Origin of the sequence: Nocardia aurantia, from assembly GCF_009604425.1 — a bacterium.
In the GTDB taxonomy this organism is placed as follows: domain Bacteria; phylum Actinomycetota; class Actinomycetes; order Mycobacteriales; family Mycobacteriaceae; genus Nocardia; species Nocardia aurantia.
On sequence record NZ_WEGI01000015.1, the window covers coordinates 1 to 57671 of the forward strand.

The window sequence follows — 57671 nt, forward strand, 5'->3', positions numbered from 1 at the left end:
CCCCACCCCAACCCCCGCCACCGAAACCCGCACCGGCCCCAGCACCGAGACATCGACCACCGCCATCGGCCCCTCGCCTCCCATGCCGTCAGAATGCCACCGCCGGACCGGGGAATCACCGGCGAGCGGCACGGCGTTCACTCCCGATCGGCGATCGCGTACCACAAGCGGCCACTGCTGGTCACCTCGTACTGCCATTGCTCCAGCTCGACGCTGCCGACCTTGACGGAGCCCAGCATCGCCTTCAGCCGATGCTGACGTGCCGGATTGCGCACGCTGCGCGGTTCGGCGGTCAGGTCCACCCATGCTCGATCCAGCGCATCCAGGGCCTGTCGCTCCAGTTCGGCCCACCCTCTGGCGGCCTCGGTACTGTGCGGCAGTACCCGCCACGGCTTCGGTCGGGGGATTTCGTCCCCGCGCTTCAACCTGGTCATCGACGACCGCCGGGGCGCTCGACCTCCGCGAAGTCGGCCGGATCGAACGGCCCGCTCAGCTGTGCGACGCGAGCCGGGTCGGTGTGGATCTCCGCGGTGTGCTGCCAGGCGATGAGATCGCGAAGAAACGGCAGGTAATACCCGGTATCGGCGCCTGCGAGCAGATCGTCCAGCAACTCCCGCACCGCCTCGGGCCGGTGCTTGGCCGGTAGCCACGTCAGCCAGGGCAGTTCCTCGGCGAACACCTCCTCGGCCAGTTGCCGGTTCCCGCGTGCCACCAATCCCAGCGACCGCGCGGCGAGCCGCAGCGCGCCCTCCATCGCGCGGTACCGCTCGTCGCGCATGAGGACCACATTCTCCGCATCGCGCCGCTCGAGGAGCACATCGGCGTCGGCCAGCAAGGGAAACACCGACGTCTGCTTCCGGACGAGGTCACTGAACGGCAGGCTCTTCATCGCACTCATCCGGCCATGATAGCGCAGTGCTGAAGTAGTTCAGTACTGCGCGCGGTCAATCGCCGAATTTCAGAGCGGTGCCGGTGTCCACCACTGGTCGGCGATGTCGGTGCCGGGATGGGAACCCCATTGGAGGTCGATGACCACCCATGCTCGGGCCGGGTCGTCGAATTCGATGGTGGCCCAGCCGAGGTTGCCGCCGGAGTAGTAGCCGGTGCGGATGCGGCCGGTGCCGGACGGGCGGGACCAGGGTTGCTCCCGGACGGACGCGTCGTGCAGGTTGGTCTGGAAGGTGCTGTCGCGCCTCGGATCTCCGCGACGGAACGACCAGACCGTCCACTCGATTCCGTTGTCCTGCTTGCATTCGATCGCGGGGGCGCCGCCGTTGTTCAGCACGTTCAGATCGTCGCACCGGGCACCTTGGTAGCCGGGTAGTCCGGGGGCGGTGGGTAGCAGGCCGGGGAACAGGGCCACCAGGTCGTTGTCCCGGCCCCACGCGGTCACCGGGGGGAGGGTGCTCGTGGTCGGGGCGGTCGTCGTGGTGACGGTGGGCGGCGATGTGGGTGATGGTGCGGCTGTGGATGTTTCGATCGGCTGTTGTGTCCGGGCGGGGAGCAGGGTCGCCGCGGCGATCGTCGCGGCGGCCACCACCGCGATCACCGCGGCGGCGGCGACCCAGAGGTTGCGGTGCCCGGTTCGCCGGTTCGGGGTGGGCGACCAGGTGGGTCCGGTGGGTGCGCCCAGCGCGCGCTGGGTGGCGGCGGCGAGGGCGGTGCAGCTGTCGTAGCGGTCGGCCGGGTTCTTGGCCAGTGCGGTGGCGATCACCGCGTCGAACGATTCGGGGAGGCCGGGACGGACCCGGGAGGGTGGCGGCGGTGGCTCGTTGAGGTGGGCGCGGATCGTGTCGGCCGCCGAAGCACGCGGGAAAGGCACAGTGCCGGTGAGCATCTCGTACAGGGTGCAGCCCAGCGAGTAGATGTCCGCGCGGTGGTCGACGGTGTCGCCCAGCAGATGTTCCGGTGCGGCGTAGGCGAGGGTGGCGACGAGGGTGCCGGATGCGGTGAGCGCGGTCAGGTCGCCGGAGCGGGCGATGCCGAAATCGGTGACGAAGACGTGGTCGGCCCCGCCGTCGTCACCGACGAGCAGGTTGGCGGGCTTCACATCCCGGTGGATCAGGCCCTGCCGATGGGCCGCGTCCAGTCCGGCCGCGGCCCCGGCCAGGATCGAGATCGCCCGTCGCGGTGGCAGTGTCGCCGGACCGCGCGTGACGAGTTGCGCCACGTCCGGTCCGGCGACGTATCGCATCGCGATCCAGGGAGTACCGTCCGCCACGCCACGGTCGTAGATCTCGATCACGTTCGGGTGATCGAGCCGGGCCGCGAGATCGGCCTCGCGCTCGAACCGTTCCCGGAATCCGGAATCGGCCCGATGCAACACCTTCAACGCGACCGAGCGTGGCAGCCGTGGATGCCGCGCCAGGTAGACCGTGCCGCTCCCGCCGGCCCCGAGTACCCGCTCGATCCGGTATCCGGCTATCACCCCACCCGAGGTGGGTTCGGGCGCACCGGAACCCACTCGACCCGTCACATCATGGTCCGTCACGTCCCGCAGCTCCTCTGGAACACCCACCGATTCTCCCGCTGACCGTAGGCGAGCGTCGAGTCACCGGCCGAACCCGGTTGCGGAACGGGCCGGGAACTCGAAACCGGTGGGTAGTGGCTGCGTGGCTCGGGCCGCCGGGCGGCGTGGTGCCCGCCGGCGGCCCGGCCCCTACGCGGAGCTCAGGCGTAGGTGTACGAGACGCCGTCGACCGTTCCGCCCGCGGTGGTGACGGTGACCGCCACCGTGCCCAATCCGGGCGGGGTGACCGCCGTGATCTGGGTCGCCGAGTCGACGGTGAACGAGAGCGCCGGCAAGAGACCGAAATGCACCGCGGTGGCTCCGGTCAGACCGGTTCCGGTGAGTACCACGACCGTTGCGCCCGTGATCGGTCCCGTGGCCGGTGTGATGGCGGTCAGGGTGGGAGCCGCGATGTAGGTGAACGGGATCCCGTTGCTCGTGCCGCCCGGGGTAGTGACGGTGACCGCCACCGTACCGGCCGCCCCCGCCGGGGTGACGGCGGTGATCTGGGTGGGGGAGACGACGGTGAACGACGTCGCGGGTGTGCCACCGAAACTGACCGCGGTCGCGCCGTTCAGGGCCGTCCCGGTGAGGACCACGGTCGTCCCGCCGGTGGCCCGTCCCGACGGGGGTGTGATGGCGACCAGGGTGGGAGCCGCGGCGTAGCTGAACGGGAGTCCGTTGCTCGTGCCGCCCGGAGTGGTGACGGTGACCGGCACGAGGCCGGCCGGACCGGCGGGTGTCACGGCCGTGATCTGCGTCGCCGAGTCGACCGTGAACGAAGTCGCCGGTGTGCCACCGAAGTTCACCGCGGTGGCGCCGGTCAGGGCCAACCCGGTGAGGACGACCGTCGTGCCGCCGGTCACGGGTCCGGAATGGGGAGAGATCCCGGTCAGGACGGGAGCCGCGACGTAGGTGTAGGGAACGTTGTTGCTGATTCCCGTGAGGCCGATGACGGACACCTGTGCCGTACCGGGCAGGCCCGGCGGGGCGACAGCCGTGATCTGCGTGGCGGAATTGACGATGAACAACGCCGGGAGAATACCGAACCGCACCGCGAGAACTCCGGTGAAGCCGGTTCCGGTGATCGTGACACTCGTGCCCCCCAGGGCGGGGCCCGAGGTCGGAGAGATGGATGTGATGGTAGGCATTGCAGCCGGCCTCCTCGTACTGATGTGTCGATGATTACGTGTGCCGGTCGTTGTCCGGCTGTGTCAGCGGGCCCGCTGACTCCAGTAAGGCCCCGAGATCGCCTGCCCGGCAATATGTCTGCCGGTTCGCTTTCGTTCGTTTTCGACTCGGCCGGGCACGGCCGACGACCCGGTGGCGCATTCACCCGATCCACGGGTGCGGCGAATCGCTCCGATCCACGGGTGGCACCGCTTCGAAAGCATTGTGCGGGCCGCATTGTCGGCGGGCTCGGGGCCGCGTGATCCGCGTTCTCGCGCAGGACGGGCGATCGAAGTGAAAACGAACGAAAACGGATCGCGGATGCGTTGCCCGGCAAAAGGCCGGCGGGGGTTAATGGAGCTGACGGGACCGCCACGGCGGTGGGGGACAAGGAGGTTTCGATGGCTACCGTTCTGAGGATGCTGCTGGCGGAGCAGCATCTCACGAACCATTCCGACTTTCTGGCGGCCTACGACAGATGCGCCGCACAACTCGATCCGCCGATCCCCGCCGGTTACGGGCCGGCCAAAACGCAGTTCTATCAGTGGCTCTCGGGCAGAATGGTCGGACTTCCCCGCGACTATCATTGCCGGGTACTGGTCAAGATGTTTCCCGGCTGGACGGTCGAGCGCTTGTTTCAGATGGCGGATGCCGCGACGGTCGCGGCACGGGCCCACGAGTTGGGTGTTCCCGCACCGGACATCGAACTCGGAACATTTCTCGGCGCCGAAGTGATCACCAGTGGGATTACGCTCGTGTACCCGACCTTCGAGCTACCGATCCAGCCCGTCCACACACACTCGGCGGCCGAGGCCGGTCACCGCTGGGCATTCGCGAGAAAGCCTCGCGTATTCGCGGCCGATCGCCACGTCGATGTCCTGACTGCCCTTCCGGAGCCGGAAACCCGCGGATTGCTGCATGTGTTCACCGCGTTCCAGCGCCATACCGGTATTCCGATCGATATTCGCGGCGATCGGTATGTCGCCGCGCACAGTGACCGCCCTTACCTCAGCTTCGGGCTGATGGGCAACGACTGCACACGCAAGTACCTCGAAGGCGCCGAGCGACCGCTGTTCACGGTCGACGGCGGGGCCGAATACTGTTCCCGGTTCGCGCAGTTGGAGTTGACGGACGGCAGCCGGTACAGCTCGACCGGTGATTACGACATCGGCGTCATCGCACGGGTGCGACCGGTCCCGGATCCGCATCCCGATCGGTACTGGATGTTCTGCGCGGGCCTGGGGCCTCGGGGTATGACCGGGGCGAGCCGGTATCTGGCCGGCTGCTGGAGTCCGCTGCAACAACGGGTCGGCGATCGCGAGTTCGTCGCGGTGGTCGGCGTCGGCACGGACTCCGATGATACGGTCCACTTGGAGCATCTACTGATCGATTCGGAAACCTGACGGGGTCGTCCGGTGCGGGCCGCGGGCACCCGATTCACAGTGGTGCGCCTCGCCACCAGTTGTCGTACACATCCTGTCCGCCGGTGCCGCCGGAGGCGCCGACAATGCAGAAGCGGCGGCCCGGATCGTCGAAAGCGACATCCAGCAGGCCGAATCCGGCCATCGAGTCGGTGGTCCAGCGCACCGAGCCGGTGCCGGTCGGCCGGGTCCAGTGTTCCTCGCGAATATTGCTGCGGCCGAGCACATCCGACGAATAGGTGATCGGGCGGCGGTTGGGGTCGCAATGGATGTTCACGGAGAAGCCGGTCGACGAGGACGGCGGCAGACACTGCAACCAGGTGCCGCGGTCGTCGTTCAACGCGCACCGCACACCCTGGTATCCGCTGCCCTCCGGGTCGGCGGGCAACAGGCCGGGGAAGGCGCTGACGATGTACGCCGCCGCACCCCAGGCCGCTGCCGCCGGAGTCGTGGTGGCGGGCGGAGTCGTCGGCGCCGAGGTGCCGGAACGGGTCGTCGGCACCGGGGCGGATGTCGTGATCGCGACGGGATGGCCCTGCTCCGCGCCGCTTCGAGCCACCGCGATCGCCGTGCCCGCGGCCACCACCAGCGCCGCCGCCGCGGCGATCGACCAATATCGCACCGCTCGGCCGGAAGTCGCCGGTGCTTCCGGTCCGGGACGGGAAGAACCGGTTCCGGGACGATCGGCGCCGGTGCCCGGCCGCAGCACGGGTGCCGGGCCGGTCTGCCGGTCGGCAACCGGTGTGCCGAATCCCGGTCCGGCCGGTCCGGCATATCGCATCGGAAGGCCGGAAGCCGTTGCGGCGCTGCCGAATCGGGCACCCTCGTGCGAATCGGAGTGCCTCTCCTCGAACGCCGCGGTGGCGGCGGCCGCGAGTTCGGCGCAACTGCCGAATCGGTCCGCCGGATTTTTCGCCAGCGCGCGGATCAGGACCGCGTCGAGTCGTCGTGGCAGGGCCGGATTCGCGGCCGAGGCGGCGGGTGGTGGCTCGGTGAGGTGCGCGGCCATCGCCGCGACCGGCGAGCGGCGGCCGAACGGCGGTGCCCCGGTGAGCATCTCGAACAGCGAACAGCCCAGCGAGTACACGTCGGTGCGGGCGTCGAGCGCGTGGCCGCTCAGCTGTTCGGGCGAGGCGTAGGCGAAGGTCGCCAGCACCGAACCGGTGCTGGTCACGGTGTTCGTGTCGACGGATCGGGCGATGCCGAAATCGGTGATGCGCACCGTGTCCGTGCCGTCGGGGCCGGGCGCGACGAGAATGTTGGCGGGCTTCACATCCCGGTGCAACAGGCCCGCTCGATGTGCCGCGTCGAGTCCGCGCGCGGCTTCCGTGACGATGCGCAGCGCTCGGCGCGGTGGCAGTTCCGCCGGGCCGCGGCGCACCAGTTCGGCTACGTCGGACCCGTCGACGTAGCGCATCGCGATCCACAGCAGATCGCCCTCGGCGCCGCGGTCGTAGATCGAGACCACATTCGGATGTTCTACGCGCGCGGCCAGTTCCGCCTCGCGCAGGAATCTCGAGCGGAAGTCCTCGTCCCGGCCCAGCGCCGGATCGAGGATCTTCACCGCGTCGCGGCGGGGCAGCCGAGGATGTTCGGCCAGATAGACCACGCCCATCCCGCCGGCCCCGATCCGGCGCAGGACGCGATACCCGGCGAACAGTTCGCCCGGCTGCAACTCCGACAACTCCACGGCCGCGACCTCCCTGCCGCGCGACGATACCGGAGCGCCGACCGGCCCCGATACCGGCGACGATCCGGACCCGCCCGGATCCGATCGCGGCCGCGCCGAATTCACTGGAGCGCGAACTCGTTTTGCGACAGGCGCAGGTAGTGGTCGCCCGCGCTGCAATACATGTAGTCGGTGGTGCTGTAGCACTCGACCGCGCCGACACCGGTGGTGGTCTCGTACGGCAGCACGGGCAGGCTCGGATCCATCACCGTGTCACCGGCGCAGGTGAATCGGGCGGCGGCCGTGACCGACATCGTCACCGTGTGCCCGTACCCGCTGTCCCCGCAACCGCCGGCCGGTCGCGGCGGCGGGGTGAACCGGTAGTCGATGATGTCGCAGCGCACGTCGGTGCCGTCGCTGATCATGCAGGCGATATTGCCCGACGGCGACCGGAACCAGTCGTAGGAGTACTGCGGCCCACCTGGATGCGCCTGTGCCGGACCGGCGAAGCCGATCGCCGCGGCCGTCGTGGCCAGTGCGGCCAGCGCCGCCAATTTCCCCATCATGTTCGTGCCTTTCCCTCGGATGTGCGCTCAGCATGGCGCGCAACCCTTTCCGGGAACTTACCGGTGGCTTGCCGGTGGGTAGGCGATTCCGGTGAGGCGTTCGGATTCGGACCAGAGCCGGTCCTGGCAGTGGCGGTCGGTGGCCCGCGCGTGGGCCGGGATCCGGATCGGGCTGCCACGGAGGCCGTTCCGGCCGGCGGGGCCGTAGAAGTCGGCGTTCGCCGCGGCCGGATCGGTGGCGGCGCGCAGGATGGGCAGGGCGCCGCCGTCGGGGCTCTGCGCGAACCGGGTCAGCAGCGGTGCGGGCGCGGACATCGCGGCGCGGGTGACCGGATCCCAGTTGCGGCCGAAATCGGTGGCGGCCAAGCCGGGGTGGGCGGCGACGGAGCGCACGGGTGTGCCGGTGAGGTGGCGCGCCAGGGTGAGGGCGAACATGAGGTTGGCCAGTTTGGATTGCGCGTAGGCCGCGGACCGGTGGTAGCGACGGTGGGTGAAGTGCAGGTCGCCGGGGACGAGGACACCACGCTTCAGGATGGTGCTCGTCACGGTCACCACGCGGGCGGCGGGTGCGGCGACGAGTCGCGGCCACAGCAGACCGGTCAGGGCGAAGTGGCCCAGATGGTTGGTGGCCAGCGTGGATTCGAATCCCTCGCCGGTGAGGACGCGGCGGCGGGCTGCGGTGCCCGCGTTGTTGATCAGGAGGTCGATGCGGGGGTGGCGAGCGCTCACGGCGGCGGCGCAGGCGCGGACCGACGACTGATCGGCGAGGTCGACGGGCAGCGCCGTCACCGACGCGGAGCGCACGGCGGCCCGGATCTGTTCGGCTCGTGCGGTGTTCCGGCACACCACCACGATCTCGGCCCCGGCCCCCGCCAGCGCGATGCTGATCGCGAGGCCCAATCCCGCCGCGCCACCGGTGATCACGGCGACGCGACCGGTCAGATCGGGAATGTCCGCGATCGTCCACTCGGATGTTGCGAAGGTGGAGCGCACTGGAATCCTGTCGTCGGTTATCGCTGCGGCAGCAGCGACAGCAGGCCGCGTGCGGTCGCTTCGTCGGCGGAAGCGTTCGGATGGAACGGAATTCCGATCGGGTCCGTGGTGGGGTCGGCGAATCCGTTCACCCACGGGCGGTCCGAGCAACTTCCGTGACCGGCGGTCGCGGCGCGGGTGTCGAAGAAGTCGACGCCCAGCGATCGCGCGGTCTCGCGCTGCGCGCTGTCGAGGCGGTCGAGATACTCGGTGTACGCGGCGGCCCGGGGCTGGGTGACCCTGAGGCCGAGAATTCCGAAGCACACCGAATCCTCGCCCGGCACATGGATTTCGGGATATCCCACCAGGACGATGCGCGCGGCCGGTGCGTAGTACCGGACATAGGTCACGACGTCCCGGATCCGGGCCTCGTAGGCCGGGCCGGTGAGGTCGGCCGGATCGTTGACCAGGCCCCGCGCCGCATCCTCGGGCCCGCATCCGGCCGGCCGGATCACGCAGTCGAACAGATCGATCCCGGCCACGGTGGCGGGATTCGAGGCGGCCCTTGCCCGTCCGTATTCGCCCCAGGCGTCGTTGAGGCCGAGTTGGATCGCGACCATCGCGGTCCGCGGTCCGAAAGCCCCGGCCGCCGCGGCCCGGCTCGTCTCGTGAACCGCCGACAGGCCCGGACCCGAGGTCAGACTCGCGCCCTGGCACGAAACATCGAGGACATCACCGTCTTCCGTGAGTCCGGCGGCCGCGGCCAGCCGTCCTGGCCAGGCGTCGGGCAGTTGCGCGCAGCTCAGATCGCCGCGGCCCGCGACCTTGTCGGCCATCGCGTCCACCCAGGTGCCGCCGGTTGTGTACGAATCACCCAGTACCACCAGGGTCCGGCCGTCGATCGGATCGGCGGAGCCGGCGCCGGCGGGCCCGCCGAGCAAGCAGGACGCCAGCAGCGCACCGAGCGACGCGAGGCGCGCGACTCGGCTCACCACGTCACCGGCAGCGACACCAGGCCGCGCGTCGCGATCTCCTCCCGCATGCGCAGCTCCTCCGGCGAGATCGCCAGGCGCATATCGGGGAAACGGGAGACGAGCTGCGTGTACACCGATTGCAGCTCGACGCGGGCCAGCGGTGCGCCGATACAGAATCGCCGGCCGTAGCCGAAGGTCAGATGAGCGCCCTCCTTGCGGGTGATGTCGAGTCGCCGCGAATCCGAGAACACCGCCGGATCGTGGTTGGCCGATTCGATATCGAGCAGTACGAGGTCTCCCCGCCTGACCTCGGCGCCGTACAGATCGAGATCCTCGCGCGCGTAGCGGATGAATCCGGTGTTCTCGTGTACCCGCAGCAGTTCCTCGATCGCGTTGTTCACCAATTCCGGCCGCTCGACCAGCAATTGCCATTGGTCGAGATTGGTGAGCAGGTATTTCATGCCGAGGCTGATCTCGATCACCGTCGACTCGTGCCCGATGACCAGCAGCACCATGCCGACCGCGGTGATCACCTTGTCGGTCAGTTCCGGGTTCTCGCAGAGCCGGGAGAAGACGTCGTCGCCGGGCTCCACCCGCTTGCGCGCCACCAATTCCTTGCAGTACGAATACCATTCGGCGCCGGCCTGCCCGGATTTCGCGGCGTCGTACTTGTGGAACACCGCGGCGCTCCATTCCCGGAACTTGTCGCGATCGGCGGCCGGCGCGCCCATGAGCTCGCTGATCACCATCATGGGCAGCGGAATCGCCAACTGGTCGTGCAGATCTCCGGAATCGCCGCCGGCCGCGAGTTCGTTCAGCAGTTCCGTGGTGAGCGCCTCCACCCGGGGACGGAATTCACGCATGCGTTGCGGGCCGAAGAACGGATTCAGCATGGTCCGCAGCCGCTCGTGATCCTCCGGTTCGGTCTCGAAGGTCCCGATCGGGCCGCCGAACAGGACCGAATTCGATTTGCGAGCAGCGGTTTCCGGCGTCGGATGGGCCCGGCCCAGGCGCCGGTCGGCGAACAGTTCGCGCACCGGCTCGTGGCCGCTGATCAGCCAGGCCTCGTCGCCGACCTCGGTGCGGACGCGGCGGATGGTCTCGTTCCCGGTGAACGGGCAGGCGGATGCGGAGGTCTCGGAGGTCTCGGAGGTCTCGGAGGTCTCGGAGGTCTCGGAGGTCTCGGAGGTCATCGTCTTCTCCTGTGGCTCAGCCGGTGCGCGAACGCGATCGGCAGGACGTCGGGCAGCCGATCCGGTTCGGTCGGATCCGTGAACATCTCGACGAGGAACGCCGCCGCGGCCGGTGGTGGCAGCCCGGGGCCGATCACCACCGCGGCCCGGCCGCCGATCCGGTCGATCTCCGCGACGATCGGCTCGTACCTGGCGGGGAGCAGGTTGTGCCGGGACACGAAATCGCGGATCTGCTCGGCCGTGGTCATGGTGGACCGGTCGATCGGCGAACAGACCGGGATCTTCGGATCGTGGAACGCCATGGTGGACACGAAGCCGGACATGAAGTCGACGGCGTGCCGCTGCAACGGTGAGTGGAACGCGCCCTGATACCGGTCCAGCAGGAACATCAGGACACCCGCGGGCGCGTCGGCGATCAGGTCCTCGAGCGCGGCCCGGTGGCCGGCGAGGACGAACGAACGGGTTTCGAGATCGAGCGGGCCGGTGTCCACGGCGAGGTGGATGTCGCTTTCGCAGAAGCTCTCCGGATCGCACTCGATCGGCGCGGACACCAGCACCATGGCCTGGGCCGGTGCGCTCGGCGGCAGCGGCGGGACGAGGCGACGCTGGAACAGCATGGCGTACAACTGTTCCCGTTCGATTGCCTCGGCGACGCACGCGCCGATCAGCGCGCCGAGGCTCAAACCGCCCACCACGTCCGGGATGACGCCGTGCGCGGCCAGATCGTCGGTGAGCCCGAGGGCCAGGGCGGCGTGCCGCAGTGCGTCGAGGCTGTGCCCGAATTCCGGATCGGCCGGGCGATATGTGCGAAATTCCTTCTCGGACAGCCCGATGCACTGTGCCGCCTCGGCAGACGCCCGCCGGACGCCGGGGCTGTGCCGGTGGAACCGGTCGGCGAGATCCGGCTCCAGCGTGATCTGGCCGCCGTAGAGAAATGCGAGTTTCGACATCGTTCTTCCGGGTGAGGGGCGCAGGCGCCGAATGTATCTGCGATCCAACAACATCCGTGTGGCGCGGGCAATCGGCCGGAGCTGACAGATTCGTGTCATGGAGTTCGGTTCGCGCCGATGCTGTGCTGGTGGGGATGCCGTACCGGACGGCCGTGGAGACGACGGGGATCATGACAGGGACCGGATCGATGATCGCGAGCGTGTCGGACACCGCGCGCTGGGTCGCGGTGCACCGGGCATGGGAGACCGAGCGGCCCGACGCGCTGTTCCGAGATCCGCTGGCGAGCCGGCTGGCGGGGGAGCCCGGCCGGGCCATTCTGCGGGCGGCCCCGGCGAAACTGCGCCGGGGCTGGTGGATCGTCTCGCGCACGAGGCTGATCGACGAACTGATCGCGGTGGCGCTCGCGCAGGGATGTGATCTGGTGCTGAATCTGGCCGCCGGACTGGACGCCCGGCCCTACCGGATGGACCTCCCGCCGAACCTGCCGTGGGTGGAGGTGGATCTGCCCGCGATGGTCGAGGAGAAGGAGCAGGCGCTCGCCGGGGAACGGCCGAGGTGTGAATTGCGCAGGTGCGCAGTGGATCTGGCGGACCATGCGGCGCTCGGCGAGTTCCTGGACCGGACGCTGGCCACCGCCGAGCGTGCCTTGGTGCTGACCGAGGGGCTGCTGGTCTACCTGGAGCCGGCCGAGGTGCTCGCGTTGTCCACGGCCCTGTCCCGGCCGCAGATCCAGTGGTGGGTCTTCGATCTGATGTCCGAGGCCTGCCGTCGCCGGGTCCAGCGCCAAGGCGGCGAGATGCTGACCAACGCGCCCCTGCGGTTCGGGACCGACGACGGCGTCGCCTATTTCGAGCGGCTCGGCTGGAAACTCCACAGCGCGACATCGCTGTTCCACGCCGCCGAGCGATTCCGGCGGCTGCCGTGGTTCCAGCGGCCGCTCACCTACTGGCCGCAACCGAATCCGCGCAACCCCGGCCGGGTGCCGTGGGGTGGGGTCGTGAGCCTGCGCCACTGAGCGCGGCGCCGCCGGATCGAGTGCGGTTCAGGCCGTCTGCTCGGCGTCCTGCGTGATCACCAGCGCGACGTGCAGGCGCGACGGGCAGTCCAGTTTCGTCATCACCTGGCGCAGGTGGTTGACGACCGTCCATTCGGCGATACCCAAGCGGCTGGCGATCATCCGGTTCGTCATCCCCTCCGCCACCAGGCGCGCGACCTCCAATTGCCGCTTGGTCAGGCGCGACACCGGGGAGTCGAGCGCGGCCGCCGGCAGCGGCGGAGCGGTCAGCCCGTAGGCGATCGCCGCGTCGAGGTCGAGTACCGGGCCGACGGCGGTGACGGCCGTATCGCCCGCGCCCGCCGCCGATCCCGGCATCGCGGTGCGCCCGGTGGGGGCGGGCAGCGCGTAGTCGATCCGGATCCAGTGCGTGGCCGCCGAAAGACGATGGGCGGGTACGGAATACGCCGGTCCCGCCAGGCGGTAGGCCCGTGCGCAGCCGTCCAGCGCCGCCACCGCCGCCATCGGATCGGCCGCCGGTTCCGGTGTGCGCAGCACCTGCCGGAACACCTCGAGCGCGCGATGCGGCGTACCGGCGCGCAACAGGGTCCGGCCCAGGGCGGTCAGCAGGCCGAGCCGGTCACGGCGGTCCGGCAGCGCCGCGATCCGGTCGCGCAGCGCCCGGCGGTCGTCGTCGCTGTGCGAATCATCGAGCAGGATCAGGGATTCGAGCACCGCGGCGAGTTCGCGCTCCCGCGGCGCGGCCGCATCGTCCGGCCGGATCGTGTCGAGCAGCCCGCGCGCCCGCTCCGGTTGTCCCGCTTCGTGATACGCCAGGGCGAGCCGCCGCGCCGCGCCGGGATCGCCTGCCGGGGAGAGCAGTTCGACCGCCTCCGGAAATCGGCCGGACCGCAACGCCCAGTCGCCCAGCAGGTTCCGGCACTGTGCCGCCACCTGCGGGTCCGCGGCGGTCAGCAGACCGGTGAGGACGGACTCGGTGTGGGGCAGCATCCGGCGCTCGATCCAGACGGCCTCGAGGGTGCGGATCAGCCCGACCGCGGATTCGAGTTCCCCACGGGCGAGGAGATGTTCGACGGTGGTGACGAGATCCGGGTACCAGCGGTCGGTGAGACGCAGTGCGGCGGCCCGCCCGCCGGGCCGGTCGAGCAGTGCCGCGATCTCGGTGGCGAGGTTCCCGACGCCGGTCGCGCGGGTGTCCCGGATCCGTTGCGCGCGAGCCGCGTCCGCGTACAGCAACTGCCGGCAGTAGGCGCGGACCAGGCCGGGCATCCGATAGGTGAAGTGCCCGTTCTCGGCGACCGCGTGCTCGAGCAGGCTGCGGTTGACCAGCTCGGCCAGTCGCTCGACGATCGCGTCCCGTCGCTCACCGCTGAGCAGTAGCAGCACCTCCTCCAGATCGGTGAGGACATCGGAGGCGGCGATGTGCAGCAGCAGATCCGTGGCCAGCGCGTCGAGATCGGTGATGCCCCACTGTATGCAGTCCGCGACAGTGCTGTGCCGTGACGGGATGTCGACGAACGGCGGCGGTGGAAGCGGCTGCCCGGACCTGATCCGCGCCAGCGTCCGTTCCGCGCCGATCCGCGTGACCGCGACCGCGGCCAGTTCCAGAGCCAGTGGCACGCCGTCCAGTTCGGCCGCGATCTCCTCGGTGATCGCCGGCGTCAGTGTGGAAGTCGCACTGCGGAACAGGGTTTCGATGCTCTCGCGGAGCAGGTGGGCGGCCGGGCTGGGCGTCCGGTCACCGGGCCCGGCCGCGATCGCGAGCGGCCGGACCTGGAACAGGCATTCCTGATAGAGCCCGAGCGCGCGGCGGCTCGTCGTCACGACCGTCAGATTCGGGCAGCGGGCCAGCAGTTCCGGTAATTCGTCCGCGAGCTGCCGGGCGACCGGATCGCAGTTGTCCAGGAACAGGATCGTGGGTTCGGCGCCGGGGTGAGCCGGTGTCGAGCCGGCACCGCCCAGCCGGTCCGCGACCACCGCCCGGACTCGTTGCGGCTCCGCCACTTCGGCCAGATCCACCGCGACCACGCGCTCGGCGGCCCCGTCGAGCGCCGCGTCCACGAGCTTGCTCTTGCCCACCCCGGCGATCCCGGTCACCGTCAGCAGCCGGATCCGCCGATCGGCGAGCAGCCGCCGAACCTCCGCCACCTGCTCGTCTCGCGCGATCAACGCCGGAATTCGGTACCGCCCCATGGCTTCGACGCCCTCCTCTGACGTCCGGAAGAACCGGTCGGCGTCGTTGCCGGTGAGGTGCCCATCAGCCGCAAAGTCTAGAACCGGACGAGCGGCGCCACCTTGCCACCGAGCAGATCGATTGTGCGCAAGACCTTCTCGTGCGGCAGCGTGCCGACGCTGGGATGCAGCATGAACCGGTCCAGCCCGAGGGTGTCCCGGACATCCGCGATCTTCTCCGCGACCCGATCGGGATCGCCGACGAACAGCGAACCGTCGGGCCCGCGCATCGCGTCGAACTGGGCGGGTGTCATCGGCGCCCAGCCGCGTTCCCGGCCCAGCCCGCTCATCGCCGCCGCGTACGGCGCGTAGAAGTCGGCCACCGCCTGCTCCTCGGTGTCGGCGACGTACCCGTGCGCGTGCACCGCGATCGGCCGCGGCTCGTGCCCGCCCTGCTCGAGGGCGCGGTGATACAGATCCACCAGCGGCCGGAACCGGGCCGGCTGCCCGCCGATGATCGCGATCGCCAGCGGCAGCCCCAGCAGCCCCGCCCGCGCCACCGATTCCGGACTGCCGCCGACGGCGATCCAGATCGGCAGCGGCCGGTCGGTCCGCGGATACACCACGGCGTCCTGCAACGGCGCCCGGAACTGCCCCGACCAGGTCACGGGCTCGTCCGCGCGCAACCGCAACAGCAGCGCCAGCTTCTCCTCGAACAGGGCGTCGTAGTCACCGAGATCGAATCCGAACAGCGGGAAACTCTCGACGAACGACCCCCGCCCGGCCATGAGCTCCGCGCGCCCGCTCGACAGCAGATCCAACGTGGCGAACTGCTGATACAACCGGACCGGATCATCGGAGCTGAGCACACTGACCGCACTGGTCAGCTGGATGCGCTCGGTGCGCCCGGCGATCGCCGCCAGCACCACCGCGGGCGCCGACACGGCGAAATCCTCCCGATGATGCTCGCCGACCCCGTAGACGTCCAGCCCCGCCTGTTCCGCGGCCACCGCCTCGGCCACCACCTCCCGCAACCGCTCGCCCGCGTTCGGCGCGGGCCGGTCGCTGACGGCATGCCGTTCGGCGAAGGTGGTCAGTCCCAGTTCCATGTGGTCGCCTCGATCCGATCGTGAACCAGCTCGTATCGTCCCTCAAAACGGACCGCGGTCCGAATTTGTTCCACCGCGCGCGACGGAGCCCGGTCGAGCCGGTGTCAGTCGCCCGCGATCGCCCGGAACTCGTCGTAGGAAAGCGTGCCGTCCTCGTCGGTGTCGGCGCCGACGAAGTCCGCGAAGACCGTGTCCAGGTCGCCGGCGGTCAGCGCGCGGCCCAGGGTGGCGCCCTTCCAGGCCGTGAACTCCTTGATGTCGATGCGGCCGTCGCCGTCCCGGTCGGCCGCGCTGAACTGTTCTTCGAGGTTGCCCACGAATCTCTCCTCACTCGGATGATCTCGGTCGAGACGACCGAGTTCACCCTAGCGATCCGGTCGCCGTCGCGCGCCCGTCCCGGCGTCGCGGGGTCCGGCAATTCGGCAGCGGCGCAGAAGGTTCGGTCGCTTCACCGGCGCAGCGTCGTCTCCCGGTGCAGGTGGGAGAACTTGTCGGGGTTGCGCACCGAGTAGAGGCCGGTGACGAGTCCGTCGTCGAGGCGCAGCGCGAGGACGGTGTCGATCCGGCCGTCGAGGCGCAGGATGAGCGCGGGATGACCGTTGACGTGCGCCGGCTCCAGCGAGCGGGTGGCGAGGTTGCCGAGCGCGGCGGCCAGCAGGGCGGCGACCGCCTCGGCGCCGACGACGGGGACGAGGGCGGCCTGCGCGACGCCGCCACCGTCGCCGAGGAAGACGACGTCGGGCGCGAGGATGTCGAGCAGTCCGGACAGGTCGCCGGTGTCCACCGCCCGCTGGAACGCCGACAGGGCGCCGCGGGCGTCGGCGGGGGAGACGGTGCCGCGCGGACGGCGGGCGGCGATATGGGATCGTGCGCGGTAGGCGAGCTGGCGGACCGCGGCCGGGGTCCGGCCGACGGTTTCGGCGATCTCCTCGTAGTCCAGGTCGAAGACCTCGCGCAGGACGAACACGGCCCGCTCGATCGGCGCGAGGGTTTCCAGTACCAGCAGCATCGCCATCGAGACATGTTCGGCGAGTTCGACATCGGCGGCGACGTCGGGTGCGGTGAGCAGCGGTTCGGGCAGCCAGGGGCCGACGTAGGACTCCTTGCGGCGGGTGAGGGTGCGCAGGCGGTCCAGCGCGCAGCGCGTGGTGATCCGGACCAGATACGCGCGGTGTTCCTGCACGGTGCCGAGGTCGACGCGGGTCCAGCGCAGCCAGGTTTCCTGCAGCACGTCCTCGGCGTCGGCGGCCGAGCCGAGCATCTCGTAGGCGGCGGTGAACAGCAGATTGCGGTGCGCCACGAAGAGCTCGGTCGCGAGATCCGGTCGGGTGTCGCGGTTCCCGCCGACTCCGGCGGGGATGTGCCCGGTCTGTGCCACGGGGGCCTGCTTTCTCTCGGCGGCGATCCGTGCACGAGACGGTTCCGCCCCGGGATTCATAACACGGAATCGCCGTGATCCACATCACGATTCGGGCGTGTTACGGCAGCCGGGCGGCCGTCGTCCTGTGGTCATCCGATTCAGAACCGCGAGTGAGGAACACATCATGGAACCCCGTTTCGACCTGAACGCCAACGAACTCGGCGCGAAGATCGGTCAGCGCTTCGCCAACACCAGTGTGGCGATCCTGCAATCGTCACTGCCGAAATCCCTGGTGGAACTCGTCGAGTTGCGCGCCAGCCAGATCAACGGCTGCGGCTACTGCGTCGACGCCCACGCCAAGGAACTCGCCGCCGCCGGTGAACCGGCCGTGCGGGTGAATCTGGTTGCCGCCTGGCGGGAATCGACGGTATTCACCGAGGCCGAGCAGGCCGCGCTGGCGCTGGCCGAGGAGGGCACCCGCATGGCCGACGCCGCGCACGGCGTCTCCGACGAGACGTGGGCGCTGGTGCGCAAGCATTTCGACGACGATCAGATCGCCGCGCTGGTCTATCTCGTCGCGATGATCAACGCCGCCAACCGCTTGCTGGTGATCACCAGGACCAAGGGCGGGTCGTATCAGGCGGGCGCCTTCGACGCCGTGGCGAACTGAGCGTCGCCGGAACGGCGCCGGACGCGGCAGGCGGGCGCCCGCCCGCCTGCCGCGGTACCCCGGGCTGTCAGTGCTGCTGGTCGTACAGCGAGTACGCCTGTTCCCGCGCATGCTCTTTCGCGCGTTCGCGGTCCAGCCAGTCCAGGCCCTTGCTCTCGAACAGCTTGTCCACCTCGGCCGCCGCGAAGCCCGCGAGCAGTTCCTTGACCAGCGCGTGGTGCACCGGCTTGCCCTCGCGCTCCTCGTGTTTCTCGAAGGCCCGCATCGCCTCGAAACCGGCGGCTCCGGCGATCAATTCGTGCGTCCAACTGGCCTCGTGCGGTTCTCCCGCGTACACCTGGCTGTGGGCGTCACGTGCGCCACTGTGATCGAAGAGACCGAACAGACTCATAACAGCAAACCTTCCCGTGCCCGCGTACCGGACAACGCGATTCATCACTGTAGTCGCGTATCGGCCGAGATCGCCGGATGAACGAAAACTGTTGCTGCCGTGCTGTTCCGGCAGGTCAGGCGCCGGGCAGGATCGGCCCGACGTAGGTACCCGGATGGGTCGCCTCGTCCTGCAACGCCACCGTGACGGTCCACGCGATCGTCGCGTGTTCGGTGTCGTCGGGCGGAGTGACGAGCAGGTGGTGCACCGACAGGCCGCGCGCCATGGATGCCGGGTCCGCGCCCGGATCGCCCGGCAGATAGGTGAGAACGAAATGCGCGGTGGCATCCGGTGCGAGCGTGACGGTTCCGTGGTCGGCCGACTGACGGGTCAGCGACCATTGCCGATTCGGGTCCACGGCGCCGACGGTGACGGTGCCGTCCGGGGCGATGTCCAGGTCGGTGGCGGCGCCGAGCAGGTCCACACCCGGGAAGCCGGTCATGGTGCACGGCTGCCGCCGGGTGTTGGTGAGATCGATCGTCTGGTGGACCTGGCCGCCGCCCGGATCGTCGTGGCCCGCGACGGTGATCCGGAGCTCGGCCGCCTGGCAACGGTGCCCGGAGTCGGCGGTTTCGCTCGGCGCCGACAGTGCCGCGGCATCCGGGGAAGCGGCGCCGTCACCGGATCCGTTCGGGTCCGAACAACCGGCGGCCGCCAGCGCGGACGCGGTCAGCAGATACGCCGCTGTGGCGAGTCGACCACCGAGCATCGCGAATTCCTCTCGTACGCGGACGGATTCGCACCACCGAGCGCCAGCCTACGCAATGTCGACGCCGGGTTCGAGTTCCATCGGACGATCGGTGTCGGCCGATCCGCGGTCTGCCCGGCCCCGAGTCTCTAGGCTGGGGCCGAGGAATCGGCGGACAGGGGAGCCGGCGCGCTGCGGTCGCCGGACCGGCGCCGCCGGTGGAACAGAGGTGATCACCGTGAGTGGCTCTGCCGTGACGACACTCGACCGGCTGCGCGCCGATCTGCGCACCTACGCCGGGCTGTGCGAGGCGCCCTACGACGCGGCGGTCGTGGATCCGGTGCTGGAGACCCTCGCCGACGCGTGGACGAATTCCGTTGTCGGCGTTCGCACCACCACGCACGCCGTGCCGGATCGGGAGGTCAACGCGCGGGTGCAGTATCCCGGCCCGGCGCCGGAACTGATCGAACGGCTCCGCGCGGCGGAATTCCTGGAGTACGTGGGCCATCCGATGGAATCGCTGCTCGACGCGATCCTCGGCATGCCGGTGGCGGGCGCTGTCGATCTGGCGCTGGGCCGGGGTGTGCAGAAGGTGTGGTTCGTGCTCGGCCGGACCCTGCCGGTCGCCGAAGCGCTGGCGCTGCCGGGCATTCCGGATGCGGCGCGGGGACACGCCGATCATCTGGAACGGTACGGGGGACAGGTCGGCATCGTCGCGCTCGACTTCCCGGCGCGGACGATGAATCTGTATTCGCAGGTTCTCACGCCGGAGGTGATCACCGCCGCCGACATCACGACGATGCTGGCCGATCTCGGGCTGGTCCCCGCCACCGAGGCCGAACTCGCCCTGTTCGCAGGCACATTCAACGTCTACCGGACCTTCTCGTGGGATGCCGCGCACACGGTCCGGGTCTGCTTCCCCCGGCGGGTCGAGGCCGGGACGTTGCCCGGCGACCTGGATCCGGTGCTCGCCGCGTTCGCGACCGGCCCGGTCGCCGCCCCGGAACGCCGGCACACCGTCTACGCCGCCTACGGGCCGGCGGACCGCTACTACAAGATCCAGACCGAGTACACCTCCACCCTGGGAGCCGCGTTCCCGGGCGGGACGGCGCCGCAGATCCGCTGAGCGCCGCCGGATCCCGTGCGTCCACCGGATGGCACGCGGTCGCCGGATGCGCAGGTGCGCCCGCCGGTCCGCGGATGTCCCGCCCCGGGGACGATTGCGGACCGCCCGTCCGGGAACCCCTTGCCCAGGAGCGGGGCCGGGATTCGCCGGAGCCCGGGTGCGCTGCGGCGTTCGTGATCGGTGTGCAAGGAAGACAGTGGAATTGAACAGTGTGTGCGATGAGGATGTGGAGCGGCAGGAGCCGGCTCCGGTGGTGGCCGAGCGGATCGGGATGAACGACGCGATCGCCGCGACATTGACCCAACGGGTGGGCTCGATGCCGGCGCTGTACCTGGCGCTGACGATCTTCGTGGGCTGGACGGTACTGGCGGTCTGGGGACCGCTGCACGCGGTGGATCCCTATCCGTTCCCGTTCCTGTTGTTCCTGAACAACATCGTCCAGTTGGTGCTGTGCCTGGTCATCCTGGTCGGGCAGCGGGTACTCAGCGTGGCGGCCGACCGGCGCGCCGTGCAGACCTACGAGAACACCGAGTCGGTCTTCGCCGAGGTGGCGCGGCTGCAGGAACATCTGGACCGGCACGATCGGATGCTCAGCCGGGGAGTGAGCCTGCTGGAGTCGAGCCCGCACCCGTGGATCGAGCGGCACCGGGTGCAACCGCCGCCGCAGGCCCGCGATCAGGCGATCGGCCTCAACGACCGGATCGCGGCCTGGCTGACCCAGCGGCTGGGCAGCGTCTGGGGGTTCTATCTGGCGGCCGTCACCCAGATCGTGTGGATGTTGCTGGCGCAACTCGGAATTCAGCATTTCGATCCCTACCCGTTCGCGTTCATGACCTTCCTCTCCACGCTGGCGCAGCTGGTCTTCATGATCGTGATCATGGTCGGCCAGGATGTGCTGAACCGGACCGGGGACCGCCGCGCCGAGCAGACCTATCTCGACGCCGAGGCGGTCCTCTACGAATGCCGCCGCATGCAGGCGCGGCTCACCGCGCAGGACCGCGTCCTCGACAGCGTGACCGGCTACATGACCACCCAGGTCACCGAGCAGCTGGCGCGCGCGGTGCATGCCACCGAGGAACGGGTCGACCATCAGGCCCGCGCGCACGCCACGATGACCACCGGCCGGGTCCCGGCCGGGGCGGGCACGCTGCGCGGCTGGGACGACCTGCCCGAGGAGCGCAAGCGCTCCTATCGCGTGCAGGCGCGCCGGCTCGGCGAGAACCTGACCGTGGTCGGCTGCGTGATGATGCCGGCCGCCGACACCGCCCCCGATGCCCAGCTCGGCGACGACGAGGTCAAGGTGCTGGCCCGGCTCGAATACGAACGCCGCATGGCCGACAAGACCATGCAGCGGGCCCGGTACTCACCCGGCCGCCGTGACCGGGACGACGCCCACCCGCTGCCCTGGGACGATCTGCCCGACCCGGCCCGGATCCGATACCTGCAGGCCGCCCGCCTGATCCCGGAGATGTTGGCGCGCGCCGGTTTCCAGGTGGTGCGCCGCGACTACGACGGTCTCACCGAGGCCGATTTCACTGCCGAGCAGTGGTCGACGCTGCATCGCGCCCTGATGGCCGCCGGCATCGTGGTCGCCCTCGGCGAGGACGGCGCGGACTACGCGGAGATCACCGCCCTGATCACGATCGTGCGGCAGGTCAGCCTCACCCACCCCAGCCGCTTCCTGCGCGAACTGACCGCCACCTCCGTCTTCGACACCACCCTGCGCGCCGACACCCGCTACGCCGACTACGAGGGCCCGGCACTGGAGGTGATCCGCTCCGCGACCGCGATAGTCGCCGGCGCCGCCCCGGACGAACTCCCGCAGTTCCGCGCCCTGCTGATCGAGATCGCCGAAACCGTCGCGGTCGCCGGCACCGACGGCACCCTCTTCGGCTCCGACGTCCACCACGACCCCGGCGGCGAAACCCTCGCCCTCACCGCCGTCCGCCGCGCGGTCGGCCTGGAGCCCGCCACCGCGGACCGGTGACCGCTCAGTGCCCGAAAGCCTCTGCCAGCCACCATGATCCGGTATCGCGGACGACCTTGGCGTCGATCACCATCGGGCGGCGTGGGGTGACGTCGAGCCAGGGCCGCAGTCCGGCCAGGTCGGCGCGGGAACGGACGGTCAGTGCGTCACAGCCGAAACCCCTTGCGACCGAGGCGATATCGGTCTCCGGGAAGGTGACGATGGCGAGATCCTCGCCGCCGGTGAAGTGGTGTACCTCGGCGCCGTACATGGCGTCGTCGTAGATCACGACCAGTAGCGGGAGTCCCAGGCGCACCGCGGTGTCGAGTTCGGCGACGCTCATCATGAATCCGCCGTCGCCGCAGGCGGCCACGGGCAGGCGGGCCGGTTGCGCGAGGGCCGCGCCGATCGCGGTCGCGAGGCCCAGCCCGATCGACTGGAACGCCTGGGTGAAGCAGAACGCGAACTCGTCCGGCACGTCCAGGTACATGCTGGGGTAGCCCATGAAGTTGCCGGAGTCCACCGACACCACCCGCTCGCGGGGCAGCATCCGGTCGAGTTCGGCCGACAGCACCCGCGGATCGATCCGGTCCGCGGTGCTCGTGTCCTCGAAAGGTACGTCGTTCCAGCGCTTTTCGGTATGGATCCGGGCGGCGATCGCGGCCGTGCGATATCCGGTCCCGGTCTGCGCCGCGGCGCCCCCGCGCGCGGTGAGCAGGCGCGCGGTCGCGTCGGCGGTCTCGGTGACCCCGCCCCACAGACCGAGGTGGATCGGGCGGTTCCGGCCCAGGGCCTGCGGATCGATGTCGACCTGCACGACCTTCGTTTCCGGTGCGATGAGCTTGCCGTGCCGCATCGTCCACATGTTCAGCGCGCATCCCCAGCCGACGATGAGGTCGGCGCCGGTGATCAGTTCGGCGGCCAGCGGGGTGGAGAAGCCGCCGGACACGTCGATGTCCCAGTCGTGGGCGCGGAACATGCCACGCGACACCGCCGAAGTCGCCAGCAGCGCACCCGACAGGTCGGCGAGCCGGGCGATCGCCTGCTCACCACCCGCCGCGCGGGCGCCGCGTCCGGCGACGAAGACCGGCCGGCGGGCCTCGCGGAGCAGATCGGCGAATCGCTCGAGGTCGGCCGCGGCGGGCTGTGGCAGCGCGACGATCCGCTCGGGTGGGGGGGCCTCGCGATCCTCGGGCAGCGGTTCGTCCTGGACATCGATCGGCACGTTGAGCACCACCGTGCGGCCCTGCGCGCACAGCCGGAACGCACGGGTGACGTCCGCGACGGCGGTGCGCGGCGAGCGCACTCGCATCGGCTCCGCGCCCAGACCGCGCGCGATGCCCGCCTGATCGATGAAGAAGTTCGAGGTCGGCGCGGTGGCCTCCGCGGTGACCACGAGCAGCGGGGTGCGGGACTTGCTCGCCTCCGCGACGCCGGTCAGCGCGTTGGTATAGCCGCAGCCCTGATGCAGCGACAACACCGCCACCTCGCCGCTCATCCGGGCGTACCCGTCGGCCATGCTCGCCGCGCCGCCCTCGTGCCGGGTCGCGACGAACCGTCCGCCCGCCGCGGTGAACGCGTTCGTGAAGTGGAAGTTCCCGCTGCCCACGACACCGAAGGCGACGCGCGCACCCAGGTCGAAGAGGGTCCGCCCGATGGCGTCGCGTACATACATCAGTGTCCTTTCCCGGTCGCGGCGGTCGAACCCGGTCGGCCGGGGACGCCGTCCACCGATATCCTGCCGGGCCGGGTGTGGATATTCTGGATCACATGTCTGTCCGCACCCGCAAGCCGCTCGCTCCCGGAACCCTCTCGCCGACCCGCGAGGTGCCGCGGGCGATCGAGCGGCCCGAGTACGCGTGGAAGAAGACCGCGAACGAGGGTCACGAGCCGTGGGTGCAGACCGCGGAGACCATCGACAAGATGCGGATCGCGAGCCGCATCGCGGCGCAGGCGTTGCAGGAGGCGGGCAAGGCGGTCGCGCCGGGCGTCACCACCGACGAGCTGGACCGGATCGCGCACGAGTACATGTGCGATCACGGCGCGTATCCGTCGACCTTGGGCTACAAGGGTTTTCCGAAGTCCTGCTGCACCTCGCTGAACGAGGTGATCTGCCACGGCATCCCGGATTCGACCGTGATCGAGGACGGGGACATCGTCAACATCGACGTCACCGCTTACATCCACGGGGTGCACGGCGACACCAACGCCACCTTCCTCGCCGGTGACGTCGACGAGGAGGCCCGGCAGCTGGTGGAGCGCACCCACGAGGCCACCATGCGGGCGATCAAGGCCGTGCGGCCGGGCCGGGCGCTGAACGTGATCGGCCGGGTCATCGAGGCCTACGCCAACCGGTTCGGGTACGGCGTGGTGCGCGACTTCACCGGCCACGGTGTCGGTCCCACCTTCCACAGCGGGCTGGTGATCCTGCACTACGATCAGCCGGCGGTCGAGTCGGTCATCGAACCGGGTATGACCTTCACCATCGAACCGATGATCAACCTCGGCGGCATCGACTACGAGATCTGGAACGACGGCTGGACCGTGGTCACCAAGGACCGCAAGTGGACCGCCCAGTTCGAGCACACCCTGGTGGTCACCGACGAGGGTGCCGAGATCCTGACGCTGCCGTGAGCCGGTGGTGAGGGGCGCGCTGCTGGTCGCCGGGACCACCTCCGACGCCGGGAAGAGCGTCGTCGTCGCGGGGATCTGCCGGATGCTGGCGCGCCAGGGGGTGCGGGTCGCGCCGTTCAAGGCGCAGAACATGTCGAACAACTCGGTGGTGACCCTCGACGGCGGCGAGATCGGCCGTGCGCAGGCGTTGCAGGCGCGGGCGTGCGGGCTGGAGCCGAGTGTGCGCTTCAATCCGGTACTGCTGAAGCCGGGCAGCGATCGGCGGTCGCAACTGGTGGTGCGCGGCACCGCGATCGACACCGTCGGCGCGCGGGACTATTTCCGGCACCGTACCCGGTTGCGCGAGCTGGTCGCCGACGAATTGGCCTCGCTGCGTGCCGAATTCGACGTGGTGATCTGCGAGGGCGCGGGTTCGCCGGCCGAGATCAATTTGCGCGACACGGATCTGGCGAACATGGGTCTGGCGCAGGCGGCGCGGCTGCCGGTGCTGCTGGTCGGCGACATCGATCGCGGCGGTGTGCTGGCCCACCTGTTCGGTACCGTCGCGATCCTGGAACCCGAAGACCAGCAACTGATCTCGGGCTTCCTGATCAACAAGTTCCGCGGCGACGTGGAGCTGCTGACCCCCGGCCTGGACCGGCTCACCGAACTCACCGGGCGGCCGACCCTCGGCGTGCTGCCGTACACCGACGAACTGTGGATCGACGCCGAGGATTCGCTCGGCACTGTCGCCGACGCGCCCGTCGGCCGTCCTCGGCCGCCTGTCGGCACGGACTGGCTGACCGTCGCGGCGATCCGGTTGCCGCGGATCTCCAATTCCACCGATGTCGAGGCGCTGGCCTGTGAACCGGGCGTCGCGGTGCGCTGGGTGACCGACCCGTCGCGACTGGCCGACGCGGACCTGGTGGTGCTGCCCGGCTCCAAATCGACGGTGAGCGACCTGGAGTGGTTGCGCCGCACCGGGATCGCGGCCGCGCTGGCCGACCGCGCGAAGGCGGGACGGCCGATCCTGGGAGTCTGCGGCGGCTATCAGATGCTCGGCCGGCGCATCCTCGATCGGGTCGAGTCCGGCGCGGGGGCGGTCGCCGGGCTGGGTCTGCTCGATCTGGACATCGAATTCGCGGCCGCGAAGACGGTGTGCCGCAACGCCGGTGCAGCCGCCGGGATTCCGGTGCGCGGCTACGAGATCCATCACGGCCGGGTGTTGCGCAGCGGCGACCCGAGCTGGTTGCGGCTGGAATCGGGACCCGAAGGCAGTGTCCGGGAAGCGATCTGGGGCACCCACCTGCACGGGCTGCTGGAATCCGACGACTTCCGCCGCGCCTGGCTGCGGCAGGTCGCGGCCGCCGCCGGCCGCACGGGATTCGCTGTCGCGGAGGATGTCTCGGTAGCCGGCGTGCGTGCGGCGCAACTGGATCTGCTCGCCGATCTGATCGAGAAACACGTCGACACCGACCGGCTGACCCGGCTCATCGAATCCGGCGCACCCGACCGCCTGCCGACTCTCACGGTCGGTCACTGAGCTTTTCGATCGGACCCGCGGATCGGACCGCCGGATCGGATCGGCGATCGGACCCGCAACCCGCGTCGCGACGCCCGGCAATCGGGTGCACGGCAGCGTACCGATCGCGCGGCGATCCGTCCGGAGATCGGCGCCGGACGAGCGAATCGGACGGTGATTTTTCCCCGGGGAAAGTCGATCGCCGGTGTCGCCGGACCTCACTGGCGGCGCGACGCCGCGATCCGCCGCGGCACGCGATAAGGACCGCCGACGTGACGACCCGGCGGCCCGGCCGTGCAGCGCCGCGGCCACTGCCCGCGCCCGGAACGGTGTGATCAGGCCCGCTGCGAGAGACGGCCGGCCGGCTCCGCCGGACCGATGTGGTGGTCGACTCCTGTGGCCGCCCGGGAGCGCCCTCCCGTGTACCGTGGGGCGGCATGGAAACTCGGCAGATCGCGGTCGGTGACCGGAGCTGGACGGTGCGCATCGATGGGCCGGAATCCCGGCACACGGTGGTGTTACTGCCGGATCCGAGCGATCCGGAGGACGCCTTCGACCGGGTGATCGCGCGGCTGCACAATTCGGATCTGCGGACCGTGACGTTCGAGACCGTCGAGGGCCTGGACGCCCCGATCGGCTACGCCCTGCTCGACCAGCTGAACGCGCCCTGGGCGGTGCTGGTCGGCAACGGGTCCGGCGCCGATCTTGCCTGGCAACTGGCCGCCCGCGGCTACGGCCGGTTCATCGGCATGGTCGCCATCGGCCGCGGCCATCCCGCGCTCGCCGACGGGGAGGGCACGGTGCCCGACGCCGGTTGCCCCGCGGTCGAGATCTCCACCACCGTTGTCGCCACCAAACGACTACCGCGCGCTCTCGCTGACGGGTGCATGCGCTATGTCTACGGCGAATTCCGGATCGCCGAACTGGACACGGCCGACCCGCTGGCGGAGTCCGACCACGAACTGGCCACCGAGATCGTGCTCCGCACCGGCCGCTGGTGAGTTCGACTGCGCCGGGCCGCCGGGTGCGGCGGACCAGGCCTGCCGCGGGCCCAGCGTGGTCGTACCGAGTCGGCGTAACCGGCCCGGCCTAGCCCGGCGTAACGGCTCGGCCTAGTTCGCCGTGATCGGATCACCCGCGTTCGGCGAGACCCCGCCCTCCCCGGTGCCGTGCCCGTGCAACCAGTCCAGCCACGCGTCCATCTCCGCGAACGCCTGCTTGCGCACGGGCGCGGACGACAGGAAGACATCGTGGCGGGCGCCCTCGATCGGCACGATCGTGGTGCGCTGCCCGAGACAGCCGGACCAGCGCTGGATCTGCCGCACGTCCAGGACCGTGTCCGAGACGTCGGCGGCCGGGCCGTAGCGGCGCATGAACGTGGTCAGCTTCGATCGCAGGATCAGCGCCGGCACCCCGACATCGAGACCGCGATGCAGCCGCGCCTGCCCCTGCCGGATGGCCCGCAGCCAGCCGAACCGCACCGGATAGCCGGTCAGCGGCTTCCAGTCGAGGTCGTAGTCCCATTCGCCGGACGCGCTGGTGTGCAGGCTGGCGCCATAGGTGTTGATCCCGGTGTCGGGCATGCGCGACATCGCCCGCACCCGGCCGAGCCCGTTGATGAGTGCCGTGCCGACCGTCCGGTAGTACGACGGACCCTGCAGATCGAACCACGGACTGTTCAGCACCAGCCCGCTGATGCCTTGTGCGGCAACGCCTTCGGCGCGCCGCAGCCGATCCAGCCACAGCGGCAGCACCAGGCCGCCGGTGGAGTGCGCGTTCAGCAGCACCGGCAGGCCGGTCTCGTCGCGCACGACCCGCAGCGCGTGACTCAACTCCGTGTCGTACAGGGCGAGATCGCTCACGTAGTGCGGGGTCTGACCGGGTCGCTGCGAACGGCCGCACTTGCGCAGATCCAGCGCGTAGAAACGGTAGCCGCGGCCGGCGAAATGCTCGGCCAGATGCTTCTGGAAGAAGTAGTCGGTGAAGCCGTGCACGTACAGCACGGCGCCCACGGCGTCCGGCACCGGTGCGGTGTAGCGCACCAGGGTGGCCACGACGGTGCCCTCACCGTCCGGATCGGGGCCGAGCGGCAGGGTCAGGCACTCGTATCCCTCGCCCAGTACGTCCGGCTGCCAGGTGTCCGGTGGTGTGGTTCCCGGGGCGGCGGTGATCGGCGTCTCGTTCGTCACAGGGCCCAGCCTATTCGACCCGCTCAACGGCGTCGCGCCGGTGCTGATTCGGTCACAGCCGACACCTCCGTTTTCGAAATCGGGCATCGCAAGGGGCACAATTGGGTTGAAGTGAACGGCGGGTAACCTCATTCCCGCCCGTCGCCGTCGGCGGTCGGTGACGCACTACACCACCCCCAGTTGGTGCGCCTTGCGGGGCGGACCGCGCAGGACAAGGAAGTCGAAGTACCCGTGCCGAACGCTGCGAAGACCGAAAAGACCGATGTAGTTCTCATCGGCGCCGGCATCATGAGTGCCACCCTGGGCGCCCTGCTGCGGCAGGTGCAGCCGGATTGGTCGATCACCATGTTCGAGCGGGTCGACGCACCCGCCCCCGAGAGCAGTGATCCGTGGAACAACGCGGGCACCGGCCACTCGGCGCTGTGTGAGTTGAACTACACCCCGCAGAACGCCGACGGCTCGGTCGACATCACCAAGGCCGTCGACATCAACGAGCGGTTCCAGGTGTCGCGGCAGTTCTGGGCCTATGCCGTCGAGAACGGTGTGCTCGGCGACCCGAGCCAGTTCATCAACCCGATCCCGCACGTGAGCTTCTGCCACGGCGCCGACGGCGTCGACTACCTCCGCAAGCGGTACGACGCGCTGTCCGCGCATCCGCTGTTCGAGGGCATGCAGTTCGTCGACGACCGCGACGAGTTCGCGTGGCGACTGCCGCTGATGGCCAAGGGCCGTGACTTCTCCGACCCGGTCGCGCTGAACTGGACCGACAAGGGCACCGATATCGACTTCGGCTCGCTGTCCCGGCAACTGCTGGCCTACCTGGGCCGCTCCGGCGTCGACATCGCCTTCGGCACCGAGGTCCGCAATCTGGACAAGCAGTCCGACGGCAGCTGGAACGTGAAGGTGCGCAACACCCGTACCGGCGGCACCCGCACGGTGAACGCCAAATTCGTGTTCGTCGGCGCCGGCGGTTACGCGCTGCCGCTGCTGCAGAAGGCCGGCATCAAGGAGATGAGCGGCATCGGCGGCTTCCCGGTCAGCGGGTTGTTCCTGCGCTGTACCGATCCCGCGCTGGTCTCCCGGCACGAGGCGAAGGTGTACGGCAAGGCCGCCGTCGGCGCGCCCCCGATGTCGGTGCCGCATCTGGACACCCGCGTCATCCGCGGCAACCGTGGCCTGCTGTTCGGTCCCTACGCCGGGTGGACCCCGAAATTCCTCAAGGACGGCAAGTACTCCGACCTGTTCCGGTCGGTCAAGCCGAACAACCTGTTCTCCATGCTCGGCGTCGGCGTCACCGAATTAAGCCTCACCAAGTACCTGGTCTCCGAACTGCTGAAGTCCCCGGCGGGCCGCGTCGACTCGCTGAAGGAGTTCGTGCCGCGCGCCGACGGTCACGACTGGGAGCTGATCACCGCCGGCCAGCGCGTGCAGGTCATCCGGCGCAAGGGCGCGGGCGGCGTGCTGGAGTTCGGCACCGCCGTGATCACCGCGGGCGACGGCTCCATCGCGGGCCTGCTCGGCGCCTCCCCGGGCGCGTCCACCTGTGTCAGCGCCATGCTGGACGTCATGCAGCGCTGCTTCCCGCAGCAGTACGCCGGGTGGGCACCCACCCTGAAGACGATCGTCCCCTCGCTGGGCACCAAGCTGTCCGACAATCAGCCGCTCTACCACGAGGTATGGGACTGGACCGAGAAGTCGCTGCGGCTCACCGACAAAACGCCGAAGCTCGCCGAAGCCGGGCAGCACTGACCGATATGTGATAGCAAGACTCGATGATGTCAACGGTTGCGCTCAGAAGGTCGTGGGCGGCGGATCTCGACACCGCCACGCTGTACAAGCTGTTGAAGATCCGGGTCGCGGTCTTCGTGGTCGAGCAGAAGTGTGCCTATCCGGAACTCGACGGCCGGGATCTGCTGGCGGAGACGCGGCACTTCTGGCTCGACGACGAGGGCGAGGTCATCGGCACCCTGCGTCTGCTCGAGGAGCACGACAACGGCGTGAAGTCGTTCCGGATCGGCCGGTTGTGCACCACACCCTCGGCCCGGGGACACGGCTACACCACCCGGCTGCTGCAGGCGGCGCTGGCCGAAACCGGTTCGGCCACGGTCCGATTGAACGCGCAGACCTACCTCGTCGACATGTACACCAAGCACGGCTTCGAGCCCGACGGTGACGAGTACGAAGAGGACGGCATCCCGCACCTGCCCATGCGGCGTGGTTGAGACAGACGGTCCCGCAACCGAATTCGGTTGCGGGACCGTTTCTTTGGGAGTTCTCAGGCCGCGGTGAGGCCGACGTACCGGCGGTTGTGCCCGGGGCGTTCGATCTCGTCCAGCACCGCGCGGGCGAAGTCCGGGTAGGTGATCCGCAGGGTGGCATCGGCATTCGCGACGCGATAGCCGCCGACCGGCTCACCCGTGTGGTCGAAATCCCCGGCCGGCGCCAGCACCGTCCAGTCCAGCGCGGCGTCCCGGAGTCGATCCGTGCCGGCCTCGTGGCCGAGATAGAAGCCGCGATACTCGTTCGGGTAGTCCGGCGTGTCGCGCAGCAGGGTGCCGTCCGCGGTCGCGAGATTCGAGGCGAGCCCGACCGCGATCAGGCGGGACACACCGGCCGCCGGCAGTCCGCTCGTCAGCGCGCCGGCCGCCTTCGCGAAGAAATCCGGATCCGTGAGATCGACGGCGGCGTGTACTGCCACGTCGTGACCCGCGGCGAGTGTCGCGACGGCCGCCGCGTCGGTCACGTCGCCGGTGACGGCTCCGAGATCCGGGTATCGACCGGGATCGCGTACCACGCCGGTGACACTGTGCCCGCGGGCCGCGGCGGCCGCGGCGATGGTGCGCCCGGCCCGGCCGCCCGCCCCGAAAACGATGATCTTTGCCATGCCGGCGACGCTAACGACGCCGATGGTATCCCTCCGGATACCTCGAACGCCGTTACGCTGACGGGATGCGCCCGCTGCACCCGCAGATGTTCGACGACCTGTGCCCGTCGACGCTGTCCCCCGTCCGCATCGGCGACAAGTGGGGCGGACTGCTCGTCCGCTGCCTGGCGGACGGCCCGCGCCGCTACTCCGAACTGCGAATCCCGTTGGCGCGCATCACTCCCAAGGCGATGACCCACTCGCTGCGCACGCTGGAACGCCTCGGCCTGGTCGCCCGGGAGATCGAGGGCCGCCGCGTCACCTACGCGCTCACCCCACTCGGCCGCAGCCTGCTCGAACCACTGAACGCGATGTGCGCGTGGTCCGATGAGCATTGGGAGGAACTGGTCGACGCCTACGATCCGGACGCGGAGGCGCTCGGGGCGTGAGACCGGGTCGAATCGCTCGGTGACACGCAGGGGTGTCCGGACAGCGGTCCGCCGCACGGATGACATGGATCGATCCCGTCGCAGGGTGAATCCGCCGCCTCGTGCGCCGATCCGACCAGAGCGACCGGGCGCATCACCGCGACGCGCGCGTATCGCGCTGTACGGATTAGCTCGAACGACGGATATGTGTTCGCTCGGATCCGCTCGCCGGTCGAGCGCCGAACGCGGATCGCGGACACGCGCGGGTGGATGGTGCCCTGGGTGACGGCGGATGGGCGTGCGTGTGCGACGGTCGTGCGCGCCTTCGGGGGCGTCGGCAGGTCCGGCCGAGTGGCGTGGTGGGTCCGCACGGGGTGGGCGCGGGTTGCCGTGCTCGCCGCGCATACAGTGGGGTCGTGTCCGATCCCCGAAACGACGCCACTCAGCACCCTTCGGCCGACGGCGAGGCGGGCTTCCCGTTCTCGGCGGTGGTCGGGCAGGAACAGTTGCAGTTGGCGCTGATCCTGTGCGCGGTGCATCCGGGAATCGGCGGCGTGCTGGTGCGCGGCGAGAAGGGGACCGCGAAATCGACAGTGGTGCGTGCGCTGGCGCGGCTGCTGCCGCCGGTCACCGACGAATCCGGAGCTCGCCCGGCGCGGCTGGTCGAACTGCCGGTCGGCGCGACCGAGGACCGGGTGGTCGGGTCGCTGGACCTGGAGCGGGTGCTGCGCGACGGGGAACAGGCTTTCCGGCCGGGATTGCTGGCCGCCGCGCATCACGGCGTGCTGTACGTGGACGAGGTGAACCTGCTGCACGACCATCTGGTGGACGTGTTGCTCGACGCCGCCGCGATGGGCCGGGTACACATCGAGCGCGACGGGGTGTCGCATTCGCATCCGGCGCGTTTCGTGCTGGTCGGCACCATGAATCCGGAGGAGGGCGAACTCCGCCCCCAGTTGCTGGACCGCTTCGGCCTGACCGTCGACGTCATCGCCTCCCGTGAGGTGGAGACCCGGATGGAGGTCGTGCGCCGCCGCCTGGCCTACGAGGCCGGCCCGGCCACCTTCGCCGCGCGTTACGCGGCCGCCGATCACGCCACCGCCGAACGCATCCTCGACGCTCGCGACCGGATCGACACCGTCGTGCTCGACGAGAACGAACTCCGCCGCATCGCCGCCCTCTGCGCGTCCTTCGACGTCGACGGTATGCGCGCCGATCTCGTGGTGGCCCGCACCGCCACCGCGCACGCGGCCTGGCGCGGCGCCGACCGGGTCACCGCCGACGACGTGCGGGTGGCCGCCGAACTGGCCTTACCGCACCGCCGTCGCCGCGACCCCTTCGACGAACCCGGCATCAGCCCCGAACAACTCGACGACGCGATGCGCAAGGCCGACGAGGAGGTCGAGAAGGCCAGGGACTCGAGCGAATCCGGTGCCACGGACGACTCCTCCGACTCCGAACACCACGCCGCGCAACCAAATTCGGACTCCGATCAGACTCAGCAAGTGGATCCAGGCTCCGATCATCCTGCCCCGCAATCCGATTCCGGACCGGATAACCCGGCCGATCGTCCCGATTCCGGCCCCGCGCCGACCGGGCAGGATGCCACCGATCGGAGTCCGGCCGGTTCGGATCGGCCACAGGATCCCGACGACGACCCGGATGGCGGCCCCGGTGGCGGAGCGCGCCCTGGTACCGCCGGAGCCCCGGTGAATTCCATTGTCCGACCGCCCCATTGGGAGATTCCCGGTGTCGGCGAGGGTGCCCCCGGCCGTCGCTCCCGCGCACACTCCCGGCACGGCCGGGTGGTCCGCTCGGTCACCGACACCACCGGCGGGCTGCATCTGCTCGGCACCGTCTTCGCCGCCGCACCCCACCAGCACCGCCGCGGCCGCAGCGCCGGCCCGCTGGCCCTGGCGCCCGCCGACCTCCGCGGCGCGTATCGCGAAGGGCGCGAAGGCAATCTGGTCGTCTTCATCGTCGACGCCTCCGGCTCGATGGCCTCCCGCGACCGGCTCTCCGCGGTGACCGGCGCCGTCGTCACGTTGCTGCGCGACGCCTACCAGCGCCGCGACAAGGTCGCGGTGATCACCGTCCGCGGCAGCGACGCCGAACTGGCACTACCCCCGACCTCCTCGGTGGACATCGCCGTCCGCCGCCTGGCGTCGTTGCGCACCGGTGGCAAATCCCCATTGGCACAAGGACTCCTGAAGTCCCGCGAGATCATCCAGCGGGAACGGGTCCGCGACCCGCACCGCCGCCCCATGCTGGTCCTGCTCACCGACGGCCGCGCCACCGGCGGCCCCGACCCGATCCCGCGCGCCCACACCGCCGCCGCCCTCCTCGCCCGCGAGGCCGTCACCTCCGTCGTCGTCGACTGCGAACGCGGCTTCGTGCGCCTCGGCCACGCCGCCGCCCTGGCCCGCACCCTCCGCGCCACCTACCTCCGCCTGGGCGAACTCACCGGCGATTCCGTGGCAGGCGCGGTCCGGGGCATCCGCGCGGCCTGAGTACCTGCCCAGCACGCAATGCGTCTCCGGCGGGCTGTTCCGGCCGGTCCGGGGATTTCAGCCGACCGGCCCAACCGTGCTCCGACAGCCGGGACCGGACCGAATCCTGGTGCGCTGCTTCACCGTCGGTCCGCGAACGGTTGTTCGGATTGCCGCACAATGCCTCCCCCTCTTTTCCGCCGGAGTGTAATGCCGTCATCGCGACGCACTCCGCACCAACGGCGCGTCAGTGCTCGGCACAGGGTTGAATCTCGTTGTGACCGGCCAGATATTCGTCGTGCTCACTGCGTGTGAGCGGCCGGCCCGCCAATGGGCACAGCATCGCGTCCAGACTGTCCTGGCTGAGCAGGCTCGTGTCCCAGAGCCGGACCATGGGTGCCGGACAGCAAGGTTTCGCCGTCGGGGGAGAAGGCGATGGTGCCGACGGCCACGAGGCGTTGAGCACCGCTCCGTCGCCGGGCGTGGTTCCGATCCAGCGAGCGGCGGTGCCTGTTGTACCGCGCGGATGTCGCCACCGGTTTTCATCGCGATCGCCGCGAGGCCGTTGTGGCTCGAATCATGGTGGCCGACAGGGGTTTCGGCAGACGATGGCGCGAACCGGCGACCCGGCGCGAATTGTGCCCGGAACGGCCGGCCGGGTCAGGCGGCGAGGGGTTCGTAGTGGTCGGCCAGGGCGGTGAGGGTGGGGGAGCAGCCGGTGTCGAGGGTGAGGTGGGCCAGATCGTGGCCTCGGGTCCGGCCTCGGTTCACGATGACGACCGGGCGGCCGGTTCTGGCGGCGTGGCGGACGAAGCGCAGGCCCGACATCACCGTCAGCGAGGAGCCGGCGACCAGCAGGACGTCGGCGGTGTCGACCAGGTCGTAGGCGGCGGCGACGCGATCCTTGGGGACGTTCTCGCCGAAGTAGACGATGTCGGGTTTGAGCATGCCGCCGCAGTGGTGGCAGTCGACCATGCGGAAACTCGCGGTGTCGTCGACCACCGCGTCCGCGTCGGGAGCCACCTCGAGGCCGTCGGCGATCGCGGCCTTGGCGAAGCCGGGGTTGGCGTCCTCCAGGCGGTCGGCCAGGGTCATCCGGGAGGTGAGCGAGTCGCAGGCCAGGCAGCGGATCCGCGCGTAGGTGCCGTGCAGGTCGATCACGGTGCGGCTGCCGGCCTTGGTGTGCAGGAGGTCCACGTTCTGGGTGATCAGGCCCGAGACGACGCCCGCGCGCTCCAGGCGGGCCAGCGCGCGATGGCCGGGGTTGGGGCGGGCGGCGTCCATCCGGCGCCAGCCCACGTGGTTGCGCGCCCAATACCGTTGCCGGAACACGGGATCGCCGACGAACTGCTGATACGTCATCGGGTTGCGCGGCGGTGAATCGGGGCCGCGGTAGTCCGGGATGCCGCTGTCGGTGGACAGTCCGGCGCCGGTGAGGACCGTCATCCGCCGGCCGTCGAGCAACCGGACGAGACGGTCGAGATCGGGCCCGGACGCCGGGGCACGGGCTCCGGTCGCTCCGGGACCGGCATTCGCATACCCGGCACTCGGCATGACACCAGCGTACGACCACCGATCCGGCGCCGGGTTCGCCCGGCCGGTATGGCAACGTGGATCGGACACCGCCCGTGAGAAGGAGCACAGCCGATGCCGAAGGGAATCCCCGAGACGGTCCCCGACGATGGTCTGACCACGCGGCAGCGGCGCAACCAGCCGGTGCTGGCCGTGCACACCGGGCCCGGCAAGGGTAAGTCGACCGCCGCGTTCGGGATGGCGTTGCGGGCGTGGAACCAGGGCTTCGACGTCGCCGTCTTCCAGTTCGTGAAGAGCGCCAAGTGGAAGGTCGGCGAGGAGGCCGCGTTCCGGACCCTCGGCCGCCTGCACGACGAGACCGGCGCCGGTGGCGCGGTCGAGTGGCACAAGATGGGCGAGGGCTGGTCGTGGACCCGCAAGCAGGGCTCCGAGGAGGACCACGCGGCGGCCGCGCTGTCGGGCTGGCAGGAGATCGCCCGCCGCCTCGACGCCGAACAGCACCGCTTCTACGTGCTCGACGAATTCACCTATCCGCTGAAATGGGGCTGGGTCGACGTGCGGGAGGTGGTCGGGACGCTCCAGCGCCGGCCCGGCAACCAGCACGTGGTGATCACCGGCCGCGACGCTCCGGCCGATCTGCTCGAAGCCGCCGACCTGGTCACCGAGATGACGAAGGTGAAGCATCCGATGGACGCCGGCCGCAAGGGCCAGCGCGGCATCGAATGGTGACCCGGATCATGCGGGGTGCGTCGTGAGCGTCCCCGCGATCGTCATCGCGGCTCCCGCGTCCGGCAGCGGAAAGACCACGCTGGCAACGGGTTTGATCGGTGCGCTGCGGCGCGCGGGGCACGAGGTCGCGCCGTTCAAGGTCGGCCCGGACTACATCGACCCCGGCTACCACGGACTGGCCGCGGGCCGGCCCGGCCGCAACCTGGATCCGGTGCTCGTCGGCGCCGACCGGGTCGCCCCGCTGTACCGGCACGGCAGCCGCGGCTCCGATATCGCCGTGGTCGAGGGCGTGATGGGCCTGTTCGACGGCCGGATCGACGCGGATTTCCCCGGGCCGGTCGCCGAGGGCTCGACCGCGCAGGTCGCCGCGGCCTTGGGCGCGCCGGTGCTCCTGGTCGTGGACGCGCGCGGGCACAGCCAGAGTCTGGCGGCGCTGCTGCACGGCTTCGCCACCTTCTCCACCGACATCCGGCTCGGCGGCGTGATCCTGAACCGGGTGGGCAGCGCCCGGCACGAGGAGGTGCTGCGGGCCGCCTGCGATCGAGTCGGTCTGCCGGTCCTCGGTGCGCTACCCCGTATGAGCGAATTATCCGTCCCCTCACGGCATCTGGGCCTGATCCCGGCCGTGGAACACGGCTCCGCGGCCCGGTCGGCGGTGGACGTGATGACGGAACTGGTTGCCGCGCACATCGATCTGGCGGCGGTCGTCGCGCTGGCCGCGTCCCGTGTCACCGGCCCGGCCTGGGATCCGGTCGCGGAGGTGGGCTCGGAGATCGCTTTCGATCACAAAGACATTGCGGGACAATGGGATCGGGCCGCCGTGGTGCCGCCCGGCGACGATCCGCGAGCGCATCATGGCTTGCCGAACACCGGCTCAGGATCCTCGGATGCCGACCGATCCGAGGGACGGCCGTACCCGATTCATGCGGCGGCTCGGGCCGTCCCGACCGATGCGGAGTCGGCGATCACCCGGCCGGGCAGTACAGCGCCGGGCTCCGGCGGTGCGGGTGCCGGTCCGGGCGTCGGAGCGGGGGCCGGTCCGGGTGCCGGAGCGAAGGACCGCACTTCGGTGCTCGCGTCGGCGAATGCCGGTCCGGATGCCGCTGGCCGGGAGCGGGTTCCGGCGGGTGCCGGTCCGGATGCCACGGGCCGGGAGCGGGTTCCGGCGGGTGCCGGTCCGGATGCCACGGGCCGGGAGCGGGTCCCGGCAGGTGCCGGTCCGGACGCCACGGGCCGGGAGCGGATTCCGGCAGGCGCCGGTCCGGACCGCACGAGCATGCGTCGGGCTCCCGTGATCGCGGTCGCAGGTGGGGCCGCCTTCACCTTCGGGTACGCCGAACATCGCGAACTGTTGTCCGCGGCGGGTGCGGAGGTGGTGGTCTTCGACCCGTTGCGCGACGAGTTGCCCACCGGCACAGTCGGTTTGGTGCTGCCTGGTGGCTTCCCGGAGGAGCACGCCGCCGAGCTGGCCGCCAACGAGCCGTTGCTCACCGCCGTCGCGGCGGCCGCGCGGCGCGGCCTGCCGATCCACGCCGAATGCGCGGGCCTGCTGTATCTCACCCGGACCCTGGACGGCCACCGGATGGCAGGCGTGATCGATGCCGCTGCCGAGTTCGGCCCGCGGCTGACCCTCGGCTACCGGGACGCCGTCGCATTGTCCGATTCGGTGCTGTGGGCCGCCGGGTCGCGCGTGCGCGGGCATGAATTTCATCGCACCCGGCTCGTGGACATCGCCCCCGGCGCCCCGGCCTGGGGCTGGCGCACCCCGGACGGCAGCGCCGCGCGGGAAGGCTCGATGGTCCACCGGGTGCACGCCTCGTACCTGCACACCCACCCGGCGGGCAATCCCACCGCGATCGCCCGATTCGTCAGCGCCGCAGCCGAATACGCATCGAGTGCGGCCGATGCCTGATCCGTCGGGCCGGGCCGCCGGCCGTCGGCCGGCACTGCGCGGTACTGCTACGGCGATCGTTCCCGTACGAGCCGGTAGGTGCCCGAGAGAGGCCGCGGCACAGGAGGTCTCGCGAGACGTGCCGGCGCACCCGTGACCGCGGATCGCGCGTGGGCATGCGCGTCCGCATGCCCGACCTGCGACTGCCGGCTCGGCCGCTCGCGTCCGCACGACACCTGTTGCGGGAGCAGGACGTGATGCCGGCGGGACAGCGATCCGCGGCCGTGCCGATTTCCCGCCGCGTGCCGGATGTACCGAATTCCGGCCGCTTGTACGGCACCCCGCGCCCGCCGGAGGACACCCGGGCACGATCCGAGGTCCCGCTCTCGGCTCGGCACGTCGATCGACCGGTGGGCCGGGCGCCGGCGGCCGGCTCGCGAGCACGGACTCGGCCGGCGAGTGGGCGAGTTGGGGCGGGAGGGTTTCGGTGACGCCGGCGGAACCGGCGCACCGTGATCCGGACCGCGAGGGTGAGGACGCGCAGGCGCCGCTGTCCGTCGGGATCGGGTTCCGGCCGGGCGTCTCGGCGTCGGCACTGCTGAGCGCCGTACGCGAATCGCTGGGAGACAACGTAATACGTTGCCTGGCGACCATCGATCGGCGGGCCGGGGAACCGGGATTGGTCGCGGCGGCCGCGGCGCTGGGGGTGCCGGTCGTGCTGTTCACGGCGGCCGAGTTGGCGGCGGTACCGGTGGCGGGGGCGTCGGCGCGGGTGGCGGCGGCGGTCGGGACGGCGAGTGTGGCCGAGGCCGCGGCGCTGCTCGCCGCGGCCGGCGGCGAGCTGGTACTGCCGAAGCGGGTCGTGGGCGGCGTCACGGTGGCCGCCGCCCACTGACGCGCTACAGGCAGGCGCCGCCGAGGTTCACGGCGTTGATCGTGATCGAGCCGGCGACCGGCTGATAGTCCGTGCCGCCGTCGTGGTACATCGCGCTGATCACATGGGTGCCGGGAGCATCGGGAAGCCAGGAGATCTCGGCGGTGCCGTTGTTGACGGGCACGCTGCCGACGACATTGCCCGCTTGGCCGTTCAGGTGACTGAAGAAGTCGACCGTGCCGGCGGACACAGGCGACCCGTCGGGATTCTTCAGCGTCGCGTGCGCGACCTGCCGGCACCCGACCGACGCCGTGTTGGCGACGCCGAGTACGGACCCCGTCATCGCCACCTGCAGTGTCGGAGTGACGACCGCGTGCGCGGCCGACCCGGCCGCCAGTGGCGCCGCCAGCGCCGCCGCCGTGAGCACGAGACCGGCCGTGCCGCGGGACATCTCGAAAACGCTCATACCGCCCTGCCTTTCGCTGTGCCAGTTACCCGGCCCGATCGAGACCGGGAGTGCGTCGGGTTGGCAGGCTACCAGCTCCGTTCAGACACGCCAGGATTCCAATACCCGATCGAGATCGGGTCGAATGGCCGCCCGCGCGTCCATCCGCGCCACGCCGTCCATGAGCATCCGGTCGTAGGAGGTGTCGCGGTGCCGGATCGACGCGATGACGGCCAGGGTGACCGCTTCGGTGTCGAACACCTTCGCCGCGGCGCTGCGGCCGACCCGGCCGCTGCCGCGCAGCGCCGCGTGGTCGGCGATCTCGCCGGCGCGTTCGGCGGGACAGCCGGGGAACAGCCGCCGGATCTCCGCGGCGAAGCGGGCCTGGAACTCGGCGTCCTGCGCGTCGCGGCGCACCCGGTCGCGGTCGCGGCGGCGCTCCCGGGCCTCCTCGTCGGCCAGGCACTGCTCCTCGGCGCGGGCCAGCGCCTGCTCCTCGATCAGAATTCCCTTGCGCTCGTAGCGTTTTCGGCGCGGGTTGAGCCGGACCACGATCGCGGCGAGCGTGCTCTCCTTCTTGGCACGGCGGCTCAGGGCCGCGTCGCCGGCGGGCAGGTATTCCAGATGGTCCAGATCGGCGCAGGTCAGGCACATCGGGCCGGTGGCCGACATGATCAGATACGAACCGGTGTCGGCACATTCGACGCAGGTGAACGGTTGCTCGGCGGCGACCACCACCAGATCGGGCGCCTTGTTCTGCCGCCGCACCAACTGCTCGCGCCGGGCCGGCGTGAGATCCGCGGACAGCCAATGGATCCGGAAGATCGGATCGTCGCCGTCGGCGACGAAGGCCAGCGGCTCCTGATCACGGGCGCTGGACAGGTACGCGGTCTCGCTGGAGTCGAGACCGCGCTGCTGGGCCCACTCCCGCAGCAACTCCGCCGCTTCGCGCATACGCGCGCCGTCGACGGCGGCCAGCCGTTCGAGCGTGGCGGCCCGGCCCTGGCGCCACTGGTCCACCTGGGTGGAGCGCAGCCAGCCGAGCCGGGTGAACACATCGACCACCGACACGTACTTGCGTTGCGTCAGCGCCGCTTCGGCGGCTTGGTGCACCCGACTCCGTAACGAGGCCATGACCAGGGACCATAGCCGACGGGACCGACAGCTCCGGCGGGCCGGGTGCGGGCGCTCAGGGCGCCACCGACATCCAGTCCGCGAAACCGGTGGGGTCGTGGCGGCCGACGCTGGCGTGCTCGAACAGGCCCCAGCCCTCGGCATCGCCGCAACGGGCCTGGGCCACATGGTCGATCACGCCCCACGGCACCCGGCCCGCGACGGCCGGATCGGTGAGGTCGTAGGTACTGCTCAGCGACCAGTCCCGGCCCTTCCACTGGCCGTGCGTCCAGTCCGGATCGCCACCGTAACCGCAGCCGATGTGCAGCGCGGTGCAGGTGTGCGGGCGAATCTCCAGTTCCAGCGGCTTGCCGTCGGCCGCGGTCAGGTCGAGCCGCGCCGCCACCGGAATCCTGGTGCCGGAACGGTATTCGATGTGTACGCGGGGCCAGCCCAGTTGCTCGATCCGGCCGTCCGGCCAGATCCGCACGGCATCGTTGAGGGTGCGGAAACCGTCCGGATTCTCCTGCACGATAACGACGATCGCGAAATCCTCGAACCGCAGCGGCACGTACAGCCACCAGAATCCGCCGGCCGGCTCGTCGGCCGCGCGTCCCGCCGGTTCCGCCTCGCCCACCGGCCGGATACCCCATGAGCGGTCGCGGCTGCCGAGCCACACATCCGGGGTCACTGTCAGGTCGGTGCCCGCCACCGACAGGGTGCCGGACCAGGTGCCGAGTTGCGCGAACCGGCTGGCCTCGATGATCGGCCGGGCGCCGTTGAGGATGAGGTGCGGCTGTTCCTGCACCGCCGGGAAGGACCCGGTCCAGGTCAGGTCGAAGCCGAGATCCTCGTGCTCGCAGACGATCCGGATGCGCTGCAACGGTTCCAGCACCTCGATGCGGTAGCCGCCGACCCGCTGCTCCAGGCCACGCGTGGTGAGCGCGTCGGAGAACCGGACCGCGTGCTGGGTGTCGCCCCGGCGGACCGCGGCGTAGGCGTCCCGCACACCCAGATTGGGATAGACGCCGAATCCGGTGATCAGCATGGTGCCGCCGGCGCGGTCGTGGGCGTTGAAGTAGCTGCGGTCGTAGAAGTTCCGGTCACTGCTGGCGACGCGGGCCAGCGACAGCGGGGTCTGGTGGATGGGGTATTCGTCCAGGGGGACAGGAGCGTTCATGGTCGATCCCATTCGTAGGTGCCGTCGAGCAGCGCCTCGAGCGCGGCCCGGTGCATGATGTAGTCGTCGCGGTCGGGGGTGTCGGTGTCCTCGCCGAAATGGATCATCCGGCGCTTGATCCTGGCCATCACCACGCCGTGCCGCAGCGCGGCGTAGACCAGATGGAAGTCCATGTCCCGCAAGGTGTGTCCGGTGATTTCCGCGTACCGATCGACGACGTCGGCGCGGCGCAGGAAGTCGGCCAGGCCGGGCTGGCCGAAACCGGTGGCGATGTCCTGGAAGAACCGGTGGATGAAGATCAGCCACGCCACGTCCAGCTCGCGTGGCCCGATCGCGGCCATCTCCCAGTCCAGGACCGCGATCGGATCCCAGCCGTCGAAGATGATGTTGCCGGGCCGGGAGTCGCCCCAGCTCAGCACGTCCGGTCCCGGATCGGCCGGCCAGTGTTGTTCCAGCCAGTCGAATGCCCGTTCCAGCAACGGGATTCGGTAGCCGTCCGCGGCCAGGGCCCAGTCGTACCAGTCCCGGGTGGCGTCGACATGGGCGCGCAGCCCGCTCCCGGCGGCGGTGAGCGCGGGGAAGGCGGCTGCGGGATCGGGGATGGCGTGCAACCGGGCGATGATGTCGATGGTGTTGTGGGCCAGCCGAGCTCGCTCCGCGGCCGTCGCGTCGAACAGCCAGCCGATGAACACGTAGGGCGGATTGTCCTCGGGGATCCGGCCGTCCACCCGGCCCATCACGAAAAACGGTGTGCCGAGCACGGATTCGTCGGTCTCCAGCCAGCACAGCGGCGGCACCGGTACGTCGGAACGCGCTCCGACCGCCGCCATCACCGAGTACTGTGCGGCCAGATCGTAGTGCCGGAACACCGGGAACGATCCGGACTCCGGGGCGAGTCGCGCGACGTACGAAGCGGTCTCGGTGCGGCCGTCGCGCTGCCACGACGCCCGGAACAACACCGAGGTGCTGGACAGGCCGCTGGACTGGGGGCGGGTCACCTCCGTGATCACGGGTGCGGTGTCGGCGGTGATCCGGTGCGCCAGCCAGCCGGTGAGTCGCTCGGCGAGATCGTCGAGATCGCGTTCGCTGGTGGTCAACTGCCGCCGGGTTTCGAATTCTGGATCGGATTCGGCCGACATATGTCCTCCTCGACGCCGGAAACGCTCGGCACGCCGTACCGTGCGGCATGCTCCGCGCGGCCTCGGGCGAGGGTCGACAGCCCGGGCGACGCGGTGGAAGGAATGTAACGTGTTTCATCAGCGCGGCGCGGCGAAATCGGCGGCGGATTCGGCCCTTGTCCGGTGACCGGTCAGGTCGGCGCATTACCGGCATCTGCAACGTGTTCCTGTGGTATTCGGGGCGCTCGCCCGGATCGCCGGAACGGTGCGGTTCGGGTGGAGCGCACGCTGCGTGCGGCCGAGGCCGCGGGACGCCGTAATCTCGCTGTTCGTGCCGAACACACCAGACGACCAGCATGCAGGAGACCCGAATTACCTGGTCGGGATAGATCTCGCCGGGCGCCGGGTCATCGTCGTGGGCGGCGGCAGCGTCGCGCAACGTAGGCTGCCGCTGCTCATCGCCGCCGGTGCGGACGTGCACGTGATCAGCCGCGCGGTCACCCCGGCGGTCGAGGGCATGGCCGCCGCCGGGCAGATCACCGCCGAATTGCGCGACTACGCCGACGGCGATCTGGACGGCGCGTGGTACGCGATCGCCTGCACCGACGAGCCGGACACCAACGCCGCCATCGTCGCCGAGGCCACCGCGCGCCGTATCTTCTGTGTCCGCGCCGACATCGCCCGCCTCGGCACCGCCGTCACCCCCGCCACGGCCCGCTACGACGGCATGACCCTCGGCGTGCTCGCCGGCGGCCGCCATCGCCGGTCGGCCGCCGTGCGCACGGCCCTGCTCGAGGCGTTGCAGTCCGGGGTTGTGACCGGCGACTCGGAGCCGGTCGCGCCGGGTGTGGCGCTGGTCGGCGGCGGTCCCGGCGACCCCGATCTGATCACCGTCCGCGGCCGGCGGTTGCTGGCCCGCGCCGATCTGGTGGTCGCCGATCGCCTCGCGCCCCCGGAACTGCTCGCCGAACTGGGTCCCGACGTCGAGGTGGTCGACGCGGCCAAGATCCCCTACGGCCGCGCGATGGCCCAGGAGGCCATCAACGCCACCCTGGTCGAGGGGGCCAGGGCCGGCAAGTTCGTCGTGCGGCTCAAGGGCGGCGACCCGTACGTGTTCGGCCGGGGCTACGAGGAATTGGAGGCGTGCGTGGCGGCGGGCATCCCGGTGACGGTGGTTCCGGGTGTGACGAGCGCCATCTCGGTTCCCGCCCTCGCCGGTATCCCGGTGACCCATCGCGGCGTCACCCACGAGTTCGTGGTGGTGTCCGGGCACGTCGCGCCCGACCACCCGGACTCCCTGGTCGACTGGCCCGCGCTCGCCCGGTTGCGTGGCACGATCGTGCTGCTGATGGCGGTGGAACGCATCGAACAGTTCGCCACCGCCCTGATCACCGGCGGGCGCCCGTCCGACACCCCGGTGACGGTGGTCCAGGAGGGCAGCCTGCGGACCGAACGGGTGCTGCGCGCGGAACTCGGCACGGTTGCCGAACGGGTCCGTGCGGAGGGCATCCGGCCCCCGGCGATCGTGGTCATCGGCCCGACCGCCGGGTTCGCGGCCGGGGCCGCCCGGCCCGAGCCCTCGACCTCGGGAGCCCGGTAATAGCCGGGCCGCACCGGGCTCCGCGACCGTGCGGGCCGCTCCTGGGCATCGGTTACAGTGACTCACTGTGCTGGACAACCCCGCGGCGACGACGACGCAGTACCCGGTGACGAACCGCGCCTTCGGACTGCCCATCCTGGTACTCAGCGGCCTCCAGCTGATGGTGATCCTCGACGGCACCGTCGTCATCTTCGCGATTCCGCGTTTGCAGGAGCAGCTGGGCCTGTCCAGCTCGGCGAGCGCGTGGACGGTGACCGCCTACGGCCTCCCGTACGCCGGGCTGATGCTGCTCGGCGGCAGGCTCGGTGACTCCTTCGGCCGCAAACGGATGCTGATCCTCGGCGTCGGGCTGTTCACGATCGCGTCCGCGCTGTGCGGTACCGCCCAGACGGACTGGATGCTGATCGGGGCCCGCGCGCTGCAGGGCGCGGGGGCGGCGATCGCGGCGCCGACCGCCATGGCCCTGGTGGCCAGTACCTTCGAACCGGGCCCGGTGCGCAACAAGGCGATCGCGATCTTCGGCTCGATGGCCGGGGTCGGTTCGATCGGCGGTCTGGTCGTCGGTGGTGCGCTCACCCAGTTCAGCTGGCGCTGGATCTTCTGGATCAACGTGCCGATCGGCCTGCTGATCGCGATCGGCGCCGTCCTCTACCTCCGTGATACCGAACACCATCGGCTGGCCCTCGACGCGCGCGGTGCCGTGCTCGGCACCCTGGGTTGTGTCGGCATCGTCTTCGGCGCCACCGAGGGACCGGATCTGGGCTGGCACAACCCGGTCATCCTCGGCTCCGCGTCGGTGGGTCTGCTGCTGCTGATCGCGTTCATCCTCTCCGAGCGCTACGCCGGCAATCCGCTGCTGCCGTGGTCGCTGTTCGGCAGCCGGGACCGGGTGGCGACACTGCTCGCGCTGCTGCTCGCCGGTGGCGGGATGGGCGCGATGACCTTCTACGTCGCGCAATTCCTGCAGAACGTGCTCGGTTTCAGCCCGCTGATCGCCGGCGTGGCGGCCATTCCGTTCACGCTGGGGGTCGGTATCGGCAGCGCGATCGCCACGAAACTCGCACTGATGTTCCGGCCGCGCTGGCTGCTGTCCGCGGCCGGCGTGGTCCTCGCGGCGGGGCTGCTGTTCGGCTCCACGCTCGACCAGTACGTCGACTACTCACCGACGCTGGTGTCGCTGCTCATGGTGATCGGTTTCGGCGTCGGCGTGATGATCGTGCTGATTCCGCTGTGCCTGCTGGTGGGGGTGCCGCCGAGCAATGTCGGCCCGCTCACCGCGATCGGCCAGATGGCGCTGAGCCTGGGCGGCCCGATCGCGGTCGGCATGTTCAGCCCGATCGCCCTGTCGCGCACACTGTCCCTCGGTGGGCGCCGCAGCACCACCGGAACCCTGACCACGAGCGAGATCTCGGCGCTGAGCAGCGGTTACACGCTGGTGCTGTTCATCTGCGCGGTACTGTCGGTGGTCTTCATCCTCATCGTGCTCACCATTCGCTACACCCCGGGTCAGCTCGCCGAGGCCCAGCACGCGCAGGAAGAGGCGCAGCAGACCTGACCCGTGCCGCGCGTGCGGCCGACGGCCGAGCGTGGTTGTGGCTGTCGGCCGAGGGGCGAGCGGGGTTGCGGAGGTCGGCTGAGGGGCGTCGCGGGCCGGCGAAGTAGCTGTCCACCGAGGGTGCGGTGGCGACGGAAGGGGTGCGCCTGTCGCGGAAGGGGTGCGGCTGCCGATCGATTGCTGCGCGGGGCGTGCACGCGGATTAGCGTGGCGGTAGCAGAAATCGGGCGATCGAGGGGGTGTCGCGATGATTCATCGGCCGCAGTTGCCGCCGCGGGGCTGGCGCTATCGAGAGTTACGGGATCGGCCGCTACCGTTCGACTGGGATCTGACCGATGGGATGCTGGTCGTCCGTGATGGGGAAGATCGTTGGCGCACGCAGGTTCGGGGCGAGTTGCTCGCGACGTTGGGCCGGGCGCGGCGAGCTCCGTACGCGGTGCTCGCCGATCAGTGTGTGGGTATCGACGACCGCAATCCGGTGCGCCCCGATGTGCTGGTCGTCGACCAGACGAGGGCGGATCTCTATGTGGCCGAACCGATTCCGCCCGCGGCGGTGGCGTTGGTGGTCGAGATCGCGCCGGGCCGTGGTGGGACCGACGTCTGGTACCGCAAGCCGGCGCTGTACGCGGCGGCCGGCATCGGGCACTACTGGCGGGTCGAATGTTGTTGCGCCGGATGGCCGCTCGTCCACGAGTTCTGGCTCGATCACGAGTCGGGGGAGTACCGGCCGTCACCGGTGGCGGTACATGCCGCGGTGCTGTCCACCACGGTTCCGTATCCCGTCCACACCACCTTGACAACTCGGGTTCACGGCGGCGCGGCGGCCGAGCCGGATCAGTTGCCGAACAGTTGCAGGTACTCGGTCTTGCCGAAGATCATCGCGGCGTCCCGCGCGGAGGGGGAACCGGCGCCGGGATCCGCACCTGCCGCCAGCAGCGCCCGCAGGATCTCGTCCTCGCCCTTGAACACCGCTCCGGCGGCGGGGGTCTGGCCGTGATCGTTACCGAGGTTGGGATCGGCGCCGCGGTCCAGCAGCGCCCGCACCGCATCCGTGTGGCCGTGGTAGGCGGCCAGCATGAGCAGGGTGTCGCCCCGGTCGTTGGTCAGGTTCACCGGCACCCCGGCGTCCACGTATTCGGCGAGCGCGGCCGCGTCGCCCGCGCGGGCCAGGCCGAACACCTTCGACGCCAGTTCGACCAGTTCCGGATCCATGCCTTCGGTCTCCACCAGGCCACTACTACCACGTGGCCGGGCCGGATGCGCGGTAGCGCATCCGGACGGTCAGTTGTAGGACTTCGCCACACCGTCGAGCAGGTATTCCAGCGTGTCGTACGCCGGCGGGTCGACCACGTTCGCGATATCGCTCGCCACGGGGATCACGTGATCGGTGGCGGTCTTCGTGAACTGGGTCGAGTTGTCGGTGCGGTAGCCGTGTTCGGACGCCAGCCGCTGCAGTTCCGGATCGGTCGACAGCAGCCGCCCGATGCGGTCACCGGCCGGGGTCAGCGGCACCACGGTGTGCCGCGAGAGCACGGTCGGGCCCGGGTAGAGCAACTGCATATCGGGCTTCAGCTTGCCCTGCACGCCGGCCTCGACGAACTGGGCCTCGTAGATCCACACCATCGGGGCCGGGCCGATGCCGCCCTGCAGGTATTCGGCGAAGGGGCCCTCACTGCTGTTCTCCGTGTATCCCTGCTTGGTGAACAACCGCGCGACCTTGCCGAGCACGAAATCCTCGGCGGTCTGCCCGCGCACGATCGTGTTGTCGTTGGCCACATATCCCGCGACGGCCAGATACATCGCCGCGGAATTCGACGTGCGCGGATCGGTGGTGCCGATCAGCAGGCTCTTGTTCACCGGATATTCGGTATTGCCCGGCAGTTGATCCCATTGGGTGCCGTGCTGGGTCAGGTCCAGATACCGGTTCATGTCGAACGTCGGCACCGGTCCGGGCTTCACCACACCGGCCCGGGTCAGCAGGTCGACGATCGGGGCGAAGGTCGCGATCGCCATCGGCGACGAGAACGGCGTGTACTTCGTGGTGATATTCCGTTGCCGCAGAATGCGTTCGGCGGCCGGGGTGCTCGACGGGAAGGCGAAATCGTACTTGTCCAGATCCACCGAGGTGGCGATCTGACGCGAGCCGGCGGCGTCGGCTTGGATGCGTATCCCGTTGCGGGCCAAGGCATCCTTGACGCGCGGATCGTCGAAGAAGCCCATCTTCTCCGAGCCCACGATCCCGTGCACGAGCACCTGCTCGGCGGCCGCGGCCGGAGCGGTCGTGCCGCCACCACCACCGCCGCCACCGCCGATGCCGACCGCCACCGCGATGACGATCACGATCAGGGCGGCCAGCGGGATCGCGAGCTTGCGGGCCGTCCACGGCGGCGCCACCAGCGCGCGCAGGCGCTCGATCGGCGAGGGTGCGGGCGCGTACGTAACGGGCTGGGCCGCAACGATTTCCGTGTCCGGTTCGTCGGGGCTGCCGTCGAGCTCGCGGCGCACGATCCGCTCGATCAGGATGGGCACGAAGTCGCGCACGGTGTGGCCGTCGAAGCGGCGCCGCGCGGCCGCGACCGCGCTCTCCACCCGCTCCGCGGAGTAGGTGTCGGTGTACGCCTGGACCAGGCGCCCGGTCAGATCCTTTATCGCTTTCTCTTCACGGGCGGCTTTCTCGGCAACCGCTGTGGCAGTGCGCGATTCGGCCGTCACGACCGTCGCGACCGAGCCGCCGCCCGTCTCCTCGGCACCGGCTCCGTGGTCTCCCGTGGCTTCGACACCCACGCCAAGCTCCTCGACAATCATCGACGACGGTCACACATTGAGATGCGCCGCAATTGCACCGCGCCGCGCCAACATTACGGGACGCCTGCGGGTGTTCCCAGGAACTGCAATATATCCCGAACAGACTCCGCATCAATAATGCTGTGGCTACGGGCTTTTCGAGATCACCGCCTCCGTATTCCGACGCCGGGCGGTCGTGCGGAATTCGATTACGATTATCGCCGAGGGCACCGGGAATTCATCTCGGCACCGGATCAGGTGAAGACCAACAGCTCGGTGGGAGAAGTGATCTCGGTACGCAGCCCGGCCTTTCCGGCCACCCGTGCCACCGCGGCGATATCGGCCGGCTCGCTGCGCGTGCACACCAGGGCCCGCGCCAGCAGACCCTTGTGGTGCTTGTTGAAATGGCTCACCACACTGCGTTTGCCGTCGGGCCGTTCGGTGACGACGGTCGCCGTGACGGCCCCCGGCACCCGGCCCAGCTGCTGATAGGTACCCGAGCGCAGGTCCACCACCAGCTCGTCGGCGGCCTCCTCCCGCAAGGCCTGTGCCAGAACGGGTTTCCACAGTGCGGCCAGCGTCGGCAATCCGGGCAGCTTCGAGCCGCCCGACAGCCGGTAGGCCGGGATCGGGTCGGCCGCTCGCACCGCCCCGAACAGGGCGGAGCCGATCGCCAGCCGGGCATACGCCTTCGCGCGCTGCGCTTTGGTGAGCGAGCCGACGTCGAGCGCGTCGTAGAGCACGCCGGTGTACCGCTCCAGGGCGGGCCGGGTGGCCGAGCTGCGCAGTGTCGCGTTGCGGGCCAGCTCGGCGTCGCCCCCCTTGCCGAGCCCCAGCGCGTGGGCGGCGGCGTCCGGGCGACCGGCCAGCTGTTCCAGCTCGGTGACCAGCCGGGCGCGCACCTCGTTGAGCTGCGGCAACGACAGGGTCGTCAGGTCCAGGGGACCCGACGCCCCGCCGTCGGACTTGGTTTCGGAAGGAGGCAGCAGCACCAGCACGAGGCGATACGGTAATGCCTTGTGGATATCGCCGGGGCACGGGCTACTCTGTGCATCCGTGATCACCCGCCTGTCCCACTTGTTCCTGCGCACGCTGCGTGACGACCCCGCAGATGCCGAGGTGCCCAGCCACAAACTTCTCGTGCGTGCCGGCTACGTCCGCCGCATCGCGCCGGGGGTCTATTCGTGGCTGCCGCTGGGCCTGCGAGTGCTGCGCCGGGTCGAGAACGTGGTCCGGGAGGAAATGAACGGCATCGGCGCCCAGGAGATCTCGCTGCCGGCGCTGCTGCCGCGCGAACCGTACGAGACCACCAACCGGTGGACCGAATACGGCGACGGCCTGTTCCGGTTGAAGGACCGCAAGGGACAGGACTATCTGCTCGGCCCCACCCACGAGGAGCTGTTCGCGCTCACCGTGAAGGGCGAGTACAGCTCGTACAAGGACCTGCCGGTCACGCTCTATCAGATCCAGACCAAGTATCGCGACGAGGGCCGGCCGCGGGCGGGCATCCTGCGCGGCCGCGAGTTCATCATGAAGGACTCGTACTCCTTCGATCTCGACGAGGACGGCCTGAAGGCCAGCTACAACGCCCACCGCGAGGCGTACCAGCGGATCTTCGAACGGCTCGGCGTCAGCTACGTCATCGTCGCGGCCACCTCGGGCGCGATGGGCGGCAGCGCGTCGGAGGAGTTCCTCGCCGACAGCCCGGTCGGTGAGGACACCTACGTGATCTGCCGGGAGTCGGGCTACGCCGCGAACGTCGAGGCGGTGGTGACGCCCGCCCCGCCCGCGATCCCGATCGAGGGCCAGGCGGCCGCGCAGGTGCACGACACCCCGGACGCCCCGACGATCGCGACCCTGGTGGACTGGGCCAACGCGGCCGGGATCGATCAGGTGCTGGGCCGCCCGGTCACCGCGGCCGACACCCTCAAGAACGTGATGGTGAAACTGCGCTACCCGGACGGCAAGACCGAGATCCTCGGCATCGGCGTTCCCGGTGATCGCGAGGTCGACGACAAGCGGCTCGGCGCCGCAGTCGAGCCCGCCGAGGTCGAACTGCTGACCGAGGCGGACTTCACGGCCAACCCCTTCCTGGTGAAGGGGTACATCGGCCCGAAGGGCTTGCTGGACAACGGGATTCGCTACCTGGTCGACCCGCGCGTGGTCTCCGGCAGCGCCTGGATCACCGGTGCCGATGCCCCCGGCAAGCATGTGGTGGGCCTGGTCGCCGGTCGCGACTTTACCCCCGACGGCACCATCGAGGCCGCCGAGGTCCGCGACGGCGACCCGTCGCCCGACGGCCGCGGCACCCTCGCGGCCGCGCGCGGCATCGAGATCGGCCACATCTTCCAGCTCGGCTACAAGTACACCGATGCCTTCGAGGTCGATGTGCTCGGCGAGAACGGCAAGCCGGTCCGCTTGGTCATGGGCTCCTACGGGGTCGGCGTATCCCGCATGGTGGCGGTGCTCGCCGAGCAGATGCACGACGAGAAGGGCCTGCGCTGGCCACGATCGGTCGCTCCCTACGACGTCCACGTCGTCATCGCCAACAAGGACGACGCCGCCCGCGCGGGCGCCGAACAGGTCGCCGCCGAACTGAACGCCGCCGGACTCGAGGTCCTCCTCGACGACCGCACCGCCTCCCCGGGCGTCAAGTTCAAGGACGCCGAATTGCTCGGCATGCCGCTGATCGTCATCGTCGGCCGCGGCTGGGCCGACGGCAAGATCGAACTCCGCGACCGCTTCGCCGGCACCAGCGACGAGATCCCGGCCACCGATGCAGTCTCCGCAGTCGTCGCCAAGGCCCGCGCCTGAACCGCTGAACGCTTGAACTGCGAACGCCTGGAACGGCTCGCGCTTGACCGGCTGGCCGGGCTGGCGCTTGAACCGCTGGCCAGGCTGGCGCTTGAACGCTTGCGCTCGACGAGCGCAGGTCGGGGAGCAATGCGCGTGCCGCGCGCTCGCTTCCATCCGGCTCCGTCCGGCCGTCGCAATCCCACACCGCCTCACTCGCATTGACCCGATGGTCACAAAGGAATATGCGCATTCAGGCATGATTTCTCGGGCCGCCAACAGGAGCCGGCACCCCGGGAACCGTTCGAAAGCGCCCAGAGCACCATAGAATCGCAGAGAGCGCCGCGGAACATTCACCGCCACTGAGTCGTCTGCCGCACATTGCCGTGTCCTCTACCGCACGTTGCCGTCGAGATCGAGCCTCTACCGCGACGGGTGAATCGCAGGATCATGCTCTCGGCGGCCACCCTGCGCTTGGCGACTACCGGCACAGACCGGATAGCGCGGGGGAGTTGCAAGCGGCGATGACTGCGCTGCCGGTGTCGGAGTGTGACCGATCGGCGCGGCTACATGGTGGCATCGATCAACTGTCCCCAACCGGGGTGCAGGTGGCGGAGACAGGTCCTGCGCTCGGCCCAACGGTGGTCAGGCGCTCAGGGTTGGCCGGGGAAGGAGACGGTCGGCGGGTTGATGCCGAGGATCGCCTGCCAAGTGGCTTGGCGGACGGCGCATTCGGTGAGGGCCGCGAGGGCCGTACGTCGGGCGTCGGTATCGCTCGTGCGCTCCACGACCGAGCGCCAGGCGATCGCGGTGTCGGACTCGACCGTGTTCGCCAATTGGGCGGCCGGGATCGGATCGTTCACCGGGAACGGTGTGGTGTAGGCGGCGGCCGGGCTCGGCACCGCGGCGCCGGAACTCTTCAGGGCGTCGATGGTGGCGTCTCGGCGGGCACGGTGCGCGGCCGTGTATTCGGCAACGATCTTGACGCGCTCGGGCGAGGCGTACGCGGCGATGACGCCATAGGCGAACACCGCCGCGTATTCGGCGTTCAGGGCGTCGATGAGCGCCTGTTGGTCGGTCGTTGTCATGGCGTCCCCTTCCGGGAGCTACGGACTGTGCACCCGCCGGACCGGGCCGACGCCACCCACTGGGATCGTCGGCCCCCAGCGGCCGTCGATTGTGGAGCCATGGAGCGGGCGGATCGGCTTGCGGCGGCGGCCGTGGGCTGTGGCGGTGTGGCGGACCCGGATCGGCTGGCGGGGGCGGCCGTCGGCTGTGGCGGTGCGACGGACGCGGATCGACTTGCGGCGGTGGCCGTCGGTTGTGGCGGTGTGCTGGACGCGGATCGGCTTGCCGCGGCGGCCGCTGGTTGTGGAGATGTGGCGGATACGGATCGGCTTGTGCCGGTGGCCGTCGGCTGGGGAGGTGTGCTGGACGCGGATCGGCCTGCCGCGGCAGGCGTCGGCCCGGTGTCGGAGGCCGGCGTCCGGGCATCGCCGGGCGGTGTCCGGACGGATGGCCGGGGCGGATGCGGGTGGTGTGCTGGCCGGCGTGATTCGGGGTGGGCGGGCGGTCCCGGGAGGGGGTGCGCGTCCGACCGCGGGCGACGCGCGCTCATCCCAGCAGCACCGCCACATGGGTGGCGCACGAGGCGCTCACGGACGCGAGCAGACCGGATCGGAAGCCGGACAACGACACCGCGAGATCCGCGGCCGAGCGCTGCGAGCGGGTCAGCTGGTCGCGCAGCGCGGCCAGCGACGGCGGGGTCGGCGGGCCCGGGACGTCGGTCGGCGGTGGGGTGCGGGTGCTCGGGCGAGTGCCGTCGCCGTAGACGCCCGCGGCGCGGTCGATCTCGGTGCGCAGGGCGTCGGCGTGGTCGCCGCGCTGGGTGGCGATCAGCGTCAGGGCGGCGGTGTGATCGGGAGCGAGGGTGGCGGCGGCCTTTGCCCACAGGGCATCGGTCCGTGCCGAGAGTTCTTGTGCCAGTAGCGGATCCGGCGCCGGCGGCGGCTGCTGGCGGAAGCAGCCGGCGGTGCCCGCGGCGGTGGCGGCGACGGCCGCGCTACCGGCCAGCCGCAGGGCGGCACGGCGATCCAGGGTGCTGCGGACGGGAGGAACAGGGATCGGCACGCGTACATCGTGCCAGTGTTCGTCGCCCCCGGGCGGCCGAGGTCCGTCCGACACGCGTGCGTCGCCACGCCGGGTGCGGTGATACCCGGCGATGCCGCAGGTGAGCCCGCGCAAGCGATGCGGAAACTCGTGATCTGCGGCTGGTCCTTTACACTCTTGCAGCGCGTTACGCTAGATCTTCGGCGGAGTAATTCTCCGCCGCGCGCGCCGACCGAGCGCGACCAGGACCGATACCGACAACTCAACCTCGTCACAACTGAACCAGGAGCCGCCCCACATGCCGATGCCGACCGAGGAAAGGGTGAGCCAGCTCGTTGCTGGACCTGTCGAACGCCGAGGGCTCGACCTCGAGGGCGTGACGATCGTGGCCGCCGGGCCGGCCCGGCTGCAGGTGACCGTCGACAGCGACGAAGGTGTGGACCTGGACTCGATCGCCGAGCTCAGCTCGGACATCTCCACGGTTCTCGACGACGCCGGGGATTTCGGTGAGACCCCGTATCTGCTGGAGGTCACCACACCGGGCGTCGACCGCCCGCTGACGGCGCCGCGGCACTGGCGGCGCGCCCGCGGCCGCAAGGTGCGCGTCGCGCTGCGTCCCGGCGTCGCGGCGCCCGCCGGAACCGATTCCCGGTTCGAGGCGCGGGTGGGTCCCGTCACCGAGACCGATGTGGCGCTCGTACCGGCGAGCAGACGAAAATTGGAGCTGGTCACCGTGCCGCTGGCCGATATCGACCGGGCCGTGGTGCAGGTGGAGTTCGCGCCACCGAGTCCGGCCGAGCTGGCACTGACCGGCGTCGCGGCCGGCCGGCCCGAACCCGGTGCCGGGGCGGTGGACCTCGACGAGGGGACACCGGCCCCGCAACCAGAAGCAGAAGCAGCAGCGCCGACCGAAGGGATCGTGGAATGAACATCGAAATCGAAGCCCTCCGGGCGATCGTCGCCGACAAGGGAATCTCGATGGAGACCGTGATCTCCGCGATCGAGTCGGCTTTGCTGACGGCCTACCGGCACACCGAGGGGCATCAGCCGAACGCCCGCATCGACATCAACCAGAAGTCCGGTGTGGTCCGGGTGATGGCGCGGGAGGTGGACGCCGACGGCAACATCATCTCCGAATGGGACGACACCCCGGAGGGGTTCGGCCGGATCGCGGCCACCACCGCGCGGCAGGTGGTGCTGCAGCGGCTGCGCGACGCCGAGAACGAGAAGTCCTTCGGCGAGTACGCCACCCACGAGGGCGACATCGTCGGCGGTGTCGTGCAGCGCGATGCCCGGATGAACGCCCGCGGCACCGTGGTGGTCCGCATCGGCAGCGAGGTGAACGGCACCGAGGGCCTGATCCCGCCGGCGGAGCAGGTGCCCGGCGAGAGCTACGAGCACGGCGACCGGATCAAGTGCTACGTCGTCGGGGTCTCCCGGGGCCCGCGCGGCCCGCAGATCACCCTGTCGCGCACCCATCCGAATCTGGTGCGGCGGCTGTTCGCGCTGGAGGTCCCGGAGATCGCGGACGGCTCGGTGGAGATCGTGGCCGTGGCCCGGGAGGCGGGACATCGCTCCAAGATCGCCGTGCGGTCCAACGTGCAGGGCGTGAACGCCAAGGGCGCGTGTATCGGCCCGATGGGCCAGCGGGTGCGCAATGTGATGAGCGAGCTGGCCGGCGAGAAGATCGATATCATCGATCACTCGGACGACCCGGCGACCTTCGTCGGGAATGCGCTCAGCCCGTCCAAGGTTGTGTCCGTCACGATCGTCGACCCGGAGGCTCGGGCCGCACGGGTCGTGGTGCCCGATTTCCAGCTCTCGCTGGCGATCGGCAAGGAAGGACAGAATGCGCGGCTGGCGGCTCGGCTGACCGGCTGGCGGATCGATATCCGCAGCGACGCGGCCCCGGATGTGAACGGTCCGACCCGTTCGGAGGTGCAGCGCAGCTAGCCGGGAACGACAGGTTGGCAACTTCCCAGAGGGCTGGATGCGGAGATCGGGACATGGCAGCGGTACAGTGGACGCAGGCTCAGCACGAGCCTTCGACTCCTTTGCGCTCGGCGCGGGTCGGAACGGCGTCGCCTCGGCGGCCCGGACCGGTTCGGACCTGCATCGGATGCCGGAGGCGAGAGCTGGCCGCCGATCTGTTGCGGGTCGTGGCGTGGTCATCCCCGGAGTCTTCCGGGGGGGTCGTCGCGGTTGTTCCCGATCCGCAGCGCAGACTTCCCGGCAGGGGTGCGTGGTTGCACCCCTCATCGGTCTGTCTGAGCACAGCAGAGCGGCGCCGAGCGTTCGGCAGAGCGCTACGAGTGTCCGGACAACTGGATATCTCAGCCCTGGAGCACTACCTCGAGAACAGGCACGAGCACTCATGAGCACACCGTGAAGTACCAACGATGATCGGCCATCGAAGATAATCGGAGGTCGTGCGGGCTTTCCGTCCCCTGCCGGGACGAGCGCCACGCTCGACCTCTCAGTGAGGAGAGCAGTGGCAGGCAAGGCCCGCGTGCACGAGTTGGCAAAAGAACTCGGTGTCACGAGTAAAGAACTACTCGCAAGGCTCAAGGAGCAGGGCGAGTTCGTGAAGTCGGCGTCGTCGACGGTGGAAGCACCCGTCGCGCGCCGGTTGCGGGAGTCGTTCGCGTCCAAGTCCAACGGCTCCGCCAAGTCCTCCGGCAAGCCCGGTCAGAATCAAGGTCATCCGGCGGGTAAGCCGGGTTCCGGGCCGACGCCCGGCCCGCGTCCGGGTCCGCGCCCGCCCGCGCCTAACCAGAATCAGAATCAGGCCAAGCCGGCCGCGGCCGTGCCCGGTGCCGCCGCGGCTGCCGCGCCCGCGGCACCGGCGGCTCGGGTGGAGACGCCGCGTCTGGACGGCGTGAAGCCCGGCCCGGCGGCGCGCCCGGCTCCGGTTCCCGCACCGGAGCAGGCTCCCGCGGCTCCGGCCGCGCAGCAGGCGGCGGCGGCGGCCCCGCAGCAGTCCGCTCCGCAGCAGTCGGGCCCGCGGCCGGCCCCGGGCGGTGCGCGCCCCGGTCAGCAGCAGCGTCCGGGTGCCCCGCAGGGCAACGGCCCGCGTCCGGGTGGTGCCGGTCCGAAGCCCGGTCCGAAGCCGCCGCGCGTCGGCAACAACCCCTTCAGCTCCGCGCCCGAGCGGCCGGAACGGTCCGAGCGGCCCGCGCCGCGTCCGGGTGGTCCCCGTCCGGGTCCGGCTCAGGGTGGTCCGCGTCCGGGTCCGGCTCAGGGTGGTCCGCGTCCCGGTCCGGCTCCGGGTGGTCCCCGTCCGGGTCCGGCTCAGGGTGGTCCGCGTCCGGGTGCGGGCCAGGGTGGTCCGCGTCCGGGTCCCGGTGGCCCGCAGGGTGGGCCGCGTCCCGGCGGGCCGCGTCCGAGCCCCGGCTCGATGCCGCCGCGCCCGAATCCGGGTGCGATGCCGTCCCGTACGGCGCGTCCCGGCCCCGCCGGAGCGGGTCGTCCGGCCCGTCCGGGCGGCGGTCCCGGTGGCGCTCCGCGTCCGGGTGGTGGCGGCGGTGGCGGCTACCGCGGTGGCGGTGGCGGCCAGGGTGCGCCCGCGGCCGGTGCGGGTGCCGGTGCCGGTGGTGGCGGCGGTTTCCGCGGCCGTCCCGGTGGCGGCGGTGGCGGCGGTGGCCGTCCGGGTAGCGGTGGCGGTCGCGGCGGTGCCGCGGGTGCCTTCGGCCGTCCCGGTGGCGCGCCCCGCAAGGGCCGCAAGTCGAAGCGGCAGAAGCGCCAGGAATACGACTCGATGCAGGCGCCCGCCGTCGGTGGCGTGCGGCTGCCGCGCGGCAACGGCGAGATCATCCGGCTCGCCCGCGGCGCCTCGCTGTCGGACTTCGCCGAGAAGATCAACGCCAACCCGGCCGCGCTGGT

The 57671-nt window shown here is 70.3% G+C and carries 51 protein-coding genes and 1 pseudogene (1 of these 52 running past the window's edge); 23 read left to right on the plus strand and 29 right to left on the minus strand.

The genetic code is table 11. The features are described from left to right. Window positions 1–137: 137 nt before the first annotated feature. The 4 genes from NRB56_RS31430 to NRB56_RS31445 all read right to left on the minus strand — a co-directional run bounded on the left by NRB56_RS31430 (window position 138) and on the right by NRB56_RS31445 (window position 3660). On the minus strand, window positions 138–434 hold the full coding sequence (locus tag NRB56_RS31430; RefSeq protein ID WP_153347998.1) for a hypothetical protein: 297 nt from the start codon (window positions 432–434) through the stop codon (window positions 138–140). After that, window positions 431–898 carry a hypothetical protein gene (locus NRB56_RS31435; RefSeq protein ID WP_153347999.1) on the minus strand — a complete coding sequence of 156 codons (468 nt, stop codon included), beginning with the start codon at window positions 896–898 and terminating at the stop codon, window positions 431–433. Before NRB56_RS31435 ends, NRB56_RS31430 begins: the two co-directional genes overlap by 4 nt. A 60-nt stretch (window positions 899–958) precedes the next feature. Then, window positions 959–2518: a serine/threonine-protein kinase gene (locus tag NRB56_RS31440; protein WP_319943809.1), complete on the minus strand. Its 1560-nt coding sequence runs from the start codon at window positions 2516–2518 to the stop codon at window positions 959–961. A gap of 152 nt (window positions 2519–2670) precedes the next feature. Further along, window positions 2671–3660, minus strand: coding sequence for an IPT/TIG domain-containing protein (locus tag NRB56_RS31445; RefSeq protein ID WP_153348000.1), 990 nt, complete (start codon window positions 3658–3660; stop codon window positions 2671–2673). Between the two features lie 345 nt (window positions 3661–4005). On the opposite strand from NRB56_RS31445, the gene NRB56_RS31450 reads away from it, so the two are divergent. Next, window positions 4006–5082: a hypothetical protein gene (locus tag NRB56_RS31450; RefSeq protein WP_153348001.1), complete on the plus strand. Its 1077-nt coding sequence runs from the start codon at window positions 4006–4008 to the stop codon at window positions 5080–5082. A 34-nt stretch (window positions 5083–5116) separates the two neighbouring features. Here the strand turns inward: NRB56_RS31450 and NRB56_RS31455 are convergent, their stop codons facing one another. The 6 genes from NRB56_RS31455 to NRB56_RS31480 form a co-directional block, all read right to left on the minus strand. Next, complete coding sequence (locus NRB56_RS31455) at window positions 5117–6790, minus strand: serine/threonine-protein kinase (protein WP_319943810.1); 1674 nt, start codon at window positions 6788–6790, stop codon at window positions 5117–5119. A gap of 101 nt (window positions 6791–6891) precedes the next feature. Continuing rightward, window positions 6892–7335: a hypothetical protein gene (locus tag NRB56_RS31460; RefSeq protein WP_153348003.1), complete on the minus strand. Its 444-nt coding sequence runs from the start codon at window positions 7333–7335 to the stop codon at window positions 6892–6894. Window positions 7336–7392: 57 nt separating this feature from the next. Then, the gene (locus NRB56_RS31465; RefSeq protein WP_319943811.1) at window positions 7393–8328 is read right to left on the minus strand and encodes an oxidoreductase; all 936 of its coding nucleotides are present in this window, start codon (window positions 8326–8328) and stop codon (window positions 7393–7395) included. A gap of 17 nt (window positions 8329–8345) precedes the next feature. Further along, window positions 8346–9299, minus strand: coding sequence for an SGNH/GDSL hydrolase family protein (locus NRB56_RS39410; RefSeq protein ID WP_153348005.1), 954 nt, complete (start codon window positions 9297–9299; stop codon window positions 8346–8348). Further along, window positions 9296–10474, minus strand: coding sequence for a cytochrome P450 (locus NRB56_RS31475; RefSeq protein ID WP_153348006.1), 1179 nt, complete (start codon window positions 10472–10474; stop codon window positions 9296–9298). The genes NRB56_RS39410 and NRB56_RS31475 overlap by 4 nt, the downstream gene beginning before the upstream one ends. Then, window positions 10471–11424, minus strand: a complete 954-nt coding sequence (locus tag NRB56_RS31480) for an acyltransferase domain-containing protein (RefSeq protein WP_194291061.1) — start codon at window positions 11422–11424, stop codon at window positions 10471–10473. The genes NRB56_RS31475 and NRB56_RS31480 overlap by 4 nt, the downstream gene beginning before the upstream one ends. A gap of 170 nt (window positions 11425–11594) precedes the next feature. Between NRB56_RS31480 and NRB56_RS31485 the strand changes: the two genes are divergently transcribed. Next, window positions 11595–12440 carry a class I SAM-dependent methyltransferase gene (locus NRB56_RS31485; protein WP_153348008.1) on the plus strand — a complete coding sequence of 282 codons (846 nt, stop codon included), beginning with the start codon at window positions 11595–11597 and terminating at the stop codon, window positions 12438–12440. A 27-nt stretch (window positions 12441–12467) separates the two neighbouring features. On the opposite strand, the gene NRB56_RS31490 is transcribed toward NRB56_RS31485, so the two are convergent. From NRB56_RS31490 to NRB56_RS31505, 4 genes are all read right to left on the minus strand, one after another. Further along, a complete protein-coding gene (locus tag NRB56_RS31490; protein ID WP_153348009.1) occupies window positions 12468–14633 on the minus strand; it encodes a LuxR C-terminal-related transcriptional regulator in 2166 nt (721 codons plus the stop codon). Window positions 14634–14710: 77 nt separating this feature from the next. Next, the gene (locus NRB56_RS31495) at window positions 14711–15721 is read right to left on the minus strand and encodes an LLM class flavin-dependent oxidoreductase (RefSeq protein WP_153348010.1); all 1011 of its coding nucleotides are present in this window, start codon (window positions 15719–15721) and stop codon (window positions 14711–14713) included. Between the two features lie 104 nt (window positions 15722–15825). After that, the gene (locus tag NRB56_RS31500) at window positions 15826–16038 is read right to left on the minus strand and encodes an EF-hand domain-containing protein (protein ID WP_153348011.1); all 213 of its coding nucleotides are present in this window, start codon (window positions 16036–16038) and stop codon (window positions 15826–15828) included. 131 nt (window positions 16039–16169) lie between these two features. Then, complete coding sequence (locus tag NRB56_RS31505) at window positions 16170–17099, minus strand: RNA polymerase sigma-70 factor (protein ID WP_319943812.1); 930 nt, start codon at window positions 17097–17099, stop codon at window positions 16170–16172. 166 nt (window positions 17100–17265) lie between these two features. Between NRB56_RS31505 and NRB56_RS31510 the strand changes: the two genes are divergently transcribed. Next, window positions 17266–17751, plus strand: coding sequence for a carboxymuconolactone decarboxylase family protein (locus tag NRB56_RS31510; protein ID WP_153348012.1), 486 nt, complete (start codon window positions 17266–17268; stop codon window positions 17749–17751). A gap of 67 nt (window positions 17752–17818) precedes the next feature. Here NRB56_RS31510 and NRB56_RS31515 read toward each other — a convergent pair whose 3' ends face one another. Both NRB56_RS31515 and NRB56_RS31520 read right to left on the minus strand, forming a co-directional pair. Continuing rightward, the gene (locus tag NRB56_RS31515) at window positions 17819–18142 is read right to left on the minus strand and encodes a DUF3759 domain-containing protein (RefSeq protein ID WP_194291062.1); all 324 of its coding nucleotides are present in this window, start codon (window positions 18140–18142) and stop codon (window positions 17819–17821) included. Between the two features lie 115 nt (window positions 18143–18257). Beyond that, complete coding sequence (locus NRB56_RS31520; protein WP_153348014.1) at window positions 18258–18890, minus strand: DUF4232 domain-containing protein; 633 nt, start codon at window positions 18888–18890, stop codon at window positions 18258–18260. A gap of 217 nt (window positions 18891–19107) precedes the next feature. Between NRB56_RS31520 and NRB56_RS31525 the strand changes: the two genes are divergently transcribed. Together NRB56_RS31525 and NRB56_RS31530 are read left to right on the plus strand one after the other, a co-directional pair. Beyond that, on the plus strand, window positions 19108–19995 hold the full coding sequence (locus NRB56_RS31525; RefSeq protein WP_194291063.1) for an aromatic prenyltransferase: 888 nt from the start codon (window positions 19108–19110) through the stop codon (window positions 19993–19995). Between the two features lie 196 nt (window positions 19996–20191). Next, the gene (locus NRB56_RS31530; protein ID WP_194291064.1) at window positions 20192–21982 is read left to right on the plus strand and encodes a DUF1003 domain-containing protein; all 1791 of its coding nucleotides are present in this window, start codon (window positions 20192–20194) and stop codon (window positions 21980–21982) included. 4 nt (window positions 21983–21986) lie between these two features. Here NRB56_RS31530 and NRB56_RS31535 read toward each other — a convergent pair whose 3' ends face one another. Further along, the gene (locus NRB56_RS31535; protein ID WP_153348017.1) at window positions 21987–23636 is read right to left on the minus strand and encodes a thiamine pyrophosphate-binding protein; all 1650 of its coding nucleotides are present in this window, start codon (window positions 23634–23636) and stop codon (window positions 21987–21989) included. A gap of 95 nt (window positions 23637–23731) precedes the next feature. Here NRB56_RS31535 and map point away from each other — a divergent pair, with 95 nt between their 5' ends. From map to NRB56_RS31550, 3 genes are all read left to right on the plus strand, one after another. After that, window positions 23732–24595 (plus strand): type I methionyl aminopeptidase, encoded by an 864-nt coding sequence (map, locus tag NRB56_RS31540; RefSeq protein ID WP_153348018.1) that lies wholly within the window; start codon window positions 23732–23734, stop codon window positions 24593–24595. Window positions 24596–24602: 7 nt separating this feature from the next. Continuing rightward, on the plus strand, window positions 24603–26117 hold the full coding sequence (locus NRB56_RS31545) for a cobyric acid synthase (protein WP_319943857.1): 1515 nt from the start codon (window positions 24603–24605) through the stop codon (window positions 26115–26117). A gap of 416 nt (window positions 26118–26533) precedes the next feature. Further along, the gene (locus NRB56_RS31550) at window positions 26534–27097 is read left to right on the plus strand and encodes an alpha/beta hydrolase (RefSeq protein ID WP_153348019.1); all 564 of its coding nucleotides are present in this window, start codon (window positions 26534–26536) and stop codon (window positions 27095–27097) included. A 111-nt stretch (window positions 27098–27208) separates the two neighbouring features. Here the strand turns inward: NRB56_RS31550 and NRB56_RS31555 are convergent, their stop codons facing one another. After that, window positions 27209–28285 carry an alpha/beta hydrolase gene (locus NRB56_RS31555; RefSeq protein WP_319943813.1) on the minus strand — a complete coding sequence of 359 codons (1077 nt, stop codon included), beginning with the start codon at window positions 28283–28285 and terminating at the stop codon, window positions 27209–27211. Window positions 28286–28516: 231 nt separating this feature from the next. Here NRB56_RS31555 and mqo point away from each other — a divergent pair, with 231 nt between their 5' ends. Next, window positions 28517–30034, plus strand: coding sequence for a malate dehydrogenase (quinone) (gene mqo / locus NRB56_RS31560; protein ID WP_319943814.1), 1518 nt, complete (start codon window positions 28517–28519; stop codon window positions 30032–30034). A 23-nt stretch (window positions 30035–30057) separates the two neighbouring features. Next, window positions 30058–30507 carry a GNAT family N-acetyltransferase gene (locus NRB56_RS31565; protein WP_153348021.1) on the plus strand — a complete coding sequence of 150 codons (450 nt, stop codon included), beginning with the start codon at window positions 30058–30060 and terminating at the stop codon, window positions 30505–30507. A gap of 53 nt (window positions 30508–30560) precedes the next feature. Here NRB56_RS31565 and NRB56_RS31570 read toward each other — a convergent pair whose 3' ends face one another. Continuing rightward, window positions 30561–31169 carry an NAD(P)-dependent oxidoreductase gene (locus tag NRB56_RS31570; RefSeq protein ID WP_153348022.1) on the minus strand — a complete coding sequence of 203 codons (609 nt, stop codon included), beginning with the start codon at window positions 31167–31169 and terminating at the stop codon, window positions 30561–30563. Between the two features lie 65 nt (window positions 31170–31234). Here NRB56_RS31570 and NRB56_RS31575 point away from each other — a divergent pair, with 65 nt between their 5' ends. Both NRB56_RS31575 and NRB56_RS31580 read left to right on the plus strand, forming a co-directional pair. Further along, window positions 31235–31597 (plus strand): winged helix-turn-helix transcriptional regulator, encoded by a 363-nt coding sequence (locus tag NRB56_RS31575; RefSeq protein ID WP_153348023.1) that lies wholly within the window; start codon window positions 31235–31237, stop codon window positions 31595–31597. 395 nt (window positions 31598–31992) lie between these two features. Further along, window positions 31993–34086: a VWA domain-containing protein gene (locus NRB56_RS31580; protein WP_319943815.1), complete on the plus strand. Its 2094-nt coding sequence runs from the start codon at window positions 31993–31995 to the stop codon at window positions 34084–34086. Between the two features lie 639 nt (window positions 34087–34725). On the opposite strand, the gene NRB56_RS31585 is transcribed toward NRB56_RS31580, so the two are convergent. After that, window positions 34726–35511, minus strand: coding sequence for an NAD-dependent protein deacetylase (locus tag NRB56_RS31585; RefSeq protein ID WP_153348169.1), 786 nt, complete (start codon window positions 35509–35511; stop codon window positions 34726–34728). 201 nt (window positions 35512–35712) lie between these two features. On the opposite strand from NRB56_RS31585, the gene cobO reads away from it, so the two are divergent. The 3 genes from cobO to NRB56_RS31600 all read left to right on the plus strand — a co-directional run bounded on the left by cobO (window position 35713) and on the right by NRB56_RS31600 (window position 39113). Beyond that, window positions 35713–36327, plus strand: a complete 615-nt coding sequence (cobO, locus tag NRB56_RS31590) for a cob(I)yrinic acid a,c-diamide adenosyltransferase (protein ID WP_153348024.1) — start codon at window positions 35713–35715, stop codon at window positions 36325–36327. A gap of 22 nt (window positions 36328–36349) precedes the next feature. Next, window positions 36350–38239, plus strand: coding sequence for a cobyrinate a,c-diamide synthase (locus NRB56_RS40295; protein WP_319943816.1), 1890 nt, complete (start codon window positions 36350–36352; stop codon window positions 38237–38239). Between the two features lie 466 nt (window positions 38240–38705). Then, window positions 38706–39113, plus strand: a complete 408-nt coding sequence (locus NRB56_RS31600; RefSeq protein WP_319943817.1) for a cobalamin biosynthesis protein — start codon at window positions 38706–38708, stop codon at window positions 39111–39113. Between the two features lie 4 nt (window positions 39114–39117). Here the strand turns inward: NRB56_RS31600 and NRB56_RS31605 are convergent, their stop codons facing one another. The 4 genes from NRB56_RS31605 to NRB56_RS31620 form a co-directional block, all read right to left on the minus strand. After that, a complete protein-coding gene (locus tag NRB56_RS31605; RefSeq protein ID WP_153348025.1) occupies window positions 39118–39558 on the minus strand; it encodes an Ig-like domain repeat protein in 441 nt (146 codons plus the stop codon). Between the two features lie 81 nt (window positions 39559–39639). Continuing rightward, window positions 39640–40671 (minus strand): DUF2293 domain-containing protein, encoded by a 1032-nt coding sequence (locus NRB56_RS31610; protein WP_153348026.1) that lies wholly within the window; start codon window positions 40669–40671, stop codon window positions 39640–39642. A gap of 55 nt (window positions 40672–40726) precedes the next feature. Then, a complete protein-coding gene (locus NRB56_RS31615; protein WP_153348027.1) occupies window positions 40727–41830 on the minus strand; it encodes a hypothetical protein in 1104 nt (367 codons plus the stop codon). Next, complete coding sequence (locus NRB56_RS31620; protein WP_153348028.1) at window positions 41827–42969, minus strand: phosphotransferase family protein; 1143 nt, start codon at window positions 42967–42969, stop codon at window positions 41827–41829. Before NRB56_RS31620 ends, NRB56_RS31615 begins: the two co-directional genes overlap by 4 nt. A 310-nt stretch (window positions 42970–43279) precedes the next feature. On the opposite strand from NRB56_RS31620, the gene cobA reads away from it, so the two are divergent. The 3 genes and pseudogenes from cobA to NRB56_RS40580 all read left to right on the plus strand — a co-directional run. Continuing rightward, window positions 43280–44548 carry a uroporphyrinogen-III C-methyltransferase gene (cobA, locus tag NRB56_RS31625; RefSeq protein ID WP_319943818.1) on the plus strand — a complete coding sequence of 423 codons (1269 nt, stop codon included), beginning with the start codon at window positions 43280–43282 and terminating at the stop codon, window positions 44546–44548. Between the two features lie 67 nt (window positions 44549–44615). Continuing rightward, on the plus strand, window positions 44616–46103 hold the full coding sequence (locus NRB56_RS31630) for an MFS transporter (RefSeq protein WP_319943819.1): 1488 nt from the start codon (window positions 44616–44618) through the stop codon (window positions 46101–46103). Between the two features lie 340 nt (window positions 46104–46443). Further along, window positions 46444–46782, plus strand: a pseudogene (locus NRB56_RS40580) (Uma2 family endonuclease); the annotation flags it as partial. Between the two features lie 155 nt (window positions 46783–46937). Here the strand turns inward: NRB56_RS40580 and NRB56_RS31640 are convergent. The 3 genes from NRB56_RS31640 to yaaA form a co-directional block, all read right to left on the minus strand. Beyond that, window positions 46938–47315: an ankyrin repeat domain-containing protein gene (locus NRB56_RS31640; protein WP_153348173.1), complete on the minus strand. Its 378-nt coding sequence runs from the start codon at window positions 47313–47315 to the stop codon at window positions 46938–46940. 69 nt (window positions 47316–47384) lie between these two features. Next, entirely contained in the window at window positions 47385–48887 is a 1503-nt protein-coding gene (locus tag NRB56_RS31645) for a three-helix bundle dimerization domain-containing protein (protein WP_319943820.1), read from the minus strand. Window positions 48888–49141: 254 nt separating this feature from the next. After that, window positions 49142–49885: a peroxide stress protein YaaA gene (gene yaaA, locus NRB56_RS31650; RefSeq protein ID WP_319943821.1), complete on the minus strand. Its 744-nt coding sequence runs from the start codon at window positions 49883–49885 to the stop codon at window positions 49142–49144. A 58-nt stretch (window positions 49886–49943) separates the two neighbouring features. On the opposite strand from yaaA, the gene NRB56_RS31655 reads away from it, so the two are divergent. Next, window positions 49944–51701: a proline--tRNA ligase gene (locus NRB56_RS31655; protein WP_319943822.1), complete on the plus strand. Its 1758-nt coding sequence runs from the start codon at window positions 49944–49946 to the stop codon at window positions 51699–51701. A gap of 632 nt (window positions 51702–52333) precedes the next feature. Here NRB56_RS31655 and NRB56_RS31660 read toward each other — a convergent pair. Together NRB56_RS31660 and NRB56_RS31665 are read right to left on the minus strand one after the other, a co-directional pair. Then, a complete protein-coding gene (locus NRB56_RS31660) occupies window positions 52334–52768 on the minus strand; it encodes a ferritin-like domain-containing protein (RefSeq protein WP_153348032.1) in 435 nt (144 codons plus the stop codon). 526 nt (window positions 52769–53294) lie between these two features. Next, window positions 53295–53810 carry a hypothetical protein gene (locus tag NRB56_RS31665; RefSeq protein ID WP_319943823.1) on the minus strand — a complete coding sequence of 172 codons (516 nt, stop codon included), beginning with the start codon at window positions 53808–53810 and terminating at the stop codon, window positions 53295–53297. 277 nt (window positions 53811–54087) lie between these two features. Here NRB56_RS31665 and rimP point away from each other — a divergent pair, with 277 nt between their 5' ends. From rimP to infB, 4 genes are all read left to right on the plus strand, one after another. Further along, window positions 54088–54717 carry a ribosome maturation factor RimP gene (gene rimP, locus NRB56_RS31670; protein WP_153348033.1) on the plus strand — a complete coding sequence of 210 codons (630 nt, stop codon included), beginning with the start codon at window positions 54088–54090 and terminating at the stop codon, window positions 54715–54717. Then, complete coding sequence (gene nusA, locus NRB56_RS31675; RefSeq protein WP_153348034.1) at window positions 54714–55742, plus strand: transcription termination factor NusA; 1029 nt, start codon at window positions 54714–54716, stop codon at window positions 55740–55742. The genes rimP and nusA overlap by 4 nt, the downstream gene beginning before the upstream one ends. A 53-nt stretch (window positions 55743–55795) precedes the next feature. Further along, window positions 55796–56167 (plus strand): YlxR family protein, encoded by a 372-nt coding sequence (locus tag NRB56_RS31680; RefSeq protein WP_153348035.1) that lies wholly within the window; start codon window positions 55796–55798, stop codon window positions 56165–56167. 113 nt (window positions 56168–56280) lie between these two features. After that, window positions 56281–57671, plus strand: partial view of a translation initiation factor IF-2 gene (gene infB, locus NRB56_RS31685; protein WP_319943824.1) — the 5' portion only. It continues 1705 nt past the right edge of the window; the window shows 1391 of its 3096 coding nt (coding positions 1–1391); its start codon is at window positions 56281–56283; the stop codon falls past the right edge of the window.

Coding starts and splice junctions, on each gene's coding strand:
- NRB56_RS31430 (WP_153347998.1), bottom strand. CDS start 434: ATGACCAGGTTGAAGCGCGGGGACGAAATCCCCCGACCGAAGCCGTGG.
- NRB56_RS31435 (WP_153347999.1), bottom strand. CDS start 898: ATGAGTGCGATGAAGAGCCTGCCGTTCAGTGACCTCGTCCGGAAGCAG.
- NRB56_RS31445 (WP_153348000.1), bottom strand. CDS start 3,660: ATGCCTACCATCACATCCATCTCTCCGACCTCGGGCCCCGCCCTGGGG.
- NRB56_RS31460 (WP_153348003.1), bottom strand. CDS start 7,335: ATGATGGGGAAATTGGCGGCGCTGGCCGCACTGGCCACGACGGCCGCG.
- NRB56_RS31475 (WP_153348006.1), bottom strand. CDS start 10,474: ATGACCTCCGAGACCTCCGAGACCTCCGAGACCTCCGAGACCTCCGAG.
- NRB56_RS31480 (WP_194291061.1), bottom strand. CDS start 11,424: ATGTCGAAACTCGCATTTCTCTACGGCGGCCAGATCACGCTGGAGCCG.
- NRB56_RS31485 (WP_153348008.1), top strand. CDS start 11,595: ATGACAGGGACCGGATCGATGATCGCGAGCGTGTCGGACACCGCGCGC.
- NRB56_RS31490 (WP_153348009.1), bottom strand. CDS start 14,633: ATGGGGCGGTACCGAATTCCGGCGTTGATCGCGCGAGACGAGCAGGTG.
- NRB56_RS31495 (WP_153348010.1), bottom strand. CDS start 15,721: ATGGAACTGGGACTGACCACCTTCGCCGAACGGCATGCCGTCAGCGAC.
- NRB56_RS31510 (WP_153348012.1), top strand. CDS start 17,266: ATGGAACCCCGTTTCGACCTGAACGCCAACGAACTCGGCGCGAAGATC.
- NRB56_RS31515 (WP_194291062.1), bottom strand. CDS start 18,142: ATGAGTCTGTTCGGTCTCTTCGATCACAGTGGCGCACGTGACGCCCAC.
- NRB56_RS31520 (WP_153348014.1), bottom strand. CDS start 18,890: ATGCTCGGTGGTCGACTCGCCACAGCGGCGTATCTGCTGACCGCGTCC.
- NRB56_RS31535 (WP_153348017.1), bottom strand. CDS start 23,636: ATGTATGTACGCGACGCCATCGGGCGGACCCTCTTCGACCTGGGTGCG.
- map (WP_153348018.1), top strand. CDS start 23,732: ATGTCTGTCCGCACCCGCAAGCCGCTCGCTCCCGGAACCCTCTCGCCG.
- NRB56_RS31550 (WP_153348019.1), top strand. CDS start 26,534: ATGGAAACTCGGCAGATCGCGGTCGGTGACCGGAGCTGGACGGTGCGC.
- NRB56_RS31565 (WP_153348021.1), top strand. CDS start 30,058: ATGATGTCAACGGTTGCGCTCAGAAGGTCGTGGGCGGCGGATCTCGAC.
- NRB56_RS31570 (WP_153348022.1), bottom strand. CDS start 31,169: ATGGCAAAGATCATCGTTTTCGGGGCGGGCGGCCGGGCCGGGCGCACC.
- NRB56_RS31575 (WP_153348023.1), top strand. CDS start 31,235: ATGCGCCCGCTGCACCCGCAGATGTTCGACGACCTGTGCCCGTCGACG.
- NRB56_RS31585 (WP_153348169.1), bottom strand. CDS start 35,511: ATGACGGTCCTCACCGGCGCCGGACTGTCCACCGACAGCGGCATCCCG.
- cobO (WP_153348024.1), top strand. CDS start 35,713: ATGCCGAAGGGAATCCCCGAGACGGTCCCCGACGATGGTCTGACCACG.
- NRB56_RS31605 (WP_153348025.1), bottom strand. CDS start 39,558: ATGAGCGTTTTCGAGATGTCCCGCGGCACGGCCGGTCTCGTGCTCACG.
- NRB56_RS31610 (WP_153348026.1), bottom strand. CDS start 40,671: ATGGCCTCGTTACGGAGTCGGGTGCACCAAGCCGCCGAAGCGGCGCTG.
- NRB56_RS31615 (WP_153348027.1), bottom strand. CDS start 41,830: ATGAACGCTCCTGTCCCCCTGGACGAATACCCCATCCACCAGACCCCG.
- NRB56_RS31620 (WP_153348028.1), bottom strand. CDS start 42,969: ATGTCGGCCGAATCCGATCCAGAATTCGAAACCCGGCGGCAGTTGACC.
- NRB56_RS31640 (WP_153348173.1), bottom strand. CDS start 47,315: ATGGATCCGGAACTGGTCGAACTGGCGTCGAAGGTGTTCGGCCTGGCC.
- NRB56_RS31660 (WP_153348032.1), bottom strand. CDS start 52,768: ATGACAACGACCGACCAACAGGCGCTCATCGACGCCCTGAACGCCGAA.
- rimP (WP_153348033.1), top strand. CDS start 54,088: ATGCCGATGCCGACCGAGGAAAGGGTGAGCCAGCTCGTTGCTGGACCT.
- nusA (WP_153348034.1), top strand. CDS start 54,714: ATGAACATCGAAATCGAAGCCCTCCGGGCGATCGTCGCCGACAAGGGA.
- NRB56_RS31680 (WP_153348035.1), top strand. CDS start 55,796: ATGGCAGCGGTACAGTGGACGCAGGCTCAGCACGAGCCTTCGACTCCT.